51 protein-coding genes and 2 tRNA genes are annotated in these 52457 nt (G+C 39.3%); 26 read left to right on the top strand and 27 right to left on the bottom strand.

Features of this window, described 5'->3' with window-relative positions:
• The 11 genes from BKK47_RS12400 to BKK47_RS00255 form a co-directional block, all read left to right on the top strand.
• Positions 1-804: hypothetical protein (locus BKK47_RS12400; protein WP_077492959.1), on the top strand; the 804-nt coding region annotated here is incomplete at its 5' end.
• A gap of 106 nt (positions 805-910) precedes the next feature.
• Complete coding sequence (locus BKK47_RS00300; RefSeq protein ID WP_077492961.1) at positions 911-2086, top strand: WD40 repeat domain-containing protein; 1176 nt, start codon at positions 911-913, stop codon at positions 2084-2086.
• 142 nt (positions 2087-2228) lie between these two features.
• Entirely contained in the window at positions 2229-4124 is a 1896-nt protein-coding gene (locus BKK47_RS00295; protein WP_077492958.1) for an FTR1 family protein, read from the top strand.
• Positions 4125-4147: 23 nt separating this feature from the next.
• Positions 4148-4666 carry an iron transporter gene (locus tag BKK47_RS00290; protein WP_077492957.1) on the top strand — a complete coding sequence of 173 codons (519 nt, stop codon included), beginning with the start codon at positions 4148-4150 and terminating at the stop codon, positions 4664-4666.
• Positions 4667-4783: 117 nt separating this feature from the next.
• Positions 4784-6190 (top strand): Fe-S-containing protein, encoded by a 1407-nt coding sequence (locus BKK47_RS00285; protein ID WP_077492956.1) that lies wholly within the window; start codon positions 4784-4786, stop codon positions 6188-6190.
• 2 nt (positions 6191-6192) lie between these two features.
• Complete coding sequence (locus tag BKK47_RS00280; protein WP_077492955.1) at positions 6193-7521, top strand: ABC transporter permease; 1329 nt, start codon at positions 6193-6195, stop codon at positions 7519-7521.
• Positions 7511-8644: an ABC transporter permease gene (locus tag BKK47_RS00275; RefSeq protein WP_077492954.1), complete on the top strand. Its 1134-nt coding sequence runs from the start codon at positions 7511-7513 to the stop codon at positions 8642-8644. The genes BKK47_RS00280 and BKK47_RS00275 overlap by 11 nt, the downstream gene beginning before the upstream one ends.
• Before the next feature lie 52 nt (positions 8645-8696).
• The gene (locus BKK47_RS00270) at positions 8697-9368 is read left to right on the top strand and encodes an ABC transporter ATP-binding protein (RefSeq protein ID WP_077492953.1); all 672 of its coding nucleotides are present in this window, start codon (positions 8697-8699) and stop codon (positions 9366-9368) included.
• Positions 9358-9840, top strand: coding sequence for a TlpA family protein disulfide reductase (locus BKK47_RS00265; protein WP_077492952.1), 483 nt, complete (start codon positions 9358-9360; stop codon positions 9838-9840). Before BKK47_RS00270 ends, BKK47_RS00265 begins: the two co-directional genes overlap by 11 nt.
• An 18-nt stretch (positions 9841-9858) precedes the next feature.
• Entirely contained in the window at positions 9859-10176 is a 318-nt protein-coding gene (locus BKK47_RS00260) for a c-type cytochrome (protein WP_077492951.1), read from the top strand.
• A gap of 107 nt (positions 10177-10283) precedes the next feature.
• On the top strand, positions 10284-10895 hold the full coding sequence (locus BKK47_RS00255) for a lipoprotein HlpB (protein ID WP_077492950.1): 612 nt from the start codon (positions 10284-10286) through the stop codon (positions 10893-10895).
• 88 nt (positions 10896-10983) lie between these two features.
• On the opposite strand, the gene BKK47_RS00250 is transcribed toward BKK47_RS00255, so the two are convergent.
• Genes BKK47_RS00250 through BKK47_RS00230 form a run of 5 tightly spaced genes read right to left on the bottom strand, consistent with a single transcriptional unit; the run spans position 10984 to position 15778 of the window.
• Positions 10984-12090 carry a lytic murein transglycosylase gene (locus BKK47_RS00250; protein ID WP_077492949.1) on the bottom strand — a complete coding sequence of 369 codons (1107 nt, stop codon included), beginning with the start codon at positions 12088-12090 and terminating at the stop codon, positions 10984-10986.
• 25 nt (positions 12091-12115) lie between these two features.
• Positions 12116-12919, bottom strand: coding sequence for a glycosyltransferase family 2 protein (locus BKK47_RS00245; RefSeq protein WP_077492948.1), 804 nt, complete (start codon positions 12917-12919; stop codon positions 12116-12118).
• A 14-nt stretch (positions 12920-12933) separates the two neighbouring features.
• Complete coding sequence (locus BKK47_RS00240) at positions 12934-13815, bottom strand: glycosyltransferase family 2 protein (protein WP_077492947.1); 882 nt, start codon at positions 13813-13815, stop codon at positions 12934-12936.
• On the bottom strand, positions 13808-15007 hold the full coding sequence (locus BKK47_RS00235) for a hypothetical protein (protein WP_077492946.1): 1200 nt from the start codon (positions 15005-15007) through the stop codon (positions 13808-13810). The genes BKK47_RS00240 and BKK47_RS00235 overlap by 8 nt, the downstream gene beginning before the upstream one ends.
• The gene (locus BKK47_RS00230) at positions 15008-15778 is read right to left on the bottom strand and encodes a glycosyltransferase family 25 protein (protein ID WP_077492945.1); all 771 of its coding nucleotides are present in this window, start codon (positions 15776-15778) and stop codon (positions 15008-15010) included. It lies immediately after the preceding gene.
• Positions 15779-15905: 127 nt separating this feature from the next.
• Between BKK47_RS00230 and BKK47_RS00225 the strand changes: the two genes are divergently transcribed.
• The 3 genes from BKK47_RS00225 to BKK47_RS00215 are packed head-to-tail and all read left to right on the top strand — an operon-like array spanning position 15906 to position 19125.
• On the top strand, positions 15906-17429 hold the full coding sequence (locus tag BKK47_RS00225; protein ID WP_077492944.1) for a lipopolysaccharide biosynthesis protein: 1524 nt from the start codon (positions 15906-15908) through the stop codon (positions 17427-17429).
• Complete coding sequence (locus BKK47_RS00220) at positions 17426-18385, top strand: polysaccharide pyruvyl transferase family protein (protein WP_077492943.1); 960 nt, start codon at positions 17426-17428, stop codon at positions 18383-18385. Before BKK47_RS00225 ends, BKK47_RS00220 begins: the two co-directional genes overlap by 4 nt.
• On the top strand, positions 18382-19125 hold the full coding sequence (locus BKK47_RS00215; RefSeq protein WP_077492942.1) for a YdcF family protein: 744 nt from the start codon (positions 18382-18384) through the stop codon (positions 19123-19125). The genes BKK47_RS00220 and BKK47_RS00215 overlap by 4 nt, the downstream gene beginning before the upstream one ends.
• Before the next feature lie 54 nt (positions 19126-19179).
• Here the strand turns inward: BKK47_RS00215 and pgi are convergent, their stop codons facing one another.
• The 4 genes from pgi to pyk form a co-directional block, all read right to left on the bottom strand.
• Complete coding sequence (pgi, locus tag BKK47_RS00210) at positions 19180-20829, bottom strand: glucose-6-phosphate isomerase (RefSeq protein WP_077492941.1); 1650 nt, start codon at positions 20827-20829, stop codon at positions 19180-19182.
• Between the two features lie 29 nt (positions 20830-20858).
• Positions 20859-21941 (bottom strand): alanine racemase, encoded by a 1083-nt coding sequence (gene alr / locus BKK47_RS00205; protein ID WP_077492940.1) that lies wholly within the window; start codon positions 21939-21941, stop codon positions 20859-20861.
• Between the two features lie 9 nt (positions 21942-21950).
• On the bottom strand, positions 21951-23357 hold the full coding sequence (locus BKK47_RS00200) for a replicative DNA helicase (protein ID WP_059365314.1): 1407 nt from the start codon (positions 23355-23357) through the stop codon (positions 21951-21953).
• 251 nt (positions 23358-23608) lie between these two features.
• Positions 23609-25045, bottom strand: coding sequence for a pyruvate kinase (gene pyk / locus BKK47_RS00195; RefSeq protein ID WP_077492939.1), 1437 nt, complete (start codon positions 25043-25045; stop codon positions 23609-23611).
• Positions 25046-25269: 224 nt separating this feature from the next.
• Between pyk and BKK47_RS00190 the strand changes: the two genes are divergently transcribed.
• A tRNA-Val gene (locus tag BKK47_RS00190) sits at positions 25270-25346 on the top strand.
• Between the two features lie 219 nt (positions 25347-25565).
• Here the strand turns inward: BKK47_RS00190 and BKK47_RS00185 are convergent.
• Positions 25566-25853 carry a hypothetical protein gene (locus BKK47_RS00185; RefSeq protein WP_208603954.1) on the bottom strand — a complete coding sequence of 96 codons (288 nt, stop codon included), beginning with the start codon at positions 25851-25853 and terminating at the stop codon, positions 25566-25568.
• A gap of 50 nt (positions 25854-25903) precedes the next feature.
• Positions 25904-26113, bottom strand: a complete 210-nt coding sequence (locus BKK47_RS12290) for a hypothetical protein (protein WP_143529551.1) — start codon at positions 26111-26113, stop codon at positions 25904-25906.
• A 645-nt stretch (positions 26114-26758) separates the two neighbouring features.
• Between BKK47_RS12290 and BKK47_RS00180 the strand changes: the two genes are divergently transcribed.
• The 6 genes from BKK47_RS00180 to BKK47_RS12845 all read left to right on the top strand — a co-directional run bounded on the left by BKK47_RS00180 (position 26759) and on the right by BKK47_RS12845 (position 31103).
• A complete protein-coding gene (locus tag BKK47_RS00180) occupies positions 26759-27418 on the top strand; it encodes an amino acid ABC transporter permease (RefSeq protein ID WP_077492938.1) in 660 nt (219 codons plus the stop codon).
• The gene (locus BKK47_RS00175; protein WP_077492937.1) at positions 27408-28076 is read left to right on the top strand and encodes an amino acid ABC transporter permease; all 669 of its coding nucleotides are present in this window, start codon (positions 27408-27410) and stop codon (positions 28074-28076) included. The genes BKK47_RS00180 and BKK47_RS00175 overlap by 11 nt, the downstream gene beginning before the upstream one ends.
• Positions 28077-28086: 10 nt before the next feature.
• Positions 28087-28851 carry an amino acid ABC transporter ATP-binding protein gene (locus tag BKK47_RS00170; RefSeq protein ID WP_077492936.1) on the top strand — a complete coding sequence of 255 codons (765 nt, stop codon included), beginning with the start codon at positions 28087-28089 and terminating at the stop codon, positions 28849-28851.
• Positions 28835-29692: a cysteine ABC transporter substrate-binding protein gene (locus BKK47_RS00165; RefSeq protein ID WP_077492935.1), complete on the top strand. Its 858-nt coding sequence runs from the start codon at positions 28835-28837 to the stop codon at positions 29690-29692. The genes BKK47_RS00170 and BKK47_RS00165 overlap by 17 nt, the downstream gene beginning before the upstream one ends.
• A 377-nt stretch (positions 29693-30069) precedes the next feature.
• Positions 30070-30759 carry an AzlC family ABC transporter permease gene (locus BKK47_RS00160; RefSeq protein WP_077492934.1) on the top strand — a complete coding sequence of 230 codons (690 nt, stop codon included), beginning with the start codon at positions 30070-30072 and terminating at the stop codon, positions 30757-30759.
• Positions 30756-31103, top strand: a complete 348-nt coding sequence (locus BKK47_RS12845) for an AzlD domain-containing protein (RefSeq protein ID WP_077492933.1) — start codon at positions 30756-30758, stop codon at positions 31101-31103. Before BKK47_RS00160 ends, BKK47_RS12845 begins: the two co-directional genes overlap by 4 nt.
• Positions 31104-31116: 13 nt before the next feature.
• Here BKK47_RS12845 and uvrB read toward each other — a convergent pair whose 3' ends face one another.
• The gene (gene uvrB / locus BKK47_RS00150; RefSeq protein ID WP_077492932.1) at positions 31117-33153 is read right to left on the bottom strand and encodes an excinuclease ABC subunit UvrB; all 2037 of its coding nucleotides are present in this window, start codon (positions 33151-33153) and stop codon (positions 31117-31119) included.
• Between the two features lie 400 nt (positions 33154-33553).
• On the opposite strand from uvrB, the gene BKK47_RS00145 reads away from it, so the two are divergent.
• A tRNA-Asn gene (locus BKK47_RS00145) sits at positions 33554-33629 on the top strand.
• Positions 33630-33732: 103 nt separating this feature from the next.
• Here BKK47_RS00145 and zevB read toward each other — a convergent pair.
• Positions 33733-34704 (bottom strand): zinc transporter permease subunit ZevB, encoded by a 972-nt coding sequence (gene zevB, locus BKK47_RS00140; RefSeq protein ID WP_077492931.1) that lies wholly within the window; start codon positions 34702-34704, stop codon positions 33733-33735.
• Positions 34705-34712: 8 nt separating this feature from the next.
• Positions 34713-35333 (bottom strand): zinc transporter binding subunit ZevA, encoded by a 621-nt coding sequence (zevA, locus tag BKK47_RS00135; protein ID WP_077492960.1) that lies wholly within the window; start codon positions 35331-35333, stop codon positions 34713-34715.
• Between the two features lie 341 nt (positions 35334-35674).
• Here zevA and ettA point away from each other — a divergent pair, with 341 nt between their 5' ends.
• Together ettA and BKK47_RS00125 are read left to right on the top strand one after the other, a co-directional pair.
• Positions 35675-37345, top strand: coding sequence for an energy-dependent translational throttle protein EttA (gene ettA / locus BKK47_RS00130; protein ID WP_077492930.1), 1671 nt, complete (start codon positions 35675-35677; stop codon positions 37343-37345).
• Positions 37346-37406: 61 nt separating this feature from the next.
• The gene (locus tag BKK47_RS00125; RefSeq protein ID WP_077492929.1) at positions 37407-37748 is read left to right on the top strand and encodes a SirB2 family protein; all 342 of its coding nucleotides are present in this window, start codon (positions 37407-37409) and stop codon (positions 37746-37748) included.
• Positions 37749-37793: 45 nt separating this feature from the next.
• Here the strand turns inward: BKK47_RS00125 and yciH are convergent, their stop codons facing one another.
• The 11 genes from yciH to dsbC all read right to left on the bottom strand — a co-directional run bounded on the left by yciH (position 37794) and on the right by dsbC (position 47123).
• Positions 37794-38114: a stress response translation initiation inhibitor YciH gene (gene yciH, locus BKK47_RS00120; RefSeq protein ID WP_077492928.1), complete on the bottom strand. Its 321-nt coding sequence runs from the start codon at positions 38112-38114 to the stop codon at positions 37794-37796.
• A gap of 2 nt (positions 38115-38116) precedes the next feature.
• Positions 38117-38812, bottom strand: a complete 696-nt coding sequence (gene pyrF / locus BKK47_RS00115; protein WP_077492927.1) for an orotidine-5'-phosphate decarboxylase — start codon at positions 38810-38812, stop codon at positions 38117-38119.
• A gap of 12 nt (positions 38813-38824) precedes the next feature.
• Positions 38825-40015, bottom strand: coding sequence for a lipopolysaccharide assembly protein LapB (gene lapB, locus BKK47_RS00110; RefSeq protein ID WP_077492926.1), 1191 nt, complete (start codon positions 40013-40015; stop codon positions 38825-38827).
• The gene (locus tag BKK47_RS00105) at positions 40015-40314 is read right to left on the bottom strand and encodes a LapA family protein (protein WP_077435680.1); all 300 of its coding nucleotides are present in this window, start codon (positions 40312-40314) and stop codon (positions 40015-40017) included. Before BKK47_RS00105 ends, lapB begins: the two co-directional genes overlap by 1 nt.
• 86 nt (positions 40315-40400) lie before the next feature.
• Positions 40401-40685, bottom strand: a complete 285-nt coding sequence (locus BKK47_RS00100; protein WP_077435922.1) for an integration host factor subunit beta — start codon at positions 40683-40685, stop codon at positions 40401-40403.
• A gap of 136 nt (positions 40686-40821) precedes the next feature.
• Complete coding sequence (gene rpsA / locus BKK47_RS00095) at positions 40822-42471, bottom strand: 30S ribosomal protein S1 (RefSeq protein ID WP_077492925.1); 1650 nt, start codon at positions 42469-42471, stop codon at positions 40822-40824.
• A gap of 95 nt (positions 42472-42566) precedes the next feature.
• Complete coding sequence (cmk, locus tag BKK47_RS00090; RefSeq protein WP_077492924.1) at positions 42567-43238, bottom strand: (d)CMP kinase; 672 nt, start codon at positions 43236-43238, stop codon at positions 42567-42569.
• 8 nt (positions 43239-43246) lie between these two features.
• Positions 43247-43936, bottom strand: a complete 690-nt coding sequence (locus BKK47_RS00085; protein ID WP_077492923.1) for a 5'-methylthioadenosine/adenosylhomocysteine nucleosidase — start codon at positions 43934-43936, stop codon at positions 43247-43249.
• The gene (locus BKK47_RS00080) at positions 43933-44640 is read right to left on the bottom strand and encodes a thiol:disulfide interchange protein DsbA/DsbL (protein ID WP_077492922.1); all 708 of its coding nucleotides are present in this window, start codon (positions 44638-44640) and stop codon (positions 43933-43935) included. The genes BKK47_RS00085 and BKK47_RS00080 overlap by 4 nt, the downstream gene beginning before the upstream one ends.
• On the bottom strand, positions 44633-46360 hold the full coding sequence (recJ, locus tag BKK47_RS00075; RefSeq protein WP_077492921.1) for a single-stranded-DNA-specific exonuclease RecJ: 1728 nt from the start codon (positions 46358-46360) through the stop codon (positions 44633-44635). The genes BKK47_RS00080 and recJ overlap by 8 nt, the downstream gene beginning before the upstream one ends.
• A 76-nt stretch (positions 46361-46436) precedes the next feature.
• Positions 46437-47123, bottom strand: a complete 687-nt coding sequence (gene dsbC / locus BKK47_RS00070) for a bifunctional protein-disulfide isomerase/oxidoreductase DsbC (RefSeq protein ID WP_077492920.1) — start codon at positions 47121-47123, stop codon at positions 46437-46439.
• Between the two features lie 129 nt (positions 47124-47252).
• On the opposite strand from dsbC, the gene prfB reads away from it, so the two are divergent.
• Positions 47253-48351, top strand: a protein-coding gene (prfB, locus tag BKK47_RS00065) for a peptide chain release factor 2 (RefSeq protein WP_143529550.1) whose coding sequence is annotated in 2 segments (ribosomal slippage) — positions 47253-47327 and positions 47329-48351 — 1098 coding nt in all. Because the reading frame shifts where the segments join, the coding sequence is not laid out codon by codon here.
• A 60-nt stretch (positions 48352-48411) separates the two neighbouring features.
• Positions 48412-49920, top strand: a complete 1509-nt coding sequence (lysS, locus tag BKK47_RS00060; protein ID WP_077492918.1) for a lysine--tRNA ligase — start codon at positions 48412-48414, stop codon at positions 49918-49920.
• Positions 49921-50112: 192 nt separating this feature from the next.
• Here lysS and ilvN read toward each other — a convergent pair whose 3' ends face one another.
• Positions 50113-50604, bottom strand: a complete 492-nt coding sequence (gene ilvN / locus BKK47_RS00055; RefSeq protein WP_077492917.1) for an acetolactate synthase small subunit — start codon at positions 50602-50604, stop codon at positions 50113-50115.
• The gene (locus BKK47_RS00050; protein ID WP_077492916.1) at positions 50604-52328 is read right to left on the bottom strand and encodes an acetolactate synthase 3 large subunit; all 1725 of its coding nucleotides are present in this window, start codon (positions 52326-52328) and stop codon (positions 50604-50606) included. The genes ilvN and BKK47_RS00050 overlap by 1 nt, the downstream gene beginning before the upstream one ends.
• Positions 52329-52457 lie beyond the last annotated feature (129 nt).

Genomic DNA, 52457 nt, shown 5'->3' with positions numbered 1-52457 from the left:
AAAACCTTTTATATTAGTGCAAATCATTCAGGCAAAATATTTAAAGGATATGGAGAAAATATTACCCCAATTTATACCGATACCCCTATTGGAGATTATGAAAATCTAAGATTAACCAATAAATATATTCTGTCAGTTGGACATGCCATAAGAGGAAAATATCCTGCTGAAATTAATCCTCCTGAAAACCCCATAAATCCTGATGTTTATAAAAATAGCAGTTATGATGGTGTTACCCTATGGGATAGAGAAACATTAAAACCTATCGCAAGATTATATGGCAATGCAGGTGAAACTACAGGGATTATTAGCCCCGATGAAAAATGGGTAATTACAGGAGATAGCAATGCTCGTAATAGAATGTGGGGAATAAATAATTTAATGAATCGCCTTTCACTATCCGATCCTTATGATGGCATTTATAACTTATCAACCAAGGAATATGATAAAAGTAGATTAATCCCATTAACTAAAGAACAATTTCAACGCATGATGCGAGATAATACCGTTGCTTACGCATTCTTAACTAAAACCGATTTTATTCGCATCGGATACATTTATGATGATGAAGCCAATGCAACAATAGCCCCTATCTATACCATCGGCGATCCATGGATAAAAGGTTATGTTGATTTAGGTTCTTCCCCTATGATTTCCGCAAATAACTACTTTAACAGCAAAACATTTGCCTCTTCCCCTCAAGCTCATATTCTTGTCACAGGGCAAGCCCACGGTGGCGGCATTAATGTTTATAAATACAACCCTGAAAAAATGGAACTCAAAAAAATTTGGGTGACTCATTAAACAAAGTGCGGTTGAAAACGGCGTATTTTTCGATACTATGTGGTAAATGCAGAAAAGGGAAAACGTGGTGTTTCTTGACCGCTCTTTCTTTAGAGATAACAGTAAAATGAGTACATTAACAAAAAAGATAAAAATTTATCTTGTAACTTCCCTTTGCCTTATTGCAGTGGGGGTCTATGCTTATGTCAATGGTTTTCTCTCTACAACAAAGGAGATAACATCACTCGGTATTTCAACCGATGGCAATTATGCCGCAAGTATTGACTGGGATGGAAACCTAGTTTTATGGGATATTCCAAATAAAGAAAAAACCGTACTGGCTCGTAACGCAAATGGTTGGAGCATGTATTTTATTCCCAATAGTCATGAATTTATGTGGCAAGATAATGAAAATGTTGTGCATATTCAAAATGTGAAAGGCGAAATTATTCAAAGTTTCCCTAACTTTGAAACCTTTGGACATGCCATCTCTGAAGATAAAACCTTTTATATTAGTGCCAATCATTCCGGAAAAATCTATAAAGGCTATGGGGACAATCTTATTCCTATTTATACCGATACGCCTATTGGAGATTACGAAAATCTAAGATTAACCGATAACTATATTTTATCTGTTGGGCATTCAACAGGTAGAAAAGCACCGGCTGAAATTAATCCTAACGCAAATCCAATTAACCCTAGTGTTTATAAAAATAGCAGCTACGATGGTGTAACCTTATGGGATAAAAAAACGCTCAAACCTATTGCAAGATTATTTGGTAATGATGGTTACACAACCGGACTTATTAGCCCTGACGAAAAATGGATCATTACAGGAGACAATAATGCACGTAACCAAATGTGGGAAATCGATAATTTAATGAACCGATTATTGTTATCTAATCCTTATAAGGGTATTTATAATTTATCAACCGAGAAATATGATAAAAGTAGATTAATTCCATTAACTAAAAATCAATTCGAAAACATGATGCGCCAATTTACTGTAGCTTATGCTTTTCTGACAGAGACTGATTTTATCCGAATCGGGTATATATATAAAAACTCACCAAATAAAACTATCGCTTCTATCTATACCATCGGCGATCCGTGGATAAAAGGCTATGTTGATTTAGGTTCTTCCCCTATGATTTCCGCAAATAACTACTTTAACAGCAAAACATTCGCCTCTTCCCCTCAAGCTCATATTCTTGTCACAGGGCAAGCCCATGGTGGCGGCATTAATGTTTATAAATACAACCCTGAAAAAATGGAACTCAAAAAAATTTGGGTGGCTCATTAAGCAAAGTGCGGTTGAAAAATAAGGTGTTTTATTCCTCTCCCAAACTTGACCTTCATCACAAAATAATAAAATCATAGTTGAGATTTTTTCTTATTAGAGGATAATATGCAGAAATAAGAATGAATTGCATTTGGAGATTTCAATGTTGCGTATTGTGCGTTGTGGCGCAGTATTATTTACTTTTTTCTTTTCTCAACTCGTTTTAGCACAAGATAACTATCAACAATGGGTGGCGGATATTACAGCACGGTTGGATAAAACAACCGCACTTCTTCAACAAAATAGTCCTGATGATGCCCGCACTGAAGTGCAGATGGCTTATTTTGAAGTCTTTGAAAATTTAGAAGGTCCTATCCGTATTAATTTTTCAGCACAAAAAAGCTATCAAATGGAAGCGACCTTCGGTGAAATTCGTAAAATGATTGGGGAAGGCAAATCCCTTGATGAAATTCAAGCCAAAATTAATGGCTTAAAACAAGCGTTACAAGAAGTCTTGCCTTCCTTAAAAGAAGGTCATCAACTCAATGCGGACGGTCAACATAGCGTCTATCAAAATGCTCAAATTTTGCCTTACTGGCAACAAAGTTTTAAAACCATTGATGATTTGATGGCACAAGCCATTGAGGCTTATGAGCAAGGAAATTTCGCCAAAGCCAAACAATCATTCCAACAAGCACAGTATGACGGTTATAAAAATTCAGAAATGGAAATAGCTGTACGTGCTCACCGTTCTTCCGAACAATCCGCCGCCATCAATCAACAATTCTACAATTTAATTCGTTTAAGTGAACAAGCGGATCAAATGACGGAAATCGCCTATCAAAGTACAAACCTTCTACAAGATATTGAAGAATTATTGCCGGCGTTACCGACTACCCGTGAAGAACAGAATCAACCGGATAATAACGCGCAATCAGTAGAAAATCAGCCGCAAGATTGGCAAAAAATTGCCGATCAAGTCAATCAAGGTATCCAACAAGCTATTTCACTTTATGAAAAAGGCGAACAGAAAAAAGCCATTCTTTCTGCACAAGACACCTATTTTGATATATTTGAAAACAGCGGAATGGAAAATAAAATCGGCTCTCGCGATAGTAATTTCAAAGCAGAAATTGAAGGCTATTTCACACGTATGGTCAGCCTAATGAAAGCCAACCAAGGAGACAAATTACAACCCCAAGCAGAAGGCTTAGCCCAAAATTTATCCAAAGCCGTCAATATGTTACAGAGTGGAGAACAAAGTGATTGGTCATTATTCTTATACAGTCTGTTAATCATTCTGCGCGAAGGCTTGGAAGCCTTACTCATTGTCGCTGCTATTGTGGCATACCTCGTTAAAAATAATCATCGAGATAAATTGCCAACCATTCGTCAATCCGTTTATGTCGCCCTAGGAGCAAGTGTCATCACCGCCTTTATTTTCCAGCTTATTTTTGAAAATTCCGGTCAAAATCGAGAATTGCTGGAAGGTTTCACGATGATGATTGCCGTCGTGATGCTTTTTATGATGAGTTACTGGCTTCTTTCTAAAGTTGAAGCGCAAAATTGGAAACGTTATCTAGAAGGCAAACTTTCCACTGCATTAAGCGCAGGCTCTTTGATTGGCTTATGGCTCACGAGCTTTTTAGCCGTTTATCGCGAAGGGGCGGAGACGGTCTTATTCTATTACGCACTTGCAAGTGATGCAAAAAGTGCGGTCGGTGTAGCTTATCTTTTCGCCGGTTTCTTTGTCGGGGTATTGCTACTGGCAATTTGTTACTTCATCATGCGTTATAGTGTAGTGAAACTTCCTCTTAAACCGTTTTTTATGTTCACCGGCACATTTATGTATATCATGGCGTTTGTATTTGCCGGCAAATCAGTCTTAGAACTGATTGAAGGAAAATTATTTGAACCAACCTTAATAAACGGCATACCGGAAATTTCGTGGTTAGGCATTTACCCTTATCTAGAAACATTAATTCCACAAGGCATTTTAATCATCGCTGCACTTTTTGCTTTAGCCGTTATGAAATATCAAAGTAAAAAAGCAGCATAACCTTAAATCTCAGGAGATCTAATATGAAAAAAGCACTGATTACGACCGCACTTACCGCCAGTTTATTTGCTGCAAGCGCACAAGCCTTTACCGAATATCCTATCGGTGAAGCCGTGACAATGAATGATATGGAAATTGCCGCCGTTTATCTGAAACCCATTGATATGGAACCTCGTGGTATGGGCTTACCTGCAGCAAAATCCGACATTCACTTAGAAGCGGATATCCACGCGGTGAAAGGGAATAAAAACGGATTTGGTGACGGCGAATGGATGCCTTATCTGACAATCAATTACACCTTAGTCAATACTGATACGGGTGAAAAACAAGAAGGAACCTTTATGCCAATGGTTGCCGGTGACGGTCCGCATTATGGTGCAAACGTAAAAATGATGGGCGTGGGTAACTACAAATTAACCTATCATATCGATCCACCATCAAAAGCCGGTATGCACCGCCATACGGATGGAGAAACCGGAGTAGGTCGTTGGTGGAAACCTTTTGATGTAAACTATGAATTTAAATTCACAGGAATTAAATAATTCTTTACAACGTGCGTGAATGACTTATATTCACGCACAAATCTATGCACCATAGATACTTAACAAAATAATATGTTGGCACAGCATATTTTATCACGATGATATTTTTTGACTTATATGACTTACTTTTTCGTTTTTCTACTTCAATCGCTCTTACCTATTTCAATTTTACTCGGTGCCTCTTGGGCAATAAAACCAACTACCTCCGGTTCAAAAACAATCATTTGGTTGAGTCTTTTCGGCTTAATAAGCGGTGTGGCATTACGTCTTATCTTGCCAACCAGCCAAGTGGCAAATCTTATCGTCACCCTCATTTTTCTTAGCGCATTCTTACTTTTTGCCCTCAGTCAATGGACACACTCAACCAAACTAGCCCTTTGTTGGCAATTTATCTTAATGCTGATTGCAGGTGCAACTTGGGCGAAAGATCCAAATATCACCGCGCTTACCAATACGGATATTATTAATACTGATTTTATTTTGAATTTAAGTGCGGTTATTTTTGGTGTCATTTTATGTTTTGCCGTATCAACATGGCTCTACTTCTTACTTAAACAACAGCAAAAAACAAAAGGAAAATCCACCGCACTTTTTGCACTGAGTTTTATGCTTTGGTTCGCCTTAGTGATACCACTGATGGGTGAATTATTACTTATTTTCATGAAATTACAGCTAATTGAACTGACCAAAGTGCGGTTAAGTTTCGCCGCAAAATCAGGAGCTATCACAACTTGGCTTAATACCATCTGCCTCACTGTGATGTTCATAAACTTAGGGATTTTCATCTTTCAAACTCATGTTAAACGGACTTTACAAGCCAAAATTGAACAAGATCCCATCGAAAAACGCAAAAAATTGGCATTGGTGCAAGTATCAAAACGTCTGATTAATTGGGGAACATTGGCAATAATTTTTATTGGCGCAAGCCAACTTTATTGGGTACAGGTGGCATCTCGCCCCCCTCAACTTTCCGAAGCCGTTCCTGTTGTGCTCGATCAAAATGAAACCATTCATATCCCGATTGAACAAGTAAAAGACGGAAAACTGCATCGATTTGTTTGGATCGCAGACGATGGCAAAGCCGTACGCTTTTTTATTATTAACCGCCAACCGAATAAGCTCAGTCTTGCAGCAGTGTTTGATGCCTGTTTATTATGCGGCGATCAAGGTTATGTGATGCAAGGTAATCAAGTAGTCTGCGTCGGGTGTGGCGTACATATGTTCATTCCGTCCATTGGCAAACCGGGGGGATGTAATCCCGTGCCGATAGAAAATTGGCAACAAACGGAAAATGAGCTTATTATTCACCGCACTTCATTGGAAGACGGACTTAATTTATTCAACACTATCGTAGAAATCGAGGTGCAAGATCCTATTAGCGGTGCAAAACTCAAAAACACCCAAACGGAACATAAATACAGCTTTGAGAACCGTACTTACTTCTTTGAAAATGAAGAAAATCTTGAACGGTTCCGCAATAACCCTGAAAAATACCTCAGCAATGAAAATGGGAAAGAGGAATAACAATGTTAGTGAGAATGTTATTTCAATCTTGGCGTTTTGGTATTAAGCGAAAATTATTAGCCATTGTGACCATTTTCTTAGCAGCCGGTTTAGTCTCCGCCTTGCTCGCCGTTTCTATTGATATTGGCGATAAAATGGCAAAAGAACTAAAATCTTACGGCGCAAATATTTTGATTGAACCGGCAAGTAATGCTGCCTTACCGGATGAACTCAATTCGAATATCGCCCTTTCTGGGCGAGATTTTATTGATGAAAAAGAACTGCCAAACATTAAAGATATTTTTTGGCGTAATAATATTGTCGGCTTTGCCCCTCAATTAACAGCAACCGTTAATGTAACAAAAACAACGGAAAAATCGACCGCACTTTCGGAATCCATTTCAATTCTAGGAACCTTTTTCGATCACTACATTGCGATTCCCGATGAAGAAGATTATCACACCGGACAACGCATTATCAGCCCTTATTGGCAGGTGGAAGGTAATTGGGTAAATGATGAAAATGACAATTTCAGTGAAATCATTCCTATTCTTGTGGGTACGCAGCTTGCCAAAGTGAACGGCTGGAAAATTGGCGATACACTTCATTTAAGCTATCAAGAAAAAGATTTTTCCGCTCAAAGTGCGGTTAAAATTCAAGGTATTTTAACCACAGGCGGAGCGGAAGATAATCAGATTGTTATGCCGTTAAGTGCTGCGCAAACCCTACTTGGTTTAGAAGGTAAGGTCCAATCGGTGAAAGTGTCCGCTCTCACCGTACCGGAAAATACCCTCTCCCGTAAAGCGCGCACCAATACCGATGCCCTTGATGCGGAAGAGTATGACCGTTGGTACTGCACCGCCTATGTCTCTTCGATCTCCCATCAACTGGAAGAAGCCATTTCCGGTGCGATTGTTCGCCCTATCTGGCAAGTTGCCGCCTCCGAGGGTGTGGTCATCAGCAAAATTCAGTTATTACTCTCAGTCGTCACGCTTGCGGCATTAATTGCAGCAGCAATGGGTATTGCCTCGCTGATGAGTTCCAGCATTATTGAACGAAGCAAAGAAATCGGTTTAATGAAAGCCTTGGGTGCTTACCAGTGGCAGATCGTTCTGCTGTTTTATTGCGAAGCCGTATTAAGTGCATTGATTGGCGGTATCTTGGGATGTTTAGCCGGTTGGGGCTTGGCAAAATTTATTGGTTTCACACTTTTTGGCGTACCGCTCAGTTTTGCTTGGATCGTGATCCCTTGCGTACTCGTACTTTCAATATTGATTGCCCTTATCGGTACTTGGTTCCCAGCCCATCGTATTGCCAAACTTTATCCCGTTGAGGTGCTTTATGGCAGATAATAAAAGTATGTTTTGGCGATTAATTTTCCGTGCACTGCGTCTACGTTTACAACGGGTGATGATTATTTTCACTGCCTTAACTGTCGGTGCCGGCATTGTTACCGCCATGGCGGCCGTTTATTTCGATATCAACACAAAAATGAGCCAAGAACTTCGAACCTTTGGTGCCAATTTCTATATTGGTTCGACAAAAGGCGAAATGGTTTCTGTGAGTCAAATTGATGAAATTTTGCAACAAGCGCCACAGGGATTAATCACCGCAGCCAGCCCCTATCTTTACGGCATAACACGCAGTGAGTTGGAAAAAATCGTTATTATGGGCGTTCGTTTTGAAGATATGCGGGTTTTAGCCCCTTATTGGCAAATTAGCGGTTCCGCCATTAATGTGAATTTTGATGATCGCAATGCCATGATTGGAAAAACTCTTGCCGAACGTCTCAATTTAAAAATCGGCGATAAACTACAACTGTCAAAAAATGCGGTAGAAAAACATCAATTCACCATTAAAGCCATTGTAGAAGCCGGTGATGCCACAGATAATATGCTCATCGTCAATCTTGATTTTGCGCAGAATTGGTTGGAAAAAGAAGGGCTTGCTAACAATGCGCTACTCAATGTCAGAAATGAACTGGGTCAGGTCGATCAGTTTGCAGAAAATATTATGCAACAATATCAAGATCTCACTGCCCGCCCGATCCGTAAAGTTTCCTCCTCGGAAGGGCAAATTTTAGATAAAATCAAAGGGCTAATGGGACTAATCTCTTTAGTAATTTTAGTGTTGGCTACACTTTGTGTGAACACCACATTGATCGCGATTGTCGGCGAACGTGCCAAAGAATTTGCCCTACAAAAAGCATTAGGGGCAAAACAGTCGGATATTATTAAGCAAATCTGTACAGAAATTCTTATTATTGCCGTCTGTGCCATTTTAGTCGGATTAATATTTGGTTATTTACTCGCTCAGATTTTAGGCTTAACGGTCTTTAAATCTTACATTGATATGCGTTTACCGGTCTTCCCTATCACTATTATGCTCTCCTTGTTGGTCGCATTTATCGCCGTTATCCTACCAACACGTCGTGCATTAAGTATTCAGACGGCGAATGTACTAAAAGGTGAATAAATCTAAGGCATAGGTTGAGAAAAAATCGCCTAACAAAATGAAAGAGAAAACTATGACTCAATTTGTTATCGAAACAAAACATTTATATAAACGCTTCGGTCAAGTGACCGCACTTGAAGATATTAATATTCAAATTAAACAGGGCGAATTTGTTGCTATTATGGGCGCCTCCGGCTCAGGTAAAACGACCTTGATGAACATTCTCACCGGGCTGGACACTGCCAGTGAAGGGAAAGTTATTTTAGCCGGCATTGATGCCGCCCAATTAGATGAAATCGGTCGCCAACGTTTTCGTGCGGAGAAAATCGGCTTGGTGTTTCAACAATTCCATTTGATTCCCTATTTAACCGCCCTTGAAAATGTCATGCTCGCTCAACATTATCATAGTGTCATTGACGAAGCGGCGGCAAAAGCCGTATTAGAACAAGTGGGATTAGGACATCGTATGGATCACAGACCAAGCCAACTTTCCGGCGGCGAACAACAGCGCGTTTGCATTGCTCGTGCCCTTGTCAATCAGCCTCCTGTTATTTTTGCCGATGAACCCACTGGTAATTTGGACGAAAAAAATGAGGCATTAATCTTAGACTTATTACAAGAATTAAACCGCCAAGGGAGAACCATTGTCATGGTGACCCATAATCCGGAACTGGGCGAACTCACTGATCGTACCATTTATCTTCAACACGGTAAGTTTTTACGGGAAGAACGAAATGAACATTAAACTTTTACTCAAATCACTCTGCTTAAGTGCGGTCATTTTCAGCACCGTTTCTTGTAAAGAAGAAAAAGCAACTCTCGGTAACGCCGCACCAGAACTTGCCGCCTATGATCTACAAGGTAAACAAGTGAGCTTAAAAGGTTGGCAAGGTACCCGATTACTCACCTTTTGGTCGGAAACCTGCGGTCATTGTATGGCGGAACTAAAAACATTCGAGCAACTTGATGAAGCCTATCCAAATAAAGTCCAACTCATCGCCATCAATGTTGATGGTGAAAATATGGACACCAAAGCGGTCGTCGCCAAACATCAACTCACCCAATCGGTGATTAAAGATCAAATGAAAATCACCTCCGAGCGATATCAATTAGTCGGTACGCCGACTTCCTTCATCATTGATGATAAAGGCTATATTCAAGCCAAATTTGAAGGCAAAATTCCTCAGCAAGAATTAGATAAATTATTCAAAAAATAACACTTAAAAGGATCATCAATGAAAGGGCTTCATTTATTTCTCGGAGGCTTGCTCTGTATTGCTTTTTTTGCTCAAGCCGAGACCGCTAATACTCCTGTTTTCAGCAAAGCAGAAAAAATTTACAAACGCTCCTGTGCTACTTGTCACGGGAAAAAAGGCGAGAAAGCGGCAATGGGTGAATCTAAAATCATCAATCAATTAAAAACGGAAGAGATTTCAACCGCACTTTTTGAACGCAAAAAAGAAAATATTATTGGAGCCGGCAATCCGGCAAAACAACGTTTAAGCGAAGAGGAAATAAAAGCCTTATCCGAGTTCGTGCCAATCTTAAAATAAATTTCTTGAAAAAATTTTAAACTAATCCGAAAATAGGCAGTCTGAGGTAAACGTGGACTTAATCATCCAACAAATACTTTTTTAATTTCCAATTCAAAGGATTACTTATGAACAAATTAACAAAAATTACTGCAACTGCATTGTTTACTTTATTCTTAACTGCTTGCGATAAAGCCGCAGACAAAACGGCTGATGCAGCTAAACCTGAAACAACTCAGCAGACTGAAGCGGCAAAACCTGCTGAAACAACGGCTCCGGCAATGACTGCTGAAGCACAAGAAAAAGCAGATTACGAAAAATTAATCGCTTGGAATCAAGAGCAAGGTGCAGTGCAAGCTCAAAATCAACAAAAATTACAGCAAGCATTAAGTGCGGCAGCCGCAGCCAAAGATGAAAATAAAGCAAAAGCAGCCATTGAAGAATTTAACAAGAATGTTCAAGCAAGTATTGCAAGTTTAGATGCACTTGATTTGAAATCCGATTTAATCAGCAATGCGAAAAATCAAACCAAAGAAGTATTGACTCTTGCGAGCCAATTATTGGTTACTCAAGCAAATGTGAAAACGGAAGCAGATCAAAAAGCTTATGCCGAACAAGCAGCACAATTACAAAGCAAAATGCAAGCTTTAGCTGAGCTTGGTGCACAAATTGAAGCTAAATTTAACCCGGCTCCGGCTCAACCAGCTACTCCTAATGCAGAAAAACCGGCTGCAAAATAATATTTGTTGTCTAACCAAGCAAAAAAAAAACGGTGGTCAAATTGACCGCCGTTTTGTTATATAATCCTGCATCTGCTACATAATATCGTTATAATCCGACCCTTTCCTTAATTCGATCCGCAAACATTCCGATACTCACAGCAAAATAATTGGATTTATTCCAATCTAAAATCGTGCGAAAATTATTAGACACCAAAAATGCCCGCCCCACTTGCTTATCCGGACGGACAAGCCAAAGATCCGCATGGGAAAGTGCGGTCAGTTTTGCTTGTTCTTGCGCACTGAAACTTAACGGTATCACGCCTTGAGCCTGCCAATCACGTAAAGAGCGGGCTTTATTTTTCTCAATACCAGAAAAAGATAAATCAAGCGGTTGATTTAAAGTGACTTCAATTCCCCACGGCAATTTATCGTCCCAACCAACGGTGTGTAAATAATTTGCAATAGAGGCAAAAGTATCAAATTGGTTTGTCCAAATATCTTTCTCTCCATCACCATTGCCGTCCGCTGCATAATTTAAGAATGCACTTGGCATAAATTGGGTTTGCCCCATTGCGCCTGCCCAAGATCCTAACATTTTGGGACGTTGAATATAATTACTGTCCAGCATTTTCATCGCATTGACGAACTCTTTGCTAAACAAGGCTTCACGTCTTCCGTCAAAGGCAAGGGTCGCTAAAGCGGATAACACATCATAACTCCCTTGATAATGCCCAAAACTGCTTTCCATACCCCATAATGCAAGAATATATTCTTGTTGTACGCCATAACGTCGGCTTGCCCGTTGAAGCGGCACTTGAACTTCCCAATAACGCTCTTCCGCCACATTCACTTTACTATTGGTTAATACTTTATTGAGATAATTGGTCGTGCCGTTCGGATTCAACATGGGAGGTTGGTTCGGATCACGTCTTGCTGCCAGCCCTGCCTGTACACGATCTAACGCTACGGCTTTTTCCACATAACGAATATTATTTTGTGTATTTAAGGTAGCAAGGGAAACACCTTCTGCTACTGCTTTGCCCTTTAAAAATTGTACATAATCGTTAAAATTATCCGGTGTACGGGGTTTGGAATAAACCGCATGACGACTAATTGCAGGAATGTTTTTAACTGATGAACTTTGGCTACTGCTAGAACATCCCACGAGTAAACAAGATAAAAGTGTGGTGGACAATACCGAGATTTTTTTCATTTACTTTCCTTCTATTAATATCATTTTATTTTCTTAAAAATTGATTATAAGCCGTTTTCAATAATGAGGTCGGCAATAAACGAGAAGCGGATCGTAAAATAAAAATAAATAAACCGGAGACTAAATCCTGTATGCCTAAACGGTATTTGAGTTTAAATAACCGCCATTCCGCTTTAGCCTGATTTAAACCGCGACGCCGCCCTACCATTCCATTGCCTACTCGAGCATAAACCAAAATATCCGGTAAATTTGCCACCGCTTGACCTTGTGCAACGAGCTTAATCCATAAGTAATAGTCTTCTTGTAGATCTTCATAACCCCCACAATTTACCACCGCACTTTTCTGATATGCCACCGTCATATGGTTAAAAGGACAACGTTTTTGGGTAAATTTCACAATATCTTGCGCTTCTATCGGCACACGGCGATAGGCAACAATATCATTCACATTCTCGCCAAACTCGGCAATTTGTCCGCCAAAAATAATGGTGTCAGGGTGTTTTTCAATAAATGCCACTTGCTTTGCAAAACGTTCCGGCACGCAAATATCATCTGTATCCATACGGAAAACCCAGTTATAGGAACAATGTTTCAAGCCCTCATTTAAGGCATTGCCCAGCCCTCGATTTTGCGGTAGTTTCACCAATTTTAACGGTAACTGTTTTTCAAATTCGGAAACAACTGCTTCCAGTTCCTCAGTAACCGCACCATCAAATACTAAAACAATTTCATCCGCCCGATGGGTTTGAGCGGCTAAACTTTCAAAACATTCCCGTAAAAATTGCGGATTTTCCTTAATATATAAAGACATTAAAACTGAAAATTTCATAACCACCTTTTCTATTACATAAAACGTTTCAAATTCAGTGCCAGTTTCGGCGAAATCAGCACAATCATCGCCATCACAAATTGTTTAATACTTTTGGTTTGTTTAAAAATATCGAAATAATAATATGCCGCCTTGCGTGATAAGTTCATGATATGTGGATAAGCCAAAATATAGCTGGCGTTGATGTTGAAATTATGTGCCTGCTCTTGTGTTTCCACATAATGCTCACGAATGTAATCAATAGCTTTTTCTGTGTTGGTGGTATCCGTTGAGACACTGGCACGTTTGGTGTGAAAAGTGCAAGAGGTCAATGGCTCGCTCAGCATATAAGGCTTGAAATCAGGCTCTTTGATCACTTTTAAGAGGAAATCATAGTCTTCCAAAGAGCGAAGTTCGGTTGATAATCCGCCTATTTTTAAGAAAAGATCTTTCTTCACCGCTACCATCGGCATACCACCAATTTTGTTGGCAAGTAAAATCCGTTCCACACTAACTTCTTGTGGTGAGATCGGTTTGGTCACATAGGTAAAACCTTCATTCACCATTTCGCATTTTGCCGGGTGGTAAATGAAATTAATATCGGAGTGTTTGTTAATCACCTCTGCCAATCTCTCACATTTATTCTCAGCAAAACGATCATCATCATCTAAAAATAGCAACCACTCTCCCAATGCCACACGTGCACCGATATTTCGACTTTCCGCAGCCCCCTGATTGGTTTCATTACGAATTACGTTCACCTTAAAAGGATAGGACTTCTCCAACACAACAGGCTCTGTTGAGTGATCATCAACAATCACCACCTCAAAATTTTTGTAGGTTTGCTGAGTTAAACTTTCCAATAAAGCGGGAATTTCCGATTTTCGATTGTAAGACGGAACAATAATACTAAACATTTTTTCCCTCATTCTGTACTAAGAAAATGCGTTGTTTGCCGTGAGAGCCAAATAATGACAAAAACATCAGCATCACAAACATAATGCCCGGAAAAGCAAAAGTATCGGCTTTGATGTTGCAGGCGGCAAGAATGACAAAGGAGGAAAGCATGAATTTCCAACTGCCATCAAACCAATTTAATGCCACTTTGCGGACAAAATAAAAGGTGACAAAGAAACAAACCAGCATATAAGCCAGACCACCATATAAAATCTGACGTAAAAAACCGGAATCCGTATTACCATAATAACGCCCTGTTTCTAGCTGCCCTGTCATATACATGCCATCACCGCAGATAAACTGTTTCAAAGTCGGCATAAATAGATGATTTTTGACCAAGGTATCCGTAGAAGAACTGACAAAACCGGATCCGTGTAATAAATTAATGACCGGTTCTAAAGCATGCGCAACATAAGGATTTTTTGGCATAAAATAAGCCAATCCCAGCACTACTAGTAAAAATACAATCAACGATGGTACATATCGCCATTTAAAATACACGGCAATACTCACCACGGAAAGCAACAAAAAGGTTCTGCCGGAAATCAACCCGATACAGAGCATCAAAAACACCAAAATACTCGGTATGCTGTTATGTTTTGCGTTATACGCTAATAAAAAATGGAACAGTATTAAGTAAAATAAACTCAGTTGGAAAAAAGCGGTGGCCGTGATGTTATACAGGCGGTATTCCTGTTCCGAACCATAAAACCGTGCGGGCAAAACCGCATTGGTTGAAAGCAAAAAATCCACCAAAAAGGAGATGCCAAACAACGCTAATATGCCAAATACAAATTGTACCGCCACCCCGATTTGCAAATCTCGTACAAGCCGTTGTTGCCCGTTTGGTATCCCATAAAAAGCGTTATAAAACCCAATACCGAAAATAAATAAAATCAGTGATTTCACATACATCATGATCACCGAAAAATCCCTTGTGCCATTAATCAGCAGAGGCACGACACTCAATAAAATTAGCCCTAACAATACAGCTAAACTATCCATTGGCACCACAATACCTTGGAGGTTTTGTTTTTTCACATAGCGATAAATTAAAACGCCAAATGCGATGCTCCCCACCACAACAGACATACGTACAACATGGAAAAACCACGGATCATAAATATAAAAAAGATTAAAAAGTGCAGTCATTTATTTTCCTAAATTTTTCCGAATCGCCATTATTTTTTTCAGCGGATATTTCATCAATTTTTTCGCAAGATTATTGGCTTGAGAACCTCGAATCGCCTCAAGATTGCTGACTAATTTTGGATTTTCGATCACCATCAGCGGACGAACCACTTGATTCGGCAAGGCAAATCTCGTTTCAAATAATAAAAAGTCATCAGCAAGCCAAAAAGGTTTGCCTTGTTCAAGCAGTTTGAGAAAAGCACGTGCGGCAGATTTTTTGATCAAATATCCTACCGTACCGGCAAAATAACTTTTATAGGGATAGGCATAAGCCACATCGCCCGCTTTATGACACAAAAATGAAAAAGTCGTGGGGTAATTAATTTCCAGCTCAATATCATTAAATTGAGCAATTTTTGATTGCCCGATAAGCACAATCGGCATGGCATTATTTTGGCTTAAAAGTGCGGTCAAATTTTGTTGGAAATTTGGTGCAAACAACGCATCATCTTCACACACTAAGGCATAATCATCGTCCGCCACCGATTCATCTTCCACAATCAAACGATACACCTCAAGATGACTTAGAGTACAGCCGATTTCACCCTTGGTCACTTTACGCCCGTAACACCGTTCAAACTGAGCCAAATCAAACTGCTGCGCCAATTCTTCCCATTCACGTTGCATCGTATTGATTGCAGAAAATACACAGAAATCCGCCGTATCGGGTTGCGAAAAGAAAAGCGCACGTCGCTGTTCATCTTTATCCAAGGAAATCAAATATTTATTCATTATTTTCTCGACTAAAATGGTATCGTCTATTTGATTAATCAAATGGGAAATAGTTGCATAAAAGATTGCTGATTATACTAAAGAAATTTATAATTCCCCACCAATTTTAAGGCGAAAATCAGTCATAATGTCGAACAAAACCATTGCGAAAAATACTCTGTTTCTCTATATCCGTATGCTCTTTAATATGGGAGCAATGCTTTATATTTCACGTGTTGTATTACGTGTGCTGGGCGTGGAAGATTTCGGGATTTATAACATTGTCATGGGCGTGGTGATTTTGTTTTCGTTTTTTAACGGTACGATGACGGCAACCACCCAACGTTTTATTAATGTGGAAAAAGCCTCCAATGATTCAAGCTGTGTCAATATTATTTTTAATATCAGTATCTTAAATCATCTCTTTATTATGTTTGTCGTGGCAGTGTTAGCGGAAACCATAGGGTTTTGGTTTTTAAACCATAAACTCAATATTCCGACAGAAAGAATGCACGCAGCCAATATTGTCTATCAAATTGCCCTTCTCATTGCCCTGATTGAAATTATTAAAGTTCCCTTCAATGCAATGATTGTCGCCCATGAGCGAATGTCATTTTATGCGTGGCTGGGCTTGAGTGAGACGGCATTTAAACTCTCCGCTATCTTTATTTTGATGCAGATTGAACAATACGATAAATTAATCAGTTATAGCTTATTATTACTTGGGGTAAGCCTGCTTGTATTTTTGCTTTATTTTAATTTTACCCGCCGCACTTTTTATAATGAAACCCGCTTTCGTTTTTACAAGGATTTTAGCAAAACAAAAGAAATGGCAAGTTTTTCCGGTTGGATGTTACTCGGACAAACGGCTTATGTCGCCTCAACACAAGGCTTAAATATGGTCATCAACCTGTTTTTTGGGGTTACCGTCAATGCTGCCGTAGGAATCGCCACCCAAGTAGATACCGCGATTTATAGCTTTGTGAATAACTTTCAAGTGGCATTTAACCCACAACTTGTGCAATCTTATGCGGCAAAAGATTACGAACGCAATAAAAAACTTATTCTCGGCACATCAAAATATTCCTTTTATCTCATTGCGATTTTATCCGCACCGGTACTTTATTTTCCTCACACGTTGATTACCTTTTGGTTAGGTGATCATTTACCAATATACGTGCAACAATTAGTGCAAATCACCCTGTTATGTTCACTGATTAGTGCCATGGCGGGATCATTTTGGATGACGGCGTTGGCTATCGGAACAAACAAAATTAAGCAATATAATATTGTCATTGCAATCATTGATCTTTGTACCGTGCCGCTCGTCTATTATTTATTTATCCTCGGTTATAACCCAATCTATGCCTTTATCGGCAGATTTTCCACCGCACTTTTCATGCAAATCTACCGTTTCTATTTCATTAACAAAAAAATTCAATTTAACCGAAAAGAATTTGTCACATATCTACTTAATATCGGCATCGTATTTGCTTGCTTAATCGGGCTCATTTACTTGTCAGATACCCAGCGCGTTTATACTTTCCCTGAATTTTTAGCCAAGGCTGTATTGTTGGAATTTGGGCTGATTGCGATAATTTTATTAATCGGTTTAAATCGTACAGAAAAAGCCTTCTTATTTGGCTATATTTTGAAAAAGGTAAAAAAATGAATTCAACATTAATTTCTCTAAAACAGCAACTCGATCCCATCGCGGATTTAATCAAAGATAAAAATGACGTGTTTTACTTTGATTATCCGTTGCATTTAAATGTCGGAGATTTATTGATCTATCACGGAACGGAACAATTTTTTAAAGATCATCATATCCATGTGAGATTAAAACGTTGTGAGTTCGACATAGACATTAATGAGATAAAGCAAAAGATTACCCCGAATACAACAATTTTGTTACACGGTGGAGGAAATTTTGGCGATCTCTATCCACAACACCAAAAAATTAGAGAGGCAATGATTCAACATTTCCCCAATAACCGTATCATCGTGTTGCCACAAACGCTGTATTTTAAAGAGCAAAAAAATCTCGAAAAATCAGCCGCACTTTTCAACCAGCACGAGGATTGTTACTTACTTGCCCGTGATGAACGCACGGCGGAAAGTTTCAAACAATTTTCCTCAAATGTGACATTATCACCGGATATGGCACATCAGCTTTACGGCACGTTGCCGACAAAACAAGGCAACACCGGTAAACAACTTTATTTTTTACGCAAAGATATTGAAGCCAGTGACGTGGAAAAAAATATCCTTGCCACCCTGCCGTCTCAGGCTAATGTACAAGACTGGGAAGATATTCTCACCCGTTTAGATAGTATCGTTTTGGCTCTTAGTTGGCGTATAAGTAAATTTGCCCATCAACAAAATTGGGGCTGGCTGAAAAATCTTTTTCATCAATTTTGGTTTTCTTACACCAAACACATTGTGAATCGTGTCGCCAAGGTATTTTTACAAAATGATCAGGTAACCACCACCCGTTTACACGGCCATATTTTCTCCTGCTTACTGGAAATTCCAAACCGAGTATGTGATAACGCTTACGGGAAAAATTCCGGCTATGCCCATTTATGGACAAAAAATATTGATTTTGTGGAAATTGACAAAAAATGATGGAGCTCAAAAAACTTATCACTGCAATGATATTACCGCCATTTAATATTTTAATTTTATGGCTGCTGGCATTGATATTGGCAAAATTCAATTTCAAAAAATTAAGCCGAATTTTGACCGCTCTTGGGCTTACTCTACTTTATATATTGAGCATTCCCTTCACGGCACAAACCTTGAAAGACAGCTTAATTACGGAAGACAATTTAACACTCAACGACTACCAAAATGCACAAGCCATTGTGTTATTGGGGGGCGGATTGCGGGATAGCAAAGAGCTTTATGCGCCGCTTGCTTCCACTGCTATTCAGCTTGAACGCTTACGCTATGCAGCGTATTTACAAAAAGAAACAGACTTACCGCTTTTGATTACCGGTGCAAGCCCGACGGGTGCAATTGAAGCGAAAATTGCCGCAGAAGAATTACAAAACTTCTTTCATATCCCCACAAAATGGGTTGAGCCGAATGCCTTAACCACCAAGGAAAATGCCTTGTTTACCAAACAAATATTGGAAAAAGAGCATATCAATAAAATTATTCTGGTGACCAATGAATGGCATATGCAGCGGGCAAGGCTACTTTTCCAACAACAGGGATTTGAGGTATTGCCGGCGAGTGTGGGCGAAGGTATTACCCCAAAAGAATATAAATTAAATATGATGCATTTTATTCCGCAAGGCGCTGCATTAGCGAAAAATATGCAACTATTGAAAGAATGGATTGGTTATTGGAAAGAAAAATAATGTCTTTCATAAAAAGTGCGGTCAAAATCGACCGCACTTTTCACTCCAATTAATTTATCGCCATGCTTTAAATTGATTGATTAGTCCGTTTGTTGAGCTGTCGTGGCTTGACACTTTTTCACTGTCCGCCAATTCCGGCAGGATACGGTTAGCCAGTTGTTTGCCCAACTCCACACCCCATTGGTCAAAACTGAAAATATTAAAAATCACGCCTTGAACAAAGATTTTGTGTTCATACATGGCAATCAATGCTCCCAATGTGAATGGGGTGATTTTTTGCACTAAAATAGAATTGGTCGGCTTGTTACCGGTAAACACTTTAAATGGAACAATATCTTTTACCTCATCTAAGGATTTACCCACTTTAACAAATTCCGCTTCCACTTCTTCTTTTGTTTTACCGAACGCTAATGCTTCTGTTTGAGCAAAGAAGTTAGACAGCAATTTATTATGATGATCCGCTAATGGATTATGACTTTGTGCCGGTGCAATAAAATCACAAGGAATTAAAGTTGTACCTTGGTGAATTAATTGATAAAAGGCGTGCTGACCGTTTGTACCTGGTTCACCCCAGATAATCGGCCCGGTTTGGTAATGGCTAATAGCGTTACCGTTTCTATCTACATATTTACCGTTTGATTCCATATTCCCCTGTTGGAAATAAGCAGCAAAACGATGTAAATATTGGTCGTAAGGTAAAATTGCTTCCGTTTGTGCGCCTAAGAAATTAGTGTTCCACAATCCCACAAGAGCTAAAGTGGTTGGGATATTCTGTTCGATTGGTGCGGTGCGGAAATGTTTATCCATTTCGTGCGCACCGCTTAATAATTGCTCGAAGTTGTCAAAACCAATAGAAAGCGCAATGGATAAACCAATGGAAGACCATAGGGAATAACGTCCGCCTACCCAATCCCAAAACTCAAACATATTATTGGTATCAATGCCAAACTCCGAGACTGCTTTTCCATTGGTGGAAAGTGCCGCAAAATGTTTCGCTACCGCACTTTTATCTTTTGCAGAAGCTAATAGCCAATCACGTGCGCTCTCAGCGTTGGTCATAGTTTCTTGGGTGGTAAAGGTTTTAGAAGCAACCAAGAAAAGCGTGGTTTCCGGATTCACTTTTTTCAGTGTTTCTGCAATATGTGTGCCATCTACATTAGAAACAAAGTGCATTGTGAGATGATTTTTATAAGGACGTAACGCTTCAGTGACCATATAAGGGCCTAAATCCGAGCCTCCAATTCCGATATTCACCACATCAGTAATAGCTTTTCCGGTATAACCTTTCCACTCACCGGAAATCACACACTGACAAAAATCCTTCATTTTTTCCAAAACCGCATTCACTTCCGGCATTACATCTTTGCCATCCACCATCACAGGTGAATTAGCCCGATTACGAAGTGCGGTATGTAATACGGCACGATTTTCGGTACGGTTGATTTTTTCGCCGTTAAACATTGCTTCTTTTGCACTGTCTAGCGAACATTCTTGAGCTAACTGACGAAGAAGTGAAAGGGTTTGTTGATTAATATTGTTTTTTGAGAAATCCACTAAGATTTGATCTTTAAAGATTAATGAATAATCCTTAAAACGATCCTTTTCTTGTTGGAACAAATCTTGAATGGTCAAATTTGCCAATTCTGTTTGATGCGTTTCTAATGCTTTCCACGCCTGAGTATGGGTTGGATTAATATTTTTCATAGTATTTCCTTCAATTATTAATTTGAAATCTAGTCCACGTATTCGGTGATAACACGCGGTGTTAATTTTGTAATCAATTCATAGCTCAAAATACCGGTAAATTGGGCTACGGTTTCAATCGGTAATTCTTTACCCCATAAAATCGCTTCATCACCAACCTGATCTTGGCTATCCGCACCTAAATCTACGGTAAGCATATCCATGGATACACGTCCTACAATCGGTACTATACGTCCATTTAAATAGACGGGCGTACCTTCCGGCACATCGCGCGGATAACCATCGCCATAACCAATGGCGACAACGCCAATTTTCGTATCACACGGGCTTGTCCAAATCCCCCCGTAGCCCACAGGCTCGCCTTTTTTGTGATTACGTACGGCAATAAGAGAAGACTTCAGATTCATAACGGGAGTTAAATTAAATTCAGCCCCCACAGTATCCGTTGGCGAAATACCATACATAATAATACCGGGACGAATCCAATCCAGATGGGATTCTTGCCAAAACAAAATCCCACCCGAGGCAGCAATACTACGTTCTCCCTGTTTATCTTGGGTCACAGATAAAAAGCGATTAATTTGAAGTTGTGTATAATCGGATTCAAGTTCATCAGCCCGACTAAAATGACTGACAAAACCTAAGTGCGGTTGAATTTGAGGAAGTTTTTTCAGTTCTTGATAAAATTCCTCCACTTCGTCAAGCGCAACCCCTAAACGGTGCATTCCGGTGTCAATTTTAAGCCACACTTTAATTGGGCTTGGCAGAATTGCCCGTTTTAAAACCTCAAGCTGCTCATGATTATGAACAATGGTCTCAATATTATTCACAGCCAAAATAGGCAAATCTTTTTCAGCAAAAAAGCCTTCCAATAACAAAATAGGTTTTGTGATACCGTTTGAACGTAGTGCAAGAGCCTCTTCCAAACGCGCTACACCAAAACAATCAACATCTTTCTCTAAAGTTGATGCGACAAATACTACCCCATGCCCATAAGCATTGGCTTTAACTACGGCAATAATTTTGCTATGAGGTGCTTTTTGTTTAATCACTGCTAAATTGTGTTTTAAAGCTCGTGAACTAATTTTCGCGGTTGCCGGTTTTACGTTCATTATTGTTCCTTAATAGTCATCATGATATTCTCGCTGTTCTGCAAGATTATCGAAACGTGAAAATTGCCCGTTAAATTTCAAACGTACACGACCGATCGGACCATTCCTTTGTTTACCGATGATAATTTCCGCCACGCCTTTATCTTCAGAATTATCGTTATAGACTTCATCACGGTAAATAAACATGATCAAATCGGCATCTTGCTCGATAGAGCCTGATTCACGTAAATCCGAGTTTACCGGACGTTTATCCGCTCGCTGTTCTAAGGTTCGGTTTAACTGAGAAAGTGCGATGACTGGGACTTCCAGCTCTTTCGCTAAGGCTTTTAATGAACGCGAAATTTCCGCTATTTCTAAAGTACGGTTATCGGAAAATGCCGGTGCACGCATAAGCTGCAAATAATCCACCATGATAAGGCTCAGTCCGCCATTTTCACGATAAACACGCCGTGCACGAGACCGCACTTCCGTTGGTGTTAAGGCGGAAGAATCATCAATATAAAGGTTGTTCTTCTGCTTAAACATACCGAATACACTGCTGATTTTATTCCACTCAATTTCATCCAAACCTTGACCGGTACGAATTTTCGTTTGATCCACACGGGCAAGGGAAGCAATCATACGCATCATAATTTGTTCCGCCGGCATCTCTAAACTAAATACCAATACGGGCTTATCACTTGCCATGGCGGCATTTTCACATAAATTCATCGCAAAGGTCGTTTTCCCCATGGAAGGACGTGCGGCGACAATAATCAAATCGGAAGGCTGAAGCCCCGCCGTTTTTCGATCGAGATCCGTAAAACCTGTTGTTACGCCGGTTACACCGGAATGATTTTTTACTTTACTCAAGGTATCAATACGTTCAATCGTATTCTGTAACACACTAATTACATTTTGCGGTCCCTCATTGGAAGAACTCCGTTTTTCAGCAATAGCAAAAACTTCCCGTTCCGCTTCATCCAAAATCAATTTGATGTCTTGCCCTTTGGGGGAATAGCTTTTTTCCGCAATACGATTTCCCACGGAAATTAATTCGCGCAAAATCGCTTTTTCTCGAACAATATCCGCATACGCCAAAATATTGATAGCATTTGGCGTATTATTCGACAGCTCGGCAAGATACGCAAAGCCCCCGACTTCTTCACTGATCCCTTTATTTTTTAGTGCCTGATCAAGTGTAATCAAATCAATGGGCGATTGGTTTCGTATGAGATCTTCCATTGCTTGAAAAATTGCACGGTGTGCAAAGGTGTAAAAATCATCGGCAATTACACGCTCGGCAATACCATCCCAATGTTGGTTACTCAACATAATACCGCCCAATACGGCTTGTTCGGCTTCAAGGGAATGAGGAGGAATGCTAACTTGTGCGGTTTGTTTATCTGATGAGGTAATTTGCGGTTTCGAGGCCATAGATAGTTTGAAATACAAAAAGAACTGGCGTTTATGATACCGCAAATAGAGAGGAGGTTTAAGAAAAAAGTGCGGTCACAAAAAACAAAGTTTTTTGAACGTTGGCTTTGCCAACGGCTGAAGGGGTGAATAAATCACTTTAGTGATTTATGAATAATTTTGAGGAGATTTCCTCGACTAGTTTTTATTCCTAAATAGAAAAATAAAAAACGGTGGGAAATCCCACCGCTCTTTTGATTCTAATTCGCCTATTACTCAACGATCAAAGTACGACATACGTTAGTATGTTTCATTAACTCATCACCTTGAGTTAATAGCACTAAATCGCCAGAGTTTAAATAGCCTTTTTCTTTTAATAAAGCAATTGCTGTTTGTGCGCCATTTGAGCTACGAGATTCAGCATCGCTGAATACCGGTGTCACACCACGATATAACGCACAAAGGTTTAAAGTTTCTTGATTACGAGATAAGGCAAAAATAGGTAAACCTGAGCTAATACGGGACATTAATAACGCAGTACGACCGGTATGGGTTAAAGTAATGATTGCCGCCACACCTTTCATATGGTTTGCTGAATACATTGCAGACATCGCAACGGCTTCCTCAATATCATCAAACTCTTTATCCATACGATGACGAGACACGTTTATGCTAGGCATTTTTTCCGCCCCTAAACAAACTCGAGCCATTGTTGCAACGGTTTCTGACGGATATTGTCCCGCAGCCGTTTCTGCTGAAAGCATTACAGCATCAGTACCATCTAATACCGCATTCGCGACGTCCATGACTTCCGCACGAGTCGGCATAGGATTACTAATCATGGATTCCATCATTTGTGTAGCGGTAATCACTGCACGATTTAATTGACGTGAACGACGAATTAATTTTTTCTGAACACCCACTAATTCAGGATCACCGATTTCAACACCTAAGTCACCGCGAGCAACCATGATAACATCAGATGCTAAAATAATGTCGTCCATTGCTTCATCACTTGCCACACTTTCGGCACGTTCAACTTTAGCAACAATTTTCGCATTTAAGCCGGCCTGTTTAGCAAGTTCACGCGCATAATTTAAATCTGCACTTGAACGAGGGAAAGAAACCGCTAAGAAATCAACACCGATACGTGCCGCAGTAATAATATCTGCTTTGTCTTTTTCAGTTAATGCATCAGCAGATAAACCACCACCTAATTTGTTAATCCCCTTATTGTTTGATAACGGACCACCAACAGTCACTTCAGTGAATACTTTCGCTCCTTCGCTTGATAGTACTTTTAGTTGAACACGTCCATCGTCTAATAAAAGAATGTCACCCGGAACAACATCTTGAGGAAGGGTTTTGTAGTCTAACCCTACTGCTTCCTGATAACCTTCACCTTTTGGTAACTCAGCATCAAGAATGAATTTATCACCAACATTTAAGAAAATTTTGCCATCTTTAAAAGTAGAAACCCGAATTTTAGGACCTTGTAAATCACCTAAAATTGCCACAGTTTTACCCAATTTTTTCGCAATAGAACGAACACGTTCGGCACGTTCAATATGATCTTCGGGTGTACCGTGCGAGAAGTTCATACGAACTACGTTTGCACCTGCTACAATAATTTTTTCAAGATTGTTATCGCGATCAGTTGCAGGACCCATAGTACATACAATCTTCGTTCTTCTTAGCCTTCTAGACATCATTCTACTCCGTAAATATTTTGCTAACTTTAAATAAACCACTCACCCAAATATTTTTTTGGGCAATATAAATCGGCGCGCATTATACGCCTAAAAGAAGCCAAAATCAAAAAAGACTTCCCTACACTCTCTTCTCATTTTGGTTATTTTTTTATCATTTGAAATAATCACTAAAGAAAATTACTTGTCTTCATAAAAAAAACTGTTTATTATCCACCGCATTCGCGACTATAGCTCAGTTGGTTAGAGCACCACCTTGACATGGTGGGGGTCACTGGTTCGAGTCCAGCTAGTCGCACCATCCCTTTCATAGCCCTGCGGAACTTAACGCAGGGCTTTGTTTTATCCGGTGTTTGCAGGGCTTTCCATTTACACAATTTTTCCGCAAAATCGACCGCACTTTAGTTATTCCCCTCTAACGCTTACCAGGCTTTACGACTGGCAATAATCAGAGTAAGGTTCACAAAGCAAGCGGAAAAATGAGGTGTATAATCGTGCTATTATATTCCTCTCTATTATTTTAAATTTGCCTTTTGATATTCCTATCACTTAACTTTGCTGTAGATAAATGTTCTTTCATTGTTACATCAGCCAATATTTTCCCCTCTTTCACAAAATAAAAATCAACTTTTGATGATTGTTCGGCTTGTTCAAGGAGATCATTCACAACTCTTAATGCGTCTCTGATTACTTTTTCACTACTGAAAAATCCTTCTAATTCGCCATTATTTACACCATCATTTTGAATAAGTGTCAAAATGGCTTTAGCTTTTCGGATCGCGGTGTGAACTTTACCCGTGTTTTTCATTGATAAAGCGCAATGGGTTGGGATTCTAGCCATAAACAACCTCCGTACGGTTAGAAATAGAGGAGTGATATTTCGGAGCTGATTTGTCCTATTGGGAGGACTAGCCGATAATTCCATGCTTGAGTGACATTATCTGCCTCAATATGATGTAAGCGTAGATAAGGCTTACCGGAAGTTTGATATGAAATGCCACAGAATAGATAGATCATCGCTAATAGCTCCAAAGTTAAATTATTGAAGACTACCGCTGAAGTTTCCATACTTTAGGCGGTAACTTATACGAACCGGAAAACCTTTGAAATCTGGAGTACACTACTTCTCCCCATACCCCCTACCGTTAAGAGAAATTTAACCAATATAATTTTCGTTATTTTCTAGGTACGGTATGCACCAGAAACAGAAAAAACGGCTCTTAGATGATCATACTGGCGTTCACTAAACTTCTGCTCTTTTAGTTTCCAAGCACGTAAATCGTTTTTGTAGCTTTGAAAAAATAATGCCAAAACTGACCGCCCTTTGTAAAGGGAATTATGACAATTCTTTTACTTTACCTAATTTTAGATGAAACATTTCTCAATACTCAGATAAGTCTGTATAATAGAACTAATTGTTGCTTGTTTCTTAATCAGAAAAAAGAGTCGGTAACTGCAAAAATTCGACTCCCCCATCTGGTATTTATAAGGTTTAGCGTCACTTTTATGTTAAATAGTATTCTGCTCCACTTTTGACAACAAAATATTTCCGCCTTACAAAAAGGCTGCCCGTTTTCACCACACTTTTTTATCTCAATACCAAGAATTCATTTATTCCATTCCATTATAACTAATTCATTTCAATTCTTTCCCGATGAGAAAAATCTTCTCTACTATAATGCCTACGAAAACGCTTATGTCATAAAAGAAACAATGAATTGGGACTACATTATCAGCGTGTTACCACGCTTTGTTGATGCAACATTGATAACCCTTGCCCTCTCGTTTTGGGGGATTTTATTCTCATTTATTATTGGCACGATCTGTGCAGTCATCAATAGTTATAACTTTAAAGCATTAAATTGGTTGGTAAAAAGTTATATTGAACTTTCACGCAATACCCCATTATTGATTCAAGTTTTCTTCCTTTACTTCGGGCTTTCAAAAATCGGCATCAAATTAGACGGTTTTACTTGCGGGGTAATCGGCTTAGCTTTTTTGGGCGGAAGCTACATGGCAGAAGCGATTCGTGGTGGTTTAGAAGCGGTTTCCAAAGGTCAAATTGAGTCTGCACTCAGCATTGGTTTAACACCATTTCAAGCTTTTCGCTATGTTATTTTTCCGCAGGCATTAGCGATTTCTCTCCCCGCAATAGGTGCGAATTGTCTGTTTTTAATGAAAGAAACCTCTGTCATTAGTGCTGTTGCGGTAGCAGAACTCATGTTTATGGCAAAAGAAATTATCGGAATGGATTATAAAACCAACGAAGCCTTGTTTTTATTAGTGGTGTTTTATTTAGTCATTTTGCTACCTATTTCAATTTTTATTCGTTATGTAGAACAACGTACACGGAGAGCAAAATATGGGGTTTGAATTATTATTCCAAGGCAATAATCTCACCAGACTGCTAAGCGGTCTTTGGGTGACGGCTGAAATTGCCTTCGTTTCCGTCTTTTTTGCCTGTCTTTTTGGAGTAATTTTAGGGGTGGTAATGACAAGCAAAAATGCCGTAATTAAAGTGATTTGCCAAGTTTATTTAGAATTTGTCCGCATCATCCCTTTGCTTGTTCTACTGTTTATCACCTACTTTGGATTAGCAAAATGGTTTGGAATACATTTAGACGCTATCACCGTCTGCATTTGGGTATTTATTTTTTGGGGAACCGCAGAAATGGGCGATCTTGTGCGCGGCGCGTTAACCTCCATCGAAAAACATCAGGTTGAATCCGCTTATGCTTTAGGACTAACGCCTTTTCAAACCTTTATTTATATTTTGATCCCCCAAAGTCTAAAACGTGTCACCCCAAGTGCCATCAATCTTTTCACCCGAATGGTGAAAACCAGCTCTTTAGCGATGTTAATCGGTGTAATAGAGGTGATTAAAGTGGGTCAACAAATTATTGAACACTCACTTTTTAGCAATCAATCAGCGGCACTCTGGATATACGGGGTCATTTTCTTTCTTTACTTTGTAATCTGTTATCCGCTCTCATTATTTTCCCGTTATTTAGAAACCCGTTGGGAAAGCTAAAGGAATATATATGGCATTACTAGAAATAAAAAATCTTGTTAAAAACTATGGCGAGGTTGAAGCACTAAAAGGGATTAATCTTTCCGTCGAAAAAGGCGAAGTCGTGGTGATTTTAGGCCCGTCCGGCTGCGGCAAAAGCACATTACTTCGTACATTAAACGGCCTAGAGCCCATAAAGAGCGGTCAATTATTGCTCCAAAATGCCGGCGAACTTGGCAAAGAGATAAGTTGGATCAATGCTCGGCAACAAATTGGAATGGTATTTCAAAGCTATGAATTATTTGCCCATTTATCAGTGATCGACAATATTTTACTCGGACCTTTAAAGGTTCAGAAACGTGATCGGGCAGAAGCCGAAAAACAAGCAGATGAATTATTAAAACGTGTGGGATTATTTGATCGAAAAAACGCCTACCCACGTGAGCTTTCCGGTGGGCAGAAACAGCGAATCGCTATTGTACGTGCACTTTGTATGAATCCTGAAATTATGTTGTTTGACGAAGTCACCGCCGCCCTCGATCCCGAAATGGTACGCGAGGTACTTGATGTGATATTAGGGCTTGCCAAAGAAGGCATGACAATGTTGATTGTCACCCATGAAATGGGGTTTGCCCGGCAAGTGGCAAATCGTATTGTTTTTATGGATAAAGGGCAAATCATTGAGCAAGCCAAGCCGGAAGATTTTTTCACCAACCCTACCACGGATCGGGCGAAAACATTTTTAAACATCTTAAACTATGAACCGAGAGGAACAAACTATGAAGAAAACATTTAAAAATTTAACCGCACTTTTTGCCACTGCAACCTTAGCCCTAGGGCTTACTGCCTGCAATGACAATACGTCAAGCAAAGAGACTTCACAAACTCTCTCAACCATTGAGCAATTGAAACAAGCCGGCAAAATTCGTATTGGTGTATTCAGCGACAAGCCGCCTTTCGGCTATGTAGATGCCCAAGGCAAAAGCCAAGGTTTCGATGTGGAAATCGGCAAAGCCATCACCAAAGATCTCTTAGGTGATGAAAATAAGGCGGAATTTGTGTTGGTGGATGCCGCCAATCGTGCGGAATATTTACTTTCCAAAAAAGTGGATATTATCCTCGCCAATTTCACTGTAACGGCTGCACGAAAAGAAGTGGTTGATTTTGCTAATCCTTATATGAAAGTTGCCCTTGGGGTGGTTTCAAAAAATGGTGCGGTAATTACCGATCTTGAGCAATTAAAAGACAAAACACTCATTGTTGATAAAGGCACCACGGCGGATATTTTCTTCACAAAAAATTATCCGAATATCAAATTATTAAAATTTGAACAAAATACGGAAACTTTTGAAGCCTTACGAGACGGCAGAGGGGATGCGCTATCAAATGACAACACTTTCTTATTTGCTTGGGTAAAACAAAATCCGGGTTATACTGTGGGCGTGAAAAGTTTCGGCGATCAAGATGTCATTGCCCCTGCCGTTCGTAAAGATGCAGCGGATTTATTAAATTGGCTCAACACTGAAATTGAAAAACTTTCAAAAGAAGGCGTACTCAAACAAGCCTACGAAAAAACCTTATTACCAGTTTACGGTGATAGTGTGGCCGAAAGTGATATTTTGGTAGAGTATAAATAGTTTCATACACAATAAGGGCAAATTTACTTGCCCTTTTGTAACATAACGGCGATAAATCTTGAATATAGTATAAATCTCTCTAAACGTTTCCTTCCAATAATTATCTTAAAAATTGTGATCTAACTCACAAATTTAACATCCTATTAACAAACAGATTTAAAATTCTTTCTTCATCTATTATAGTGGTTTAAATCCAATCTAAGAGAAATTTTAGATTTGTTAATCTGATAGCGAGCGCAATATTTTATTATTTAGCTATGAAAAGAATATTAATAATCAAGCATGACTAGTGAAGTATCTAAAAAAGGCTTTTAGCGCTCTAATAAGTAAAGCACCAAGAAAACGATTTTTAATATAGAACAAGCGAGATATATCTAATGAAATTATTTTCAAATAAATCATTTAATGCCGGGCTAAAAGATTCAATATCTTTTGGGTTGGCTTTTATTTTTCTATATGTCCCTATTGGGGCTTTAGGTGCCAGTCAAGGTTTAAGTTTATTTGAGGTAATGGCGACAAGTATTTTTATATTTTCAACCCCATTACAATTTCTTCTTATCCAAAGCTATAGTTCAGGAATATCTCTAATTCCAATAATTTTAGCGCTAAACTCTAGATTTATTTTAATGTCATCAGCGTTGTCCGGCTATTTTAAAAATATTTCATATAAAAACATTTTTTTATCAAGCATTCTGATTGTTCCATCTGTTTTTTCAGCCTGCATTTCTAGATTTAAAAATAAGGAAGAAAACTATTTTTTATACTTCTTAGGTGTCGGGTTACCCATTTACTTGGTATCTGTTTTATCAACACTTATTGGCTACTATACCGGCTCAGAGATTAGCTCGCCTCTATTTTATGAAATAGTGAAAATTGTTTTGCCATTACAATTTACCGCTTTAGCAGCAAAACATTGGCCGGACTATCTTGATATTAGCGCGTATTGGATAGGATTATTATTGGCACCTATATTTCTATTCTTATTTAAAGAATATACAATGATTATCGCACCATTTTTAATTGGTATTTCATTAGCTACTTTTGATTATATTGGTAAGAAAAAATGACAAACATTCTCTTTTTAATTCTTTTCTCAGCAATAACTATTTTTATCTTTAGAATATCCCCTTTCTTTCTAAAAGAAAATAAACATCTAAACAATAAAGAGGGATTTATCTATAAATCAATAAGTTATAGTGCCCAAGCAATGATTGGAATCATTGTCTTTAACAGTGCGTTTTCCGGGAAGGATATAGTAAATATAATCAATGATTTTGGCCTAAAAACTATCGTTATATTATTTTTATTGTTAGGGACATTCATCATGACTATCGTAACCAAAAAAATAATACCGAGTTTTATCATCACATTAACATTATACAGTGCAATACTATATTACTTCCCGATATAACACGCTATTTTCCTTATTCGCTCATCACAAATTGTTCTCTTAATTGGTGAAGTTGATCCCGAATAGCAGCTGCTTTTTCAAATTCCAAATCTTGAGCAAATTTGTACATTTGCTGTTCCAGTTTTTTGACCTGTTGCTGATATTCTTTGGCATTTTTCGGTGCGTTATAAAGTGCGGTCGGTTCTGCCACCGTTTTTCCACGTGATTTACCTTTCCCTCTATTCGTTACACCTTGACCAATATCCAGTAATTCGCCCACTTTTTTGTTTAAGGCTTGAGGAACAATACCGTGATCTTCATTGTACTTCATTTGTTTTTCACGGCGGCGGTTGGTTTCCGTGATGGCTTTTTCCATGGATTTAGTAATGCTATCAGCATATAAAATTGCTTTTCCTTTCAGATTACGTGCAGCACGGCCAATGGTTTGAATAAGCGAACGTTCAGAACGCAAGAAACCTTCTTTATCTGCGTCTAAAATTGCCACCAGTGAGACTTCCGGAATATCTAAGCCCTCACGTAATAAGTTAATACCGACCAGTACATCAAATTCACCTAAACGTAAATCACGGATGATTTCCACCCGTTCAACAGTGTCAATATCCGAATGGAGATAACGTACCCGAATACCGTGTTCATCCAGATAATCCGTGAGATCTTCCGCCATTTTTTTGGTAAGGGTAGTCACTAAAACACGCTCATTTCTGTCCGCTCTTTGGCGTGCTTCGGAAAGTAAGTCGTCCACCTGAATAGCAACGGGACGAATTTCAATTTCCGGATCAAGCAAGCCTGTCGGACGCACCACTTGATCGATAATTTCATCGCCGGATTTTTCTAATTCATAAGGTCCCGGTGTAGCGGAAACATAAATAGTTTGCGGCGCAAGGCGTTCAAATTCTTCAAAACGCAACGGGCGGTTATCTAAGGCGGAAGGCAAACGGAAACCATACTCTACCAACGTTTCTTTGCGTGAACGATCGCCACGATACATTCCGCCGATTTGTGGGACGGTCACGTGGGATTCATCAATAATCAAAATGGCATCAGAGGGCATATAATCGAACAATGTCGGTGGCGGTTCACCCTCATTCCGACCGGAAAGATAGCGCGAGTAATTTTCAATGCCGGAGCAATAGCCCAATTCATTCATCATTTCAATGTCGAACATTGTTCGCTGGCTAATGCGCTGTTCTTCCAACAATTTATTCTCTTTGATGAAATATTCACGGCGTTGTACCAACTCTGCTTTGATTTTTTCGATGGCATCTAAAATGCGTTCACGCGGCGTAACATAGTGGGTTTTCGGATACACCGTATAGCGTGGCACCGCACCTAAATGATGACCCGTCAGCGGATCAAACAAACTTAATCGTTCAATTTCATCATCAAATAATTCAATACGGACGGCAATATCGTCAGATTCTGCAGGAAAAATATCAATAATTTCACCACGCACACGAAATGTTCCACGCTGGAAGGCTTGATCGTTACGCGTGTATTGCAATTCTGCCAATTTGGCAAGAATTTGTCGTTGGTCAATGATCGCCCCCTGTTGCAAATGCAACATCATTTTTAAATAACTATCCGGATCACCCAAACCGTAAATAGCAGAAACCGAAGCCACCACAATCGTATCACGGCGCTCCAAAAAGGATTTGGTTGCGGAAAGACGCATTTGTTCAATTTGATCATTAATGGAGGCATCTTTTTCAATAAAAGTGTCACTACTTGGCACATAGGCTTCAGGTTGATAATAATCATAGTAAGAAACGAAATATTCCACCGCATTTTCAGGGAAAAAAGCCTTCATTTCTGCATAAAGCTGGGCGGCAAGAGTTTTATTTGGTGCAAGTAACATCGCCGGACGATTCAGTTTTGCGATCACATTGGCGATAGTAAAAGTTTTACCCGATCCCGTTACCCCAAGAAGGGTTTGGTGGGCAAGCCCGTCATCTAAATTTTCAGCGAGTTTTTCAATGGCTTGAGGCTGATCGCCGGAAGGGTTGAAATCGGAATGAAGAATAAAAGGTTTACTGTTAATTTTTTCTGCCATAAAAGTGCGGTTAAAATTGAATGAGTTTTTATTGGCGCTATTCTAGCATATTTCTTACTCCATATAGAGTGAAAAAGGTAAGTTTTACACAGTGTTAGCGATGTCAAGAGAAAAACCTCACAAAATTGAAAACTTTTTTTATATTTTTTGCTGGACTTTACTTAACTAATTGATAAATAAGGAAACGTCATTTTGCAATCAATTACTGTCCCGCATTGTACAATCCCAGTATTTATCAGCATTACCAGATCTTATTTTATTTTAATCCACAAAGTTATCCACAGTCTTTGTGGATAGAAAAATACGTTAAAATTTTTTTGAATTTTTTTATTTTACCCGTTGACAAACTATTACTCGATCATTAAAATTCGCCTCCGATTCACTGTGATACAGAATTTATTCCTCCTTAGTTCAGTCGGTAGAACGGTGGACTGTTAATCCATATGTCGCTGGTTCAAGTCCAGCAGGAGGAGCCAATTTCTCTTTTGGTTTAGGATTTGTTTGTCTCCTTTTACGAATTCTAAATTAGCAACCAAAAGATGTTAAACCCATCATTTTGATGGGTTTTATTTTTATTTTTTACTTTCCAAACAATACTACGCCACCAATCGATTCAAGGGTTGTGCCGTAAAGTAACGTTAACGCAAAGAAAATCATCATGCTACCTGCAACGATTTTTACTATTTGTCCGCTATATCGATTTAATGCTTTCGCCCCGTACCATTTCCCTAGTTGTATTGCTATATTCTTAGCATAACGCACCAAAATAGCAAAAAGGGAAAGCGTCAGCCCAGTGCCGATTGACATCGCTAACGTAGCAAAAATCCCCCAAATGAAAAGATTCGTCATATAAGCAAGGAAAAGCACAAAAATTGCCCCTGTACAAGGGCGTAAACCAATACTCATAATCACAAGAAATTGGCTTTTCCAACTATTGGCTTGCTTTAATTGAACCGCGTTCGGTAAATGTTGATGTCCACAGCCACAATCCGCTTTAAAAGTGCGGTTAATTTTGACCGCACTTTGTAACGGCAAATGAGTCAGCCGAACGGATTTAATACGAAAGGCTTTTGCTGATTTTCTCGTTCCTTGATAAATCCAATAAATCCCAAGCCCGAGTAATAAAATTAACGCACTACGTTCCAACCATAATTGGCTTAATTTGAAATAGCGAGAGGAGAGATTTAGAATCACCACAATAATGGAGCTTGCAGTAATTGCCACAATTCCCTGCATAAGTGAGGAAAGTAAGCTTAATTTCACACTTTGTTTTAGTTCACTTTCGTGCGTAGATAAATAGCTTGCAATAATAAATTTGCCATGGCCCGGCCCAAGCGCATGCAATACACCATATAGAAAACTTACCGTAATTAATAACACGCCTGCCGAAGTAGAATGTTGCTGAATAGCGTGAAGATTTTCAGATATCAATCGGTTAAACATCTGCTGCCACCCTATGGTTTTCATAAAAAGCCAAGGTAACAACCAAAAAATACCAATAAATACGGCAAGTAATGCAATCAACCATTTAAATGGAAAAACAGACTTCATAGCTACACCTACTCACATTGAATTTTTATTTTCTGTGCAAAAAGCATACCGAGAGAATCATCCTCATCTTTTTGAGTTTTATCGAGCGATGAGGCATAGAATCGTATTTTCTCATCCACATTCGGCTCAATGATTTCCCCTTTGCAGTTTTCTGGAAGTGCAGAAAAATCGACCGCACTTTTTTCCTCCAGATAATACATAGAAACATAATAAGTCCTATCGTAAGTCATCAGCGTAAATTCGTTATTCTTTAATCGCTGAGGTTGTGCCAATAAAAAATCAAAATAGTATTGAACTTTTGCCCCTTCCTTATTTACACCATAATTTTGTATTTGTTTTTTATATTTAATTTTGTTGTTATTTTTATCAAAAAAATAACTAAAATAATGTTCGTTCACCACATTGTTCATCACATCATCGATCAATTTTTGTTGCTCAACCTCGCTGCGTGCCTGCTTCATATCATACAGAATCGCTGAAGAACTTGGTTCATCCAATGTCCATTTCATCGAAAAGCCAATTAATTGATTTTGTTCAATCAACGGTTTACTTTGCATTTCAATAAAAGCATGAGGATGAGCAAATACCGTATCGGTATAAAATAGAGAAAGTAGTAATAGTCTTTTCATATTAGCCCCCATCTAAAAAATTCGTTCATTCTAGCATAGACAAAAAAATTCTAAAAAACGTTTACTTTATAATCAGAAATTAATAAGTCATCGAAATTTATTGACTTACATCAATAAACAATAAGATTGAATTTTATTTTTGAAGAGGTTTTATGTACTATACACCCCGTCAAGTGATTGCTTGATATTCATAAAGTTCCTAAATAAAATAATCATAAATATATAGCTAAACTACTTTCCTACCACCCGAATCGGGTGGTTTTTTTTACCTTCTAATTAGCTTATTTGCTAAACATCAAGTAAAATGACCGCACTTTTTTAATCAATTAGAAAGGACGATTATGTCATCACAATTTGTTTATACCATGCATCGCGTCGGGAAGGTTGTTCCACCTAAACGGCATATTTTAAAAGATATTTCCCTAAGCTTTTTTCCAGGGGCGAAAATTGGCGTTCTTGGCTTAAACGGGGCAGGTAAATCTACCCTACTTCGCATTATGGCGGGGATTGATAAAGAGATCGAAGGAGAAGCCCGTCCACAACCGGGTATTAAAATTGGCTATCTGCCACAAGAACCCAAACTTGAACCGCAACAAACCGTGCGTGAAGCGGTGGAAGAAGCGGTATCCGAAGTTAAAAACGCGCTTGCTCGTCTTGATGAAGTTTATGCTCTTTATGCCGATCCTGATGCGGATTTTGATAAACTTGCCGCAGAACAAGCCAAATTGGAAGCAATCATTCAAGCACAAGACGGACATAATTTAGATAATCAGCTAGAGCGTGCCGCTGATGCGTTACGCTTGCCTGATTGGGAAGCAAAAGTTGAACATTTGTCGGGGGGTGAACGTCGCCGTGTCGCACTTTGCCGATTGTTACTTGAAAAGCCGGATATGCTGCTGTTAGACGAGCCGACCAACCACTTAGATGCGGAATCGGTGGCATGGTTAGAACGTTTCCTACACGATTATGAGGGAACAGTGGTAGCGATCACCCACGACCGTTATTTCTTGGATAATGTTGCCGGCTGGATTTTAGAGCTCGACCGCGGTGAGGGAATTCCTTGGGAAGGTAACTACTCCTCCTGGTTAGAACAGAAAGAAAAACGCCTTGCCCAAGAGCAAGCGACAGAATCTGCTCGTCAAAAATCCATTGAGAAAGAGTTGGAATGGGTGCGTCAAAACCCGAAAGGCCGCCAAGCGAAAAGCAAAGCCCGTATGGCACGTTTTGAGGAACTCAATTCAGGAGAATATCAAAAACGCAATGAAACCAATGAGCTATTTATTCCACCGGGTCCACGCTTAGGTGATAAAGTGATCGAAGTACAAAATCTCACTAAATCTTATGGCGATCGTACCTTAATTGATGACCTTTCTTTCTCCATTCCGAAAGGTGCGATTGTAGGGATTATCGGGGCTAACGGGGCTGGTAAATCTACTCTATTCCGTATGCTTTCAGGTCAGGAAAAACCTGATAGCGGTTCTATTACGATGGGTGAAACCGTTGTTCTCGCCTCCGTAGATCAATTCCGTGATGCCATGGACGATAAGAAAACCGTGTGGGAAGAAGTATCAAACGGACAAGATATTCTCACCATCGGTAATTTTGAAATTCCAAGCCGTGCTTATGTCGGGCGCTTCAATTTCAAAGGGGTTGATCAGCAAAAACGGGTTGGTGAACTCTCTGGTGGTGAGCGTGGGCGTTTACATTTAGCTAAATTATTGCAAGCCGGCGGCAACGTACTCTTACTGGACGAGCCGACTAATGATCTTGATGTAGAAACCTTGCGTGCATTAGAAAATGCAATCTTGGAATTCCCGGGTTGTGCCATGGTGATCTCTCATGACCGTTGGTTCCTAGATCGTATCGCAACCCATATTCTTGACTATGGCGATGAAGGCAAAGTCACGTTCTACGAAGGCAATTTCTCTGACTACGAAGAGTGGAAAAAGAAAACCTTTGGCACAGAGGCATTGCAACCACACAGAATGAAATATAAACGTATTGCAAAATAAAAGGCAAGAAAAGTGCGGTTAATTTTAACCGCACTTTTCCACAATAAAATTTGGAGTGATTATGTTAATTTTTTTGCACGTCTTCTGTGTATTTTTAAGTTTAGGGCTTTTAATTGTGCGCGGCATAATGCAATTAAGTGGGAAAGATTGGCGAGCCATAAAACTGTTAAAAATTTTACCGCACTTAGCAGATACGCTTTTAATTGTAAGCGGAGCGGTCATATTTTTCCTATTGCCTTTTGAATTGGAAACTTGGCTTATCGCTAAATTCTGTCTGCTCATTTTGTACGTTATCTTTTCAACAAAATTCTTTGGCAGAAAAGTAGTAAAAGCCAATCCAATATTCCTACTGCTTTCTCTAATGAGCTTTATTGGTGCGATTCTCATTGCATATTTCCATTAAATTGAGATACAAAAAATCCATCTTTAAAGATGGATTTTTATTTTTCTAACCGCCTACTATCTTAACAGTGAAGCCTTTTTCTTCCAGTAATCGTTTGAGCAACTCTCTTTTTTCACCTTGGATTTCAATATTACCGTCCTTTACAGAACCGCCTGTACCACAGCGTTTCTTGAGTTCCGTAGCAAGTTTTTTCAATCCGTCATCCAATAAATCTAATCCGGTAATGACGGAAACAGCCGCTCCTTTTCGCCCACTGGTTTGACGTTGAATACGCACAATACCATCCCCCTTAGGCCTTGATAACTGAGCTTTTTCTTCTTTAATTCGCCCACTTTCAGTGGAATAAACTAAAATAGATTCAGACATAATTACTGTGCAATAGAAACGTTAATAGAGTGAAGCACTTCTGCCGGATTTTCTGCTTGTGTAATCGGGCGACCAATCACTAAATAATCAGAGCCGGATTTAATTGCTGCAGCCGGCGTCATTACACGACGTTGATCGCCAAAATCAGCACCAATTGGACGAATTCCGGGGGTAATTAATTTGAAATCGGCACCACAACTATTACGTAAAATTTCCACTTCTTGCGGAGAGCAAACCACGCCGTCTAATCCTGCCCGCTGCGTTAAATGTGCAAGGCGTAATACTTGTTCCATCGGTGAAGCATTAATACCAATTTGAAGTAAATCCAAATCTTCCATACTGGTTAAAACGGTTACAGCAATCAAAAGCGGAGCATCTTTACCATAAGGTTCAAGAATTTTTTTCGCTTCCTCCATCATTTTTAAACCGCCACTGGCATGAACATCCACCATCCATACGCCTAAATCTGCGGCGGAACGCACCGCTCTTGCCACAGTATTCGGAATATCGTGAAATTTTAAATCAAGGAAAACGTCAAAATTACGTTGATGTAGTTGTTTTACAAAATTCGTTCCCAAAGTGGTAAACATTTCTTTGCCGACTTTCAAGCGGCATAAACTTGGATCAATTTGATCAACTAACGCAAGCGCTTCTGCTTCTGTTTCGTAATCAAGTGCAACAATAACTTTGCTAGTCATAAATTTTCCTCTTTAATAATGTTCTTGTGCGGATAATGGTTTGATCGTTTCCCAATGACGGCAAGATGGGCAATTCCAAAGTAGTTTGTGAAGTTGATAACCACAATTTGAGCAGCGATAAACTGCGCTCTGTTTGATACGCTCCCCTACCATTTTGTGAAGCAAAACTAGGCTTTCTTTTCCTCGACCTTCTTCTGCGTCATCAATTTGATATTGGATAAACCGATGGAAAATAAGTGTGCTTGGATTTTTCGTTAATCGTTGATAAAGATTCGCTTGTGCGGCAGATTTTCCATCTTTTTCTTCAATTAATTTTGCAAGTGCTAAATCAACGCCATCATTTTTAGCGACTTGTCCTGCACGGATTAAAAATAATTCAAAATTATCAAGTTGATTTAATTCTGTATAGCAATGTTTTAAAGTGGGTAGGACTTCTCCAATATAATCGGGATTTTGATAAAGCACATTTTCTAATACTTTAATTGCTTGTTGATAAGATTTTTCTGCAATATCTAAATCAGCTAATAACATTGAAGCTCTAACACATGTTGAGGAAACTTGCAGTGCTTTTTGTAAAATATGACGTTTTTCAACCGCACTTTCAGTATTCATACTTTGAATATATTCACAATAACATTGAGCTAATTCAATATTATTATCTTTAGGATGAATTTTTGCTAATTTTTCAGCAATATTTACCGCTTTTTTCCACTCTTTTGTCTTTTGATAAATTAACAAAAGCTGTTGTAGTGCATTTTCGGCAAATTCCGGTTCATCTACTAGTACAATATAAAGATTTTCTGCACGATCAAAAAAACCAATTGTCATGAAATCACGTGCAAGCTGCTGTTTAGCAAGAAGTTTTTGTTCAAAAGAATAATCCGGACTACGATCAAGTGCTTGATGAATACGTAATGCCCGATCAACTTCGCCGCGAGAACGGAATAAATTACCCAAGGTTAATTCTGCTTCAAATTGTGAACGGCTTTCTATCTCATTTTCAGCCTCTTGTTTTTGTAACATATCCAAAAACAAATCAACGGCTTTATCTGTTTGATTAGAAAGCAAAAAATTCACTCCAGTAACATAATCACGAGAGAGTTTATTGCTAATACCTTCCTGATCTTTTTTAGCACTACGCTGCCCCATATACCAACCATAAGCAGCAGCAATGGGCAAAAGCAGAAAGAGCAACTCAAGCATTATTCTGCCTTAGCCTTATCACGAGTTGTTGTTAATTCGTTAATTTGTAAAGTTTGACGTTTAATTTGACGACTGAGGGACATGTTTTTTAGTTTCAATTTTAAGTAGAAGAAGCCGGTAATAAACCAACCCAAAATTAATCCTAAACCAAATAAAATAGCGACAAGGGTTGAAAGCTGGAATTGGCTTTCGGCAAAAATATAATTGAACGTAATTACTTGATCATTATTTGCACCAATTGTAACGGCTACAAGCACAATGGCTAAAGCAATTATAAATCCTAGAATATATTTAATCATAGCGAGATCCTTTAAAAAATGTCCTCTTTATTATGCCAAAGTTTCCAATGAAAAACGACACCTAAGTGTCGCTATTTCATTTATTTCTAAGAGAATATATCTACCCGTTCTCTCAGCTCTTTACCTGCCTTAAAATGAGGCACACATTTAGCATCTAATTTCACAGAATCCCCTGTTTTAGGGTTTCTACCAAGACGGGGTTGACGATAATGAAGAGAAAAGCTACCAAACCCTCGAACTTCAATACGGTTCGCCTCTTCCAACGATTGCGCAATGAGCTCTAAAATATCTTTCACAACACCTTCAATTTCTTTTATAGATAAAGAAGGATGTTTAGCAGATAAATTTTCAATAAGTTCTGACTTAGTCATCATATTTCTCCTTTATTTCTATTATTAACATGTTTATGACAATAAGTTTTATTGATAATTCATATGATAAATAAATTATCAATAAAACTTGAAGAAAAATAAGGCTGGGGCAAGCCAGCCTGACAGAATAAATTAATTATTCACCTTTAGCTGCTTTGAATGCTTCAGCCATTGCATTTGGAATAGCAAGTTCTTCTTGTTTGTTATTCACACTTGCAACTGCCGCAGCTTCTTCAGCTTGAGCTTTTGCTTTTACGGATAAGTGAACAATACGGGCTTTACGATCTACACCAGTGTATTTCGCTTCAACAACATCTCCAGCCGTAACTTCATCAGTAAGATCAGCTGCACGGATATAACCTTCTGCCCCGCCCACTAATTCTACTTTAGCACCTTTCGCATCAGCTTCAACCACAGTTGCAGAAACTACTGCACCTTTTTTATTGATTGCAATGAAGTTATTGAATGGATCTTCTTCAAGTTGTTTGATACCTAAAGAAATACGCTCTTTAACTGCATCTACTGCTAATACGACTGCAGAAACTTCGTCACCTTTTTTGTAGTTACGAACAGCTTCTTCACCTGATACATTCCAAGAAATATCAGATAAATGAACTAAACCATCAATTCCGCCCTCAAGACCGATAAAGATACCGAAATCAGTGATAGATTTAATTTTACCGGTTACTTTGTCACCTTTATTGTGAGTTTCAGCAAATTGAGTCCATGGGTTAGGTTTGCATTGTTTTAAACCTAAAGAAATACGACGACGTTCTTCGTCAATTTCCAATACCATTACCTCAACAACATCGCCTAGGCTAACCACTTTAGACGGATGAATATTTTTGTTCGTCCAATCCATTTCAGAAACGTGGACTAAACCTTCAACACCATCTAAGATCTCAACAAAGCAACCATAATCGGTTAAATTAGTCACTTTACCGGTTAATTTGCTGTTCACCGGATGATTTTCAGCGATAGCCACCCAAGGATCTTGACCTAATTGTTTTAAACCTAAAGATACACGGGTACGATCTTTATCAAATTTCAATACTTTAACAGTAACTTCATCACCGACATTCACGATTTCACTTGGGTGTTTAACACGTTTCCAAGCCATATCGGTAATGTGTAATAAACCATCAACACCGCCTAAATCAACGAATGCACCATAGTCAGTTAAATTCTTAACAATACCTTTAACTTCTGAACCTTCAACAAGGTTTTCCAACACTTGTTCACGCTCTTGGCTGTTTTCAGATTCAATGACTGCACGACGTGAAACCACGACGTTGTTACGTTTTTGATCTAATTTAATAACTTTGAATTCTAATTCTTTACCTAATAAGTGATCTGCATCACGTGCCGGACGAGTATCAACTAAAGAACCTGGTAAGAATGCACGAACACCGTTTAGCTCAACTGTGAAACCGCCTTTTACTTTACCGTTGATTAAACCGATAACAGTCGCTTTTTCTTCGTAAGCTTTTTCTAATTCAATCCAAGATTCGTGACGAACCGCTTTCTCGCGAGAAAGTTTAGTTTCACCGAAACCATCTTCAACTGCATCTAATGCAACATTTACAGTATCACCAACTTGAATTTCAAGCTCGCCTTGTGCATTTAGGAACTCAGCAACCGGAATTGCAGATTCAGATTTTAAACCGGCATCAACAAGGACAAAACCTTTTTGAATAGCTACTACAGTACCGCTAACGATTGAACCTTGACGGGTTTCAAGGCCTTTTAATGATTCTTCAAAGAGTTGAGCAAAAGATTCTGACATATAAATAATCTTCTTTAAAAGTTAATAACATCCACATTTTATCCATAAGATGTGGGGTTGAGAATAAACGTCTATTCATCCTTGAATAAACAAAGTTAAGTATTTTTACGTTGTTGAATGTAAGCCATCGCTTGAGCAATCACGTCATCAATACTCAATGTTGTACTATCAAGTAACAACGCATCTTCAGCCGGTTTAAGCGGAGCGACTTCACGATTTCTATCACGAAAGTCCCGTTCCTTTATCTCGACCAAAATCTGTGCAAAGTTACCACTAATTCCCTTGCTTTGCAACTGTTTGTAGCGCCTTTTTGCACGTTCTTCAGCACTTGCGTCTAAAAAGAGTTTTATCTGAGCATTGGGAAATACCACGGTTCCCATATCACGCCCGTCAGCAATGAGGTTATTATTTTTTGCGAAATCCCGTTGAAGTTGCAGTAATGCTGCTCTAACTTGCGGAAAAACAGCGATTTTTGATGCAACATCTGCCGTTTCTTGAGTGCGAATTAAACGACTTACATTCTCGCCGTTTAATAAAATATTAACTTCCCCATCTCGCGGAACAAATTGAATATCCAAATTACGTGCCAATTCCGCCAGAGCAAATTCATCTGATAAATCGACCGCACTTTTCATCGCAGCCAACGCCGTAACACGATAAATTGCCCCACTATCTAACAAGGCATAGCCTAATTTTTCCGCTAACGCATAGCACAATGTACCTTTTCCCGCACCACTTGGGCCATCAACGGTAATAATTATTCCCATAAGAAATCCTATAATTTGTCTAACATGCCTAAAACCAATGCAGAAGATTGTTTCGCCGCAAGCGGTAAAAATTCCTCAAAAGACAGACTCGCTTCCCCATCGCCACCATCAGAAATCGCACGTACGACCACAAACGGAACATTAAATGCATAGCAAACTTGGGCGATTGCCGTTGCCTCCATTTCGACCGCTGTAACATGAGGGAAATCCGCTTTGATTTCAGCAATTTTATCTTCACTATTAATAAAGCTGTCACCGGAACAAATTAACCCACGTTTTACCGATTGCCCCTGTGCTTCAGCCGTTTTTTGTGCTAGATCCGCTAATTTCTCATCAGACAAAAATGCCGCGGGATTAGCCGGAAGTTGACCTTTTTCATAGCCGAATACCGTAACATCCACATCGTGATAACGGGTCTCATCGGAAATGACAATATCGCCGACTTTTAATCCTTTCGCTACGCCACCGGCTGATCCCGTATTGATCACAATATCCGGTTTTGCCAGTTGTAGTAAGGCGGTAGTTCCGATTGCAGCAGCAACTTTCCCGATTCCCGATTGCAACAAAGCAACGGATTTTCCGTTAATTTTTCCCTCAAAAATGACCGTACTTGCTACCCTCGTTTCGATCTTATCCGTCATTAAGCCTTTCAGAATTTCGACTTCTTGCGCCATTGCACCAACAATGCCTATTTTCATTTCTCTCTCTCCTTTTCCAATTTATTCACTAAATAATCTAATACAGCCACACTGTAATCATCATTATAAAGCGTACTCGCCGTCAGTACATACTTTCCACCAATCACCACATAAGGATAAGTAAAAACACCATATTCTTCCGTTAATTCAATAGAATCTTTTATTTTTTCCTTTATATCCGAAGAATTTTCGGTTTTTGCAAAGATTTGTTTATCAAGTCCCTGCTGCTCCGCCCATTTTAGCATTTTTGCCGGCGATGCCAGTTCAACATAACGTGATTTTTCTGCCGTTTCAAACAATAATGCATCAGATAATTCTCCTGCTTTTAATGCTTTTAAAGTGTAGAACACCTTTGCACTAAATTGATTTTCGATAGTTGCCACTGGATATTGTTCCAAAACAATTTTATCAGGACGCATTTGGCTATAGAATTCCAAAATATCTTGCGCGGACGAACACACTCTACAATCATAATCAAAAAAGAATTGAATACGGATTTTCTTATCGGCACGCAAAGGATGAACCACCGGTTCTTTATAGGAAAAATAATCGCGCCCGTCCTCAAATCCTAATGTATTTGCAGACGGCAAGTGCGGTTGATTTTGTACAGAAAAATCTTTTGGATTCGTTTCTGCGAAAGCAAACTGCGTTGCAATACCGAATAACGCAAGATTGCCCCATCGCCACTTTATTATTTTACTCATCTATTGGTTCAATATGATCTACTAATAATTGGATATTACGATTACCACGAAACTCATTTATGTCCAATTTATAGGCCAGACGAGCCTGTTTAATGGATAAATCAGGATATAATCGGGTATCAATATTAAAAGCAACAGCATCCAAAAGCGGACCGCCCTGCTTCGGCTCAACTAACATTTTTAAATGATTTTGCCCTTGCCCAATTGCGCGTTGATCCAAAATTTTAAATTCACCGTCAAAGCAAGGTTCTGGGAATGCCTGCCCCCAAGGTCCACCATTTTTTAACAATTCAGCCGTTTCAAGCGTGAATTCATTCGAGCCTAATTCACCATCTGTCCAAATAATGCCTTGTAAATGTGCATCATCCAACCATTCGAATACCGTTTGATTGAAAATTTGTTGAAATTGCGTAAAACATTCTTCACGAATGCTTAAACCTGCTGCCATCGCATGTCCGCCAAATTTTAAGATCATATCGGGATATTGAGAATGAATTCGTTCTAACAGATCCCGAATATGTACTCCTTCAATAGAGCGGGCAGAACCTTTCAATACGCCTTTTTCATCTTGTGCAAAAGCAATAACCGGGCGATGATATTGATCTTTAATACGAGACGAAACAATCCCTAGCACACCTTGATGCCAATCTGCTTGATAAAGTACAATACCACTTGGTAATTCGTTGAAAAGTGCGGTGAGATTTCGGCAAATTTCCAATGCTTCAAATTTCATTCCCGCTTCAATTTCTTTGCGCGTTTGATTCAGCTGATCCAGTTCTAAGGCGAGTTCACGCGCAGTTTGCATTTCTTCCGCAAGCAACAATTCCACACCAAGAGACATATTATCCAATCGCCCTGCCGCATTTAAACGTGGTCCAATGGAAAAGCCAAGATCACTTGCCGAAAACTGCTCAATACTACGATTTGCCACTTCCGCTAAAGCAATAATGCCCGGTCGGCAATGCTTAGCACGAATTCGCATTAACCCCTGATAAGCCAAAATACGATTATTCTGATCAAGCGGCACGACATCAGCAATAGTACCAAGTGCTACAAGATCAAGCAATTCCGTAAAATTAGGTTGATTTTCCGCAGTAAAAATCCCCAGATCACGAAATCTAGCCCGTACCGCCAGCATTAAATAAAATGCTACCCCCACGCCAGCCAAGGATTTTGAAGGAAAACCGCATTGATTTAAGTTCGGGTTCACAATGGCATCTGCCGGTGGCAAAGTATCTGAAGGTAAATGGTGATCCGTCACCAAAACACGGATACCTTTTTCTTTTAAAAAAGCAATCCCTTCAAAAGAAGATACGCCATTATCCACTGTCATTAGTAATTGTACACCTTTTTCAATCGCCATTTCCGCCACGGGAATACTCAACCCATAACCTTGTTCAAAGCGATTCGGCACTAAATAATCAATATTCGTAAAGCCAAGCTGACGAAGTGCCAATACCGCTAATGCCGTACTGGTTGCACCGTCCGCATCAAAATCACCTACAATGACAATTTTTTGTTGCGTTTGATAAGCCGATACCAACAGTGATACCGCTTGAGTAATACCGTGAAGTTGATTCGGATTCAGCATGGATTTTAAAGTGCGGTCCAATTCTTTCGTATTTTTAATATGGCGGGCACGATAGAGACGATCCAGTAAGGGATGTTCGGTAACAGAACTTCCAACCGGAATTTCGCGGCGTTTAATGAGTTTATTCATAATTCATAAGTAAAGAGCTGTTAAACCAACAGCTCTTTTATAAAACATAATATCGTTTTTGTTTATCGCTAAATTATTATTCGCTTTCTTTCAAGGCTGCCAACAGATCCACCGGTTTTAAATATCCACCGATGATCTCTCCATTTGATGTGATAACACTCGGAGTTCCGGTTACGCCAAATTGAATACCTAACTCGTAGTGTTTTTTCACAATATTAGGCGTTTTAACTTCTTTTGGCGGTCTGCCATTTTCAGCTTCATTTAAAGCAAAAACAGGATCTTTGGTCGTCCAAATCGCTTCCATTTGTTTTGCCGTTTCACTTCTCATTCCGTTACGAGGGAAAGCCAAATAACGCACGGTAATACCAAGATCATTATATTCTTTTAATTGTTGGTGTAATAAATGGCAATAGTGACAAGTCGTATCCATAAATACCGTGACGACATACTTTTCATTTTTTGCCGGATAAACAATCATTTCATTTTTGTAGGAATTAAGTTTATCCATCAATAATTTACCGGCCACATCGACAGGCCCTTTATTGGTTAATTCATAAAGTTTTCCCTGAAAGGCATATTTACCGTCTTCCGTTACATAAATAATCCCCTCATCAGTTACGGCTGTTTTAATACCACTGATAGGTGAATTTTTAATATCAACATTTTTCGCACCAAGTGCTTGTAATTTATTTTTGATAGCTGAATCATCCGCCATTGCATTTGCAGCCATTGCGCATAAAAGTGCGGTTAAAATTTTTTTCATTTTTCATACCTAAATTTGCTAAAAGCGAACCTGAGATTATAGATAAATTAGTAATTTCTGCAACCCTAGCTACCCAAAAATAAGAAAATAGCATATAATCCGACAGTTTATAGTTAAAGCAAATTAATTATGTTTGAAATAAATCCTGTGAAAAATAAAATCGCTGATCTTTCCGACCGCACTTCTGTACTTCGGGGGTATCTTTGACTTCGACACTAAAGTCGAACGTTTAGAAGAAGTCAACGCGGAATTAGAACAGCCTGAAGTCTGGAATGACCCGGATAACGCACAATCCTTAGGAAAAGAACGAGTAGCCCTTGAGCAAGTCGTGAACACCATCAAAAATTTGGAACAAGGCTTGGAAGATGTGGACGGGCTACTTGAGCTTGCGGTAGAAGCTGAGGATGAAGACACCTTTAACGAAGCCGTTGCAGAATTAGAAACGCTTGAAATACAACTGGCGCAATTGGAATTTCGTCGTATGTTCAGTGGCGAACATGATGCCTCTGATTGCTATGTGGATTTACAAGCCGGTTCCGGTGGCACAGAGGCACAGGATTGGACAGAAATGTTGTTGCGTATGTATTTACGTTGGGCGGAAAGCAAGGGCTTTAAAACAGAATTAATGGAGGTTTCCGATGGTGATGTCGCAGGTTTAAAATCTGCAACCATTAAAATTAGCGGTGAATATGCCTTCGGTTGGTTACGTACAGAAACCGGCATTCACCGTTTGGTACGCAAAAGCCCATTTGATTCCAATAACCGCCGCCATACCTCTTTCAGTGCCGTATTCGTTTATCCTGAAGTTGATGATAATATCGATATAGAAATCAACCCTGCGGATCTACGTATTGACGTTTATCGTGCTTCCGGTGCGGGCGGTCAGCACGTTAATAAAACCGAAAGTGCGGTTCGAATTACCCATATGCCAAGCGGTATTGTGGTGCAATGTCAAAATGATCGTTCTCAACACAAAAATAAAGATCAGGCAATGAAGCAATTAAAAGCAAAATTGTATGAACTGGAACTACAAAAGAAAAATGCCGATAAACAAGCGATGGAAGACAATAAATCCGACATCGGTTGGGGCAGCCAAATTCGCTCTTATGTGTTAGACGATTCACGCATTAAAGATTTGCGTACCGGTATCGAAAATCGCAACACACAAGCCGTACTTGACGGCGATTTAGATCGCTTTATTGAGGCCAGTTTGAAAGCCGGACTATAAAGTGCGGCCATTTTCCACTAAGTTTTACAACCAAATTTTCACTATCAAAGGTAAAGAAAAATGTCAGAACAAGAAATAAAAGAACTCGATTTCAATGGAGAAATGCTCGTTCGCCGTGAAAAATTAGCGGTCCTACGCGCTAAAGGCAATGCGTTCCCAAACCAATTCCGCCGTAACTCACTTGCACAAGATTTGCATAATCAATATGAATCGGAAGAGAATGAAACCTTAAAAGAAAAAAACATTGAAGTCGCTGTTGCCGGTCGTATTATGACCCGCCGTGCAATGGGTAAAGCAACCTTTATCACATTGCAAGATATGAGCGGTAAAATTCAGCTTTATGTGGCACGTGATAATCTACCGGAAGGTGTGTATAAAGATGATGTCGGTCAGTGGGATTTAGGCGATATTGTCGGAGTAAAAGGAACATTATTTAAAACTAAAACCGGAGAGCTTACTGTTAAAACAACTGAAGTTCAATTATTAACCAAAGCGCTTCGTCCGTTGCCGGATAAATTCCATGGCTTAACAGACCAAGAAATGCGTTATCGTCAACGTTATTTAGATTTAATTTCGAATGAGGAGTCCCGCCGAGCTTTTATTATTAGATCAAAAGTTGTAGCAGGAATTCGTGAATATTTCATCTCAAAAGGTTTCATGGAAGTAGAAACGCCAATGCTACAAGCAATTCCCGGTGGTGCGGCTGCACGTCCTTTCGTCACACATCATAATGCCCTTGATGTGGACATGTATCTTCGTATTGCACCGGAACTTTACTTAAAACGTTTAGTTGTAGGCGGTTTTGAACGCGTATTTGAATTAAACCGTAACTTCCGCAATGAAGGGGTTTCCGTTCGTCATAACCCTGAGTTTACTATGCTGGAATACTATCAAGCCTATGCGGACTATCACGATTTAATGGATAATACTGAAGAACTATTACGCAAACTAGCCATTGATATTCTTGGTACGACTATTGTGAAATACGGTGAATATGAATTTGATTTTGGTAAACCGTTCGAACGCATTACCCTACATGATGCAACGATCAAATACGGCGCAGATAAAGGCATTGTTAAAGAGGACTTATACGATTTTGATCGTGCCAAAGCCACCGCTGAACGTTTAGGCATTGAAGTGCAAAAATCTTGGGGATTAGGTAGCATTGTAAACGCTATTTTTGAGGAAGTAGCGGAACACCATTTAATTCAACCGACATTCTTAATGGCTCATCCGGCAGAAATTTCACCGCTTGCCCGTCGCAACGATGAAAACCCAGAAGTCACTGACCGTTTTGAACTATTCATCGGTGGACGTGAAATCGGTAATGGTTTTTCAGAATTAAACGATGCGGAAGACCAAAATGAACGCTTTGACGCACAAGTTGCGGCAAAAGAGGCCGGAGATGATGAAGCGATGTTTAAAGATGAAGACTTTGTGGTTGCACTTGAACACGGATTACCACCAACTGCCGGTGAGGGCTTGGGTATTGATCGCCTCGCAATGCTTTATGCAAATGCACCGTCTATCCGTGATGTAATTCTCTTTCCTGCAATGCGACAAAGATAATCTACACTTTCAAAGGAAGCCATTTGGCTTCCTTTTTATCCTTTATTTTCACGTATAATAAACAAAAAGTTTACAGAGCCTTTTAGAATTTACTTTCCTCCTACTCCTAAGAAAATCATCACTTAACACAAGGAAATATAAAAAATCTGCACTCATTATGAGCGCAGACTTTTCATCAATGAAAGGGATAAATTAAAGAATGTTTTTCTCGCCACGAGAAAGACTAATCAATCCAGAACGAACAATTTCAAGCAATGTTGTTTCTTCCTTCACTGCCGCAACAAAAGCGTCTAATTTATCTTTTGTACCAGTTAGTTGAACCGTGTAGGATTTAGGAGTGACATCCACAATTTGACCACGGAAAATATCGGTGAGACGTTTAATTTCATCACGTGATGCTCCCGTTGCGCGGATTTTTACTAGTAAAACTTCACGCTCAACGTGTTCATGATTACTTAAATTAATCACTTTAAATACATCAACGAGCTTATGTAGTTGCTTTTCAATTTGTTCAAGCACTTGTTCATCACCCACTGCTGCAATCGTCATTCGTGATAATGTGGAATCATCCGTTGGTGCAACGGTAAGACTTTCAATATTAAATGCTCGTTGAGAGAATAAACCCACCACGCGTGATAGTGCACCAGATTCATTTTCTAATAGAACAGACAAAACTCTACGCATTACTCATTCTCCCCTTTTACTTTACCTAAAATCATCTCATTCATTGCGCCACCACGCACTTGCATTGGATAAACGTGTTCACTTTCATCAACATTGATATCGACAAAGACAAGTTTGTTTTTAAGTTTAAACGCTTCTTCTAATTTACTCTCCAACTCATCTGGTGTAGCAATTTTAATTCCTACGTGCCCATAAGATTCTGCCAATTTCACAAAATCCGGCAAAGAATTCATATAGGTTTGTGAATGACGACCCGAATAAATCAAATCTTGCCATTGTTTTACCATACCTAGAAAGTGGTTATTCAAACAAATGATTACAATAGGAATGCCGTATTGCGTTGCAGTGGATAATTCCTGAATATTCATTTGAATACTGCCGTCCCCGGTCACGCATACTACCGTGCCGTTTGGTTGGGCAAGTTTTACGCCTAATGCGGCAGGCAAACCAAAGCCCATCGTACCTAATCCACCGGAATTGATCCAGCGACGCGGTTTATCAAAGGGATAATGCAATGCAGCAAACATTTGATGTTGTCCCACATCTGAAGCCACATAAGCGTCACCTTGAGTAATACGATAAACGGCTTCCATCACTTGTTGAGGTTTAATCACACCTGAAGTGCGGTCGAAATCCAAGCAGTTTTTGGCTTTCCATTCATTAATTTGTTTCCACCAATCTTCAAGATGATTTTGTGGGTGATTCCCCCCTTCTTCACCTAATAAACTTAAAAATTCATCTAAAATATTTTTTGCATTGCCGACAATGGGGATCGCCACTTGGACATTTTTAGAAATTGATGTTGGGTCAATATCAATCTGAATCACTTTTGCCTGTGGACAGTATTTTTCAAGATTGTTTGTTGTACGATCATCAAAACGTACACCAATACCGAGAATTAAATCACTTTCATGCATCGCATTGTTGGCTTCATAAGTCCCGTGCATACCAAGCATGCCTAAGAATTGTTTATCCGTACTCGGATAGACACCTAATCCCATCAGCGATGCCGTCACCGGTAAATTCAAACGTTGAGCAAATTGGGTTAATGCTTCACTACATTCTGCGGCAACCGCTCCACCGCCTACGAATAACACCGGTTTTTTAGCCACTAATAAGGCTTTGAGTGCTTTTTTAATCTGTCCTTTATGTCCGTTCACTGTGGGATTATAAGAACGCATTTCAACAGATTTTGGATATTCATAAGGGAATTTATGGGTTGGGTTTACCGTGTCTTTGGGAATATCTACCACAACAGGGCCGGGACGACCTGTTGATGCAATGTAAAAGGCTTTTTTGATTGTTTCCGGAATATCTTCCGCTTTTTTGACAATAAAACTGTGTTTTACCACAGGGCGTGAAATCCCCACCATATCACATTCTTGGAATGCATCGCTACCAATGAGATGGCTCATCACTTGCCCTGAAATCACCACCATCGGCACGGAATCCGCATAAGCGGTGGCAATACCGGTGATAGCATTAGTGGCACCGGGGCCTGAAGTCACCAATACACAGCCCACTTTGCCTGTTGCACGTGCATAACCATCCGCCATATGGACAGCGGCTTGTTCATGACGAACAAGAATATGTTCAATGCCACCGAGGGTGTGAATCGCATCATAAATATCGAGTACCGCACCTCCTGGATAACCAAACAAATACTCTACGCCCTCATCACGTAGTGATTGCACCACCATTTCGGCACCGGATAATTTTTTCATAATTTACTCCTAAAATTGACCGCACATTAATTGATTATTAGCTAATATTTTCTTGATTTGTTTCATCATACTGTCAAAAAAATCTTTGTCTAGACATCTCAGCAACATAAAAATCAAAAACAACAGAGT

The sequence above is a fragment of the Rodentibacter mrazii genome, assembly GCF_001998825.1.
In the GTDB taxonomy this organism is placed as follows: domain Bacteria; phylum Pseudomonadota; class Gammaproteobacteria; order Enterobacterales; family Pasteurellaceae; genus Rodentibacter; species Rodentibacter mrazii.
The sequence above is the reverse complement of the archived record's forward strand: the minus strand, read 5'-3'. Positions and strand labels throughout refer to the sequence as shown.

Excerpts from the sequence above, each read along its gene's own strand:
- BKK47_RS00300 (WP_077492961.1), top strand. The coding sequence starts at position 911 with ATGAGTACATTAACAAAAAAGATAAAAATTTATCTTGTAACTTCCCTT.
- BKK47_RS00295 (WP_077492958.1), top strand. The coding sequence starts at position 2,229 with ATGTTGCGTATTGTGCGTTGTGGCGCAGTATTATTTACTTTTTTCTTT.
- BKK47_RS00290 (WP_077492957.1), top strand. The coding sequence starts at position 4,148 with ATGAAAAAAGCACTGATTACGACCGCACTTACCGCCAGTTTATTTGCT.
- BKK47_RS00285 (WP_077492956.1), top strand. The coding sequence starts at position 4,784 with ATGACTTACTTTTTCGTTTTTCTACTTCAATCGCTCTTACCTATTTCA.
- BKK47_RS00280 (WP_077492955.1), top strand. The coding sequence starts at position 6,193 with ATGTTAGTGAGAATGTTATTTCAATCTTGGCGTTTTGGTATTAAGCGA.
- BKK47_RS00275 (WP_077492954.1), top strand. The coding sequence starts at position 7,511 with ATGGCAGATAATAAAAGTATGTTTTGGCGATTAATTTTCCGTGCACTG.
- BKK47_RS00270 (WP_077492953.1), top strand. The coding sequence starts at position 8,697 with ATGACTCAATTTGTTATCGAAACAAAACATTTATATAAACGCTTCGGT.
- BKK47_RS00265 (WP_077492952.1), top strand. The coding sequence starts at position 9,358 with ATGAACATTAAACTTTTACTCAAATCACTCTGCTTAAGTGCGGTCATT.
- BKK47_RS00260 (WP_077492951.1), top strand. The coding sequence starts at position 9,859 with ATGAAAGGGCTTCATTTATTTCTCGGAGGCTTGCTCTGTATTGCTTTT.
- BKK47_RS00255 (WP_077492950.1), top strand. The coding sequence starts at position 10,284 with ATGAACAAATTAACAAAAATTACTGCAACTGCATTGTTTACTTTATTC.
- BKK47_RS00250 (WP_077492949.1), bottom strand. The coding sequence starts at position 12,090 with ATGAAAAAAATCTCGGTATTGTCCACCACACTTTTATCTTGTTTACTC.
- BKK47_RS00245 (WP_077492948.1), bottom strand. The coding sequence starts at position 12,919 with ATGAAATTTTCAGTTTTAATGTCTTTATATATTAAGGAAAATCCGCAA.
- BKK47_RS00240 (WP_077492947.1), bottom strand. The coding sequence starts at position 13,815 with ATGTTTAGTATTATTGTTCCGTCTTACAATCGAAAATCGGAAATTCCC.
- BKK47_RS00235 (WP_077492946.1), bottom strand. The coding sequence starts at position 15,007 with ATGACTGCACTTTTTAATCTTTTTTATATTTATGATCCGTGGTTTTTC.
- BKK47_RS00230 (WP_077492945.1), bottom strand. The coding sequence starts at position 15,778 with ATGAATAAATATTTGATTTCCTTGGATAAAGATGAACAGCGACGTGCG.
- BKK47_RS00225 (WP_077492944.1), top strand. The coding sequence starts at position 15,906 with ATGTCGAACAAAACCATTGCGAAAAATACTCTGTTTCTCTATATCCGT.
- BKK47_RS00220 (WP_077492943.1), top strand. The coding sequence starts at position 17,426 with ATGAATTCAACATTAATTTCTCTAAAACAGCAACTCGATCCCATCGCG.
- BKK47_RS00215 (WP_077492942.1), top strand. The coding sequence starts at position 18,382 with ATGATGGAGCTCAAAAAACTTATCACTGCAATGATATTACCGCCATTT.
- pgi (WP_077492941.1), bottom strand. The coding sequence starts at position 20,829 with ATGAAAAATATTAATCCAACCCATACTCAGGCGTGGAAAGCATTAGAA.
- alr (WP_077492940.1), bottom strand. The coding sequence starts at position 21,941 with ATGAACGTAAAACCGGCAACCGCGAAAATTAGTTCACGAGCTTTAAAA.
- BKK47_RS00200 (WP_059365314.1), bottom strand. The coding sequence starts at position 23,357 with ATGGCCTCGAAACCGCAAATTACCTCATCAGATAAACAAACCGCACAA.
- pyk (WP_077492939.1), bottom strand. The coding sequence starts at position 25,045 with ATGTCTAGAAGGCTAAGAAGAACGAAGATTGTATGTACTATGGGTCCT.
- BKK47_RS00185 (WP_208603954.1), bottom strand. The coding sequence starts at position 25,853 with ATGAAAAACACGGGTAAAGTTCACACCGCGATCCGAAAAGCTAAAGCC.
- BKK47_RS12290 (WP_143529551.1), bottom strand. The coding sequence starts at position 26,113 with ATGGAAACTTCAGCGGTAGTCTTCAATAATTTAACTTTGGAGCTATTA.
- BKK47_RS00180 (WP_077492938.1), top strand. The coding sequence starts at position 26,759 with ATGAATTGGGACTACATTATCAGCGTGTTACCACGCTTTGTTGATGCA.
- BKK47_RS00175 (WP_077492937.1), top strand. The coding sequence starts at position 27,408 with ATGGGGTTTGAATTATTATTCCAAGGCAATAATCTCACCAGACTGCTA.
- BKK47_RS00170 (WP_077492936.1), top strand. The coding sequence starts at position 28,087 with ATGGCATTACTAGAAATAAAAAATCTTGTTAAAAACTATGGCGAGGTT.
- BKK47_RS00165 (WP_077492935.1), top strand. The coding sequence starts at position 28,835 with ATGAAGAAAACATTTAAAAATTTAACCGCACTTTTTGCCACTGCAACC.
- BKK47_RS00160 (WP_077492934.1), top strand. The coding sequence starts at position 30,070 with ATGAAATTATTTTCAAATAAATCATTTAATGCCGGGCTAAAAGATTCA.
- BKK47_RS12845 (WP_077492933.1), top strand. The coding sequence starts at position 30,756 with ATGACAAACATTCTCTTTTTAATTCTTTTCTCAGCAATAACTATTTTT.
- uvrB (WP_077492932.1), bottom strand. The coding sequence starts at position 33,153 with ATGGCAGAAAAAATTAACAGTAAACCTTTTATTCTTCATTCCGATTTC.
- zevB (WP_077492931.1), bottom strand. The coding sequence starts at position 34,704 with ATGAAGTCTGTTTTTCCATTTAAATGGTTGATTGCATTACTTGCCGTA.
- zevA (WP_077492960.1), bottom strand. The coding sequence starts at position 35,333 with ATGAAAAGACTATTACTACTTTCTCTATTTTATACCGATACGGTATTT.
- ettA (WP_077492930.1), top strand. The coding sequence starts at position 35,675 with ATGTCATCACAATTTGTTTATACCATGCATCGCGTCGGGAAGGTTGTT.
- BKK47_RS00125 (WP_077492929.1), top strand. The coding sequence starts at position 37,407 with ATGTTAATTTTTTTGCACGTCTTCTGTGTATTTTTAAGTTTAGGGCTT.
- yciH (WP_077492928.1), bottom strand. The coding sequence starts at position 38,114 with ATGTCTGAATCTATTTTAGTTTATTCCACTGAAAGTGGGCGAATTAAA.
- pyrF (WP_077492927.1), bottom strand. The coding sequence starts at position 38,812 with ATGACTAGCAAAGTTATTGTTGCACTTGATTACGAAACAGAAGCAGAA.
- lapB (WP_077492926.1), bottom strand. The coding sequence starts at position 40,015 with ATGCTTGAGTTGCTCTTTCTGCTTTTGCCCATTGCTGCTGCTTATGGT.
- BKK47_RS00105 (WP_077435680.1), bottom strand. The coding sequence starts at position 40,314 with ATGATTAAATATATTCTAGGATTTATAATTGCTTTAGCCATTGTGCTT.
- BKK47_RS00100 (WP_077435922.1), bottom strand. The coding sequence starts at position 40,685 with ATGACTAAGTCAGAACTTATTGAAAATTTATCTGCTAAACATCCTTCT.
- rpsA (WP_077492925.1), bottom strand. The coding sequence starts at position 42,471 with ATGTCAGAATCTTTTGCTCAACTCTTTGAAGAATCATTAAAAGGCCTT.
- cmk (WP_077492924.1), bottom strand. The coding sequence starts at position 43,238 with ATGGGAATAATTATTACCGTTGATGGCCCAAGTGGTGCGGGAAAAGGT.
- BKK47_RS00085 (WP_077492923.1), bottom strand. The coding sequence starts at position 43,936 with ATGAAAATAGGCATTGTTGGTGCAATGGCGCAAGAAGTCGAAATTCTG.
- BKK47_RS00080 (WP_077492922.1), bottom strand. The coding sequence starts at position 44,640 with ATGAGTAAAATAATAAAGTGGCGATGGGGCAATCTTGCGTTATTCGGT.
- recJ (WP_077492921.1), bottom strand. The coding sequence starts at position 46,360 with ATGAATAAACTCATTAAACGCCGCGAAATTCCGGTTGGAAGTTCTGTT.
- dsbC (WP_077492920.1), bottom strand. The coding sequence starts at position 47,123 with ATGAAAAAAATTTTAACCGCACTTTTATGCGCAATGGCTGCAAATGCA.
- lysS (WP_077492918.1), top strand. The coding sequence starts at position 48,412 with ATGTCAGAACAAGAAATAAAAGAACTCGATTTCAATGGAGAAATGCTC.
- ilvN (WP_077492917.1), bottom strand. The coding sequence starts at position 50,604 with ATGCGTAGAGTTTTGTCTGTTCTATTAGAAAATGAATCTGGTGCACTA.
- BKK47_RS00050 (WP_077492916.1), bottom strand. The coding sequence starts at position 52,328 with ATGAAAAAATTATCCGGTGCCGAAATGGTGGTGCAATCACTACGTGAT.